Annotated in this window: 56 protein-coding genes and 12 pseudogenes (1 of these 68 running past the window's edge); 36 read left to right on the top strand and 32 right to left on the bottom strand. The window is 67.8% G+C overall.

Features of this window, described 5'->3' with window-relative positions; translation table 11 throughout:
- The first annotated feature begins 201 nt into the window (after positions 1–201).
- Positions 202–1,032, top strand: coding sequence for a hypothetical protein (locus CG723_RS22570; RefSeq protein ID WP_100595281.1), 831 nt, complete (start codon positions 202–204; stop codon positions 1,030–1,032).
- A gap of 300 nt (positions 1,033–1,332) precedes the next feature.
- Here the strand turns inward: CG723_RS22570 and CG723_RS22565 are convergent.
- The 3 genes and pseudogenes from CG723_RS22565 to CG723_RS46960 form a co-directional block, all read right to left on the bottom strand.
- A pseudogene (locus CG723_RS22565) lies at positions 1,333–1,680 on the bottom strand (zinc ribbon domain-containing protein); the annotation flags it as partial.
- A 3-nt stretch (positions 1,681–1,683) separates the two neighbouring features.
- Positions 1,684–1,893, bottom strand: coding sequence for a hypothetical protein (locus CG723_RS46965; protein ID WP_199841855.1), 210 nt, complete (start codon positions 1,891–1,893; stop codon positions 1,684–1,686).
- A 572-nt stretch (positions 1,894–2,465) separates the two neighbouring features.
- Entirely contained in the window at positions 2,466–2,747 is a 282-nt protein-coding gene (locus CG723_RS46960; RefSeq protein WP_199841854.1) for a Ku protein, read from the bottom strand.
- Positions 2,748–3,112: 365 nt separating this feature from the next.
- On the opposite strand from CG723_RS46960, the gene CG723_RS22555 reads away from it, so the two are divergent.
- The gene (locus CG723_RS22555; RefSeq protein WP_100595280.1) at positions 3,113–3,946 is read left to right on the top strand and encodes a PIG-L family deacetylase; all 834 of its coding nucleotides are present in this window, start codon (positions 3,113–3,115) and stop codon (positions 3,944–3,946) included.
- Between the two features lie 104 nt (positions 3,947–4,050).
- Entirely contained in the window at positions 4,051–4,194 is a 144-nt protein-coding gene (locus tag CG723_RS46330; RefSeq protein WP_159032514.1) for a hypothetical protein, read from the top strand.
- Positions 4,195–4,248: 54 nt separating this feature from the next.
- On the opposite strand, the gene CG723_RS47730 is transcribed toward CG723_RS46330, so the two are convergent.
- Positions 4,249–4,539 carry a DUF6381 family protein gene (locus tag CG723_RS47730; protein ID WP_100595279.1) on the bottom strand — a complete coding sequence of 97 codons (291 nt, stop codon included), beginning with the start codon at positions 4,537–4,539 and terminating at the stop codon, positions 4,249–4,251.
- A gap of 414 nt (positions 4,540–4,953) precedes the next feature.
- On the opposite strand from CG723_RS47730, the gene CG723_RS22540 reads away from it, so the two are divergent.
- The 6 genes from CG723_RS22540 (at position 4,954) to CG723_RS46320 (ending at position 10,686) form a co-directional block, all read left to right on the top strand.
- Positions 4,954–7,044 (top strand): SpoIIE family protein phosphatase, encoded by a 2,091-nt coding sequence (locus CG723_RS22540; protein ID WP_100595278.1) that lies wholly within the window; start codon positions 4,954–4,956, stop codon positions 7,042–7,044.
- Positions 7,045–7,386: 342 nt separating this feature from the next.
- Entirely contained in the window at positions 7,387–7,923 is a 537-nt protein-coding gene (locus tag CG723_RS22535; protein ID WP_100595277.1) for a DinB family protein, read from the top strand.
- 496 nt (positions 7,924–8,419) lie between these two features.
- Positions 8,420–8,671 (top strand): hypothetical protein, encoded by a 252-nt coding sequence (locus tag CG723_RS46325; protein WP_159032513.1) that lies wholly within the window; start codon positions 8,420–8,422, stop codon positions 8,669–8,671.
- 49 nt (positions 8,672–8,720) lie between these two features.
- Entirely contained in the window at positions 8,721–9,425 is a 705-nt protein-coding gene (locus CG723_RS22530; protein ID WP_100595276.1) for a hypothetical protein, read from the top strand.
- A 1-nt stretch (position 9,426) separates the two neighbouring features.
- Positions 9,427–10,152, top strand: coding sequence for a class I SAM-dependent methyltransferase (locus CG723_RS22525; RefSeq protein ID WP_100595275.1), 726 nt, complete (start codon positions 9,427–9,429; stop codon positions 10,150–10,152).
- Between the two features lie 390 nt (positions 10,153–10,542).
- Entirely contained in the window at positions 10,543–10,686 is a 144-nt protein-coding gene (locus CG723_RS46320) for a hypothetical protein (protein WP_159032512.1), read from the top strand.
- 475 nt (positions 10,687–11,161) lie between these two features.
- On the opposite strand, the gene CG723_RS22520 is transcribed toward CG723_RS46320, so the two are convergent.
- From CG723_RS22520 to CG723_RS22495, 6 genes are read right to left on the bottom strand one after another with little or no spacing between them, the layout of a single operon-like run.
- On the bottom strand, positions 11,162–12,973 hold the full coding sequence (locus CG723_RS22520) for a complex I subunit 5 family protein (RefSeq protein ID WP_100595274.1): 1,812 nt from the start codon (positions 12,971–12,973) through the stop codon (positions 11,162–11,164).
- On the bottom strand, positions 12,970–13,317 hold the full coding sequence (locus tag CG723_RS22515; protein ID WP_100595273.1) for a sodium:proton antiporter: 348 nt from the start codon (positions 13,315–13,317) through the stop codon (positions 12,970–12,972). The genes CG723_RS22520 and CG723_RS22515 overlap by 4 nt, the downstream gene beginning before the upstream one ends.
- Positions 13,314–14,087, bottom strand: a complete 774-nt coding sequence (locus CG723_RS22510; protein ID WP_100595272.1) for an MnhB domain-containing protein — start codon at positions 14,085–14,087, stop codon at positions 13,314–13,316. Before CG723_RS22510 ends, CG723_RS22515 begins: the two co-directional genes overlap by 4 nt.
- Positions 14,084–14,353: a hydrogenase subunit MbhD domain-containing protein gene (locus CG723_RS22505; protein ID WP_100595271.1), complete on the bottom strand. Its 270-nt coding sequence runs from the start codon at positions 14,351–14,353 to the stop codon at positions 14,084–14,086. The genes CG723_RS22510 and CG723_RS22505 overlap by 4 nt, the downstream gene beginning before the upstream one ends.
- Positions 14,346–14,816, bottom strand: coding sequence for an MrpF/PhaF family protein (locus tag CG723_RS22500; RefSeq protein ID WP_100595270.1), 471 nt, complete (start codon positions 14,814–14,816; stop codon positions 14,346–14,348). The genes CG723_RS22505 and CG723_RS22500 overlap by 8 nt, the downstream gene beginning before the upstream one ends.
- A 52-nt stretch (positions 14,817–14,868) precedes the next feature.
- Positions 14,869–15,075: a hypothetical protein gene (locus CG723_RS22495; protein ID WP_100595269.1), complete on the bottom strand. Its 207-nt coding sequence runs from the start codon at positions 15,073–15,075 to the stop codon at positions 14,869–14,871.
- 209 nt (positions 15,076–15,284) lie between these two features.
- On the opposite strand from CG723_RS22495, the gene CG723_RS22490 reads away from it, so the two are divergent.
- Positions 15,285–15,821, top strand: a complete 537-nt coding sequence (locus CG723_RS22490; protein ID WP_100595268.1) for a cysteine hydrolase family protein — start codon at positions 15,285–15,287, stop codon at positions 15,819–15,821.
- A gap of 472 nt (positions 15,822–16,293) precedes the next feature.
- Here the strand turns inward: CG723_RS22490 and CG723_RS22485 are convergent, their stop codons facing one another.
- Positions 16,294–16,728 carry a VOC family protein gene (locus CG723_RS22485; RefSeq protein WP_199841853.1) on the bottom strand — a complete coding sequence of 145 codons (435 nt, stop codon included), beginning with the start codon at positions 16,726–16,728 and terminating at the stop codon, positions 16,294–16,296.
- 435 nt (positions 16,729–17,163) lie between these two features.
- Between CG723_RS22485 and CG723_RS22475 the strand changes: the two genes are divergently transcribed.
- Together CG723_RS22475 and CG723_RS22470 are read left to right on the top strand one after the other, a co-directional pair.
- Positions 17,164–17,883 carry a DUF1206 domain-containing protein gene (locus CG723_RS22475; protein ID WP_234374457.1) on the top strand — a complete coding sequence of 240 codons (720 nt, stop codon included), beginning with the start codon at positions 17,164–17,166 and terminating at the stop codon, positions 17,881–17,883.
- Positions 17,884–17,944: 61 nt separating this feature from the next.
- Complete coding sequence (locus CG723_RS22470) at positions 17,945–18,715, top strand: YhjD/YihY/BrkB family envelope integrity protein (RefSeq protein WP_100595266.1); 771 nt, start codon at positions 17,945–17,947, stop codon at positions 18,713–18,715.
- Between the two features lie 58 nt (positions 18,716–18,773).
- Here CG723_RS22470 and CG723_RS47720 read toward each other — a convergent pair.
- The 5 genes and pseudogenes from CG723_RS47720 to CG723_RS22450 form a co-directional block, all read right to left on the bottom strand.
- Positions 18,774–18,941 (bottom strand): annotated as a pseudogene (locus CG723_RS47720) (cation transporter); the annotation flags it as partial.
- Positions 18,942–19,377: 436 nt separating this feature from the next.
- On the bottom strand, positions 19,378–19,533 hold the full coding sequence (locus CG723_RS46955; RefSeq protein WP_199841852.1) for a DUF6131 family protein: 156 nt from the start codon (positions 19,531–19,533) through the stop codon (positions 19,378–19,380).
- Positions 19,534–19,601: 68 nt separating this feature from the next.
- Positions 19,602–20,084 carry a hypothetical protein gene (locus CG723_RS22460; RefSeq protein ID WP_100595265.1) on the bottom strand — a complete coding sequence of 161 codons (483 nt, stop codon included), beginning with the start codon at positions 20,082–20,084 and terminating at the stop codon, positions 19,602–19,604.
- Positions 20,085–20,138: 54 nt separating this feature from the next.
- Positions 20,139–20,699: a hypothetical protein gene (locus CG723_RS22455; protein WP_100595264.1), complete on the bottom strand. Its 561-nt coding sequence runs from the start codon at positions 20,697–20,699 to the stop codon at positions 20,139–20,141.
- Between the two features lie 396 nt (positions 20,700–21,095).
- Positions 21,096–21,698: pseudogene (locus tag CG723_RS22450) on the bottom strand (transposase family protein); the annotation flags it as partial.
- 181 nt (positions 21,699–21,879) lie between these two features.
- Here CG723_RS22450 and CG723_RS22445 point away from each other — a divergent pair.
- Together CG723_RS22445 and CG723_RS48690 are read left to right on the top strand one after the other, a co-directional pair.
- Positions 21,880–22,275, top strand: coding sequence for a VOC family protein (locus CG723_RS22445; RefSeq protein WP_100595263.1), 396 nt, complete (start codon positions 21,880–21,882; stop codon positions 22,273–22,275).
- 315 nt (positions 22,276–22,590) lie between these two features.
- Positions 22,591–22,725 carry a hypothetical protein gene (locus tag CG723_RS48690; RefSeq protein ID WP_267893719.1) on the top strand — a complete coding sequence of 45 codons (135 nt, stop codon included), beginning with the start codon at positions 22,591–22,593 and terminating at the stop codon, positions 22,723–22,725.
- 65 nt (positions 22,726–22,790) lie between these two features.
- Here CG723_RS48690 and CG723_RS22440 read toward each other — a convergent pair whose 3' ends face one another.
- Positions 22,791–23,354, bottom strand: coding sequence for a GNAT family N-acetyltransferase (locus CG723_RS22440; RefSeq protein ID WP_100595384.1), 564 nt, complete (start codon positions 23,352–23,354; stop codon positions 22,791–22,793).
- A gap of 1,234 nt (positions 23,355–24,588) precedes the next feature.
- Here CG723_RS22440 and CG723_RS22435 point away from each other — a divergent pair.
- Positions 24,589–25,509, top strand: a complete 921-nt coding sequence (locus tag CG723_RS22435; RefSeq protein WP_234374456.1) for an alpha/beta fold hydrolase — start codon at positions 24,589–24,591, stop codon at positions 25,507–25,509.
- A 46-nt stretch (positions 25,510–25,555) separates the two neighbouring features.
- On the opposite strand, the pseudogene CG723_RS49285 reads toward CG723_RS22435, so the two are convergent.
- Positions 25,556–25,744, bottom strand: a pseudogene (locus CG723_RS49285) (ATP-binding protein); the annotation flags it as partial.
- Between the two features lie 145 nt (positions 25,745–25,889).
- Positions 25,890–26,762: pseudogene (locus CG723_RS47710) on the bottom strand (lipid II:glycine glycyltransferase FemX); the annotation flags it as partial.
- Between the two features lies 1 nt (position 26,763).
- Here CG723_RS47710 and CG723_RS22420 point away from each other — a divergent pair.
- The 4 genes and pseudogenes from CG723_RS22420 to CG723_RS49280 all read left to right on the top strand — a co-directional run.
- Positions 26,764–27,037: pseudogene (locus tag CG723_RS22420) on the top strand (SDR family oxidoreductase); the annotation flags it as partial.
- Positions 27,038–27,363: 326 nt separating this feature from the next.
- A complete protein-coding gene (locus CG723_RS22415) occupies positions 27,364–27,981 on the top strand; it encodes a VOC family protein (RefSeq protein WP_100595261.1) in 618 nt (205 codons plus the stop codon).
- A 101-nt stretch (positions 27,982–28,082) separates the two neighbouring features.
- Positions 28,083–28,247: pseudogene (locus CG723_RS47705) on the top strand (IS5 family transposase); the annotation flags it as partial.
- Between the two features lie 21 nt (positions 28,248–28,268).
- Positions 28,269–28,475, top strand: a pseudogene (locus tag CG723_RS49280) (enoyl-CoA hydratase-related protein); the annotation flags it as partial.
- A gap of 496 nt (positions 28,476–28,971) precedes the next feature.
- Here CG723_RS49280 and CG723_RS22405 read toward each other — a convergent pair.
- Positions 28,972–29,364 (bottom strand): alanine racemase, encoded by a 393-nt coding sequence (locus CG723_RS22405; protein WP_100595260.1) that lies wholly within the window; start codon positions 29,362–29,364, stop codon positions 28,972–28,974.
- A gap of 139 nt (positions 29,365–29,503) precedes the next feature.
- On the opposite strand from CG723_RS22405, the gene CG723_RS22400 reads away from it, so the two are divergent.
- From CG723_RS22400 to CG723_RS49275, 4 genes are all read left to right on the top strand, one after another.
- Positions 29,504–30,490, top strand: a complete 987-nt coding sequence (locus CG723_RS22400; RefSeq protein WP_159032511.1) for an NAD(P)H-dependent flavin oxidoreductase — start codon at positions 29,504–29,506, stop codon at positions 30,488–30,490.
- Between the two features lie 694 nt (positions 30,491–31,184).
- Positions 31,185–32,027: a hypothetical protein gene (locus tag CG723_RS22390; RefSeq protein ID WP_100595257.1), complete on the top strand. Its 843-nt coding sequence runs from the start codon at positions 31,185–31,187 to the stop codon at positions 32,025–32,027.
- 179 nt (positions 32,028–32,206) lie between these two features.
- The gene (locus CG723_RS47700) at positions 32,207–32,512 is read left to right on the top strand and encodes a hypothetical protein (RefSeq protein ID WP_234374454.1); all 306 of its coding nucleotides are present in this window, start codon (positions 32,207–32,209) and stop codon (positions 32,510–32,512) included.
- Between the two features lie 331 nt (positions 32,513–32,843).
- Entirely contained in the window at positions 32,844–32,891 is a 48-nt protein-coding gene (locus tag CG723_RS49275; RefSeq protein WP_442802583.1) for a hypothetical protein, read from the top strand.
- Between the two features lie 47 nt (positions 32,892–32,938).
- Here CG723_RS49275 and CG723_RS22380 read toward each other — a convergent pair whose 3' ends face one another.
- Positions 32,939–33,442, bottom strand: coding sequence for a GNAT family N-acetyltransferase (locus CG723_RS22380; protein ID WP_100595383.1), 504 nt, complete (start codon positions 33,440–33,442; stop codon positions 32,939–32,941).
- Positions 33,443–33,654: 212 nt separating this feature from the next.
- Between CG723_RS22380 and CG723_RS22375 the strand changes: the two genes are divergently transcribed.
- A complete protein-coding gene (locus CG723_RS22375) occupies positions 33,655–34,572 on the top strand; it encodes an NADP-dependent oxidoreductase (RefSeq protein ID WP_100595256.1) in 918 nt (305 codons plus the stop codon).
- 323 nt (positions 34,573–34,895) lie between these two features.
- On the opposite strand, the gene CG723_RS22370 is transcribed toward CG723_RS22375, so the two are convergent.
- Both CG723_RS22370 and CG723_RS22365 read right to left on the bottom strand, forming a co-directional pair.
- The gene (locus CG723_RS22370; RefSeq protein ID WP_100595255.1) at positions 34,896–35,570 is read right to left on the bottom strand and encodes an ABC transporter ATP-binding protein; all 675 of its coding nucleotides are present in this window, start codon (positions 35,568–35,570) and stop codon (positions 34,896–34,898) included.
- A gap of 1 nt (position 35,571) precedes the next feature.
- Positions 35,572–37,011 carry an ABC transporter permease gene (locus CG723_RS22365; protein WP_100595254.1) on the bottom strand — a complete coding sequence of 480 codons (1,440 nt, stop codon included), beginning with the start codon at positions 37,009–37,011 and terminating at the stop codon, positions 35,572–35,574.
- Positions 37,012–37,190: 179 nt separating this feature from the next.
- Here CG723_RS22365 and CG723_RS22360 point away from each other — a divergent pair, with 179 nt between their 5' ends.
- Positions 37,191–37,853: a response regulator transcription factor gene (locus CG723_RS22360; RefSeq protein WP_100595253.1), complete on the top strand. Its 663-nt coding sequence runs from the start codon at positions 37,191–37,193 to the stop codon at positions 37,851–37,853.
- Positions 37,853–39,100: a sensor histidine kinase gene (locus CG723_RS22355; protein ID WP_100595252.1), complete on the top strand. Its 1,248-nt coding sequence runs from the start codon at positions 37,853–37,855 to the stop codon at positions 39,098–39,100. The genes CG723_RS22360 and CG723_RS22355 overlap by 1 nt, the downstream gene beginning before the upstream one ends.
- Positions 39,101–39,614: 514 nt before the next feature.
- Here the strand turns inward: CG723_RS22355 and CG723_RS22345 are convergent.
- Positions 39,615–39,908, bottom strand: coding sequence for a DUF2188 domain-containing protein (locus CG723_RS22345; RefSeq protein ID WP_100595250.1), 294 nt, complete (start codon positions 39,906–39,908; stop codon positions 39,615–39,617).
- A 352-nt stretch (positions 39,909–40,260) separates the two neighbouring features.
- Here CG723_RS22345 and CG723_RS49270 point away from each other — a divergent pair.
- Both CG723_RS49270 and CG723_RS22340 read left to right on the top strand, forming a co-directional pair.
- A pseudogene (locus tag CG723_RS49270) lies at positions 40,261–40,459 on the top strand (hypothetical protein); the annotation flags it as partial.
- Positions 40,460–40,677: 218 nt separating this feature from the next.
- A complete protein-coding gene (locus CG723_RS22340; protein WP_100595249.1) occupies positions 40,678–42,198 on the top strand; it encodes a catalase in 1,521 nt (506 codons plus the stop codon).
- A gap of 76 nt (positions 42,199–42,274) precedes the next feature.
- Here the strand turns inward: CG723_RS22340 and CG723_RS22335 are convergent, their stop codons facing one another.
- From CG723_RS22335 to CG723_RS22330, 3 genes are all read right to left on the bottom strand, one after another.
- Positions 42,275–43,117 carry a DUF1206 domain-containing protein gene (locus tag CG723_RS22335; protein ID WP_100595248.1) on the bottom strand — a complete coding sequence of 281 codons (843 nt, stop codon included), beginning with the start codon at positions 43,115–43,117 and terminating at the stop codon, positions 42,275–42,277.
- A gap of 81 nt (positions 43,118–43,198) precedes the next feature.
- Positions 43,199–43,327 carry a hypothetical protein gene (locus CG723_RS48685; protein ID WP_267893718.1) on the bottom strand — a complete coding sequence of 43 codons (129 nt, stop codon included), beginning with the start codon at positions 43,325–43,327 and terminating at the stop codon, positions 43,199–43,201.
- 36 nt (positions 43,328–43,363) lie between these two features.
- Positions 43,364–43,672 (bottom strand): hypothetical protein, encoded by a 309-nt coding sequence (locus CG723_RS22330; protein WP_100595247.1) that lies wholly within the window; start codon positions 43,670–43,672, stop codon positions 43,364–43,366.
- A 485-nt stretch (positions 43,673–44,157) separates the two neighbouring features.
- Between CG723_RS22330 and CG723_RS46950 the strand changes: the two genes are divergently transcribed.
- On the top strand, positions 44,158–44,313 hold the full coding sequence (locus CG723_RS46950) for a DUF6131 family protein (RefSeq protein WP_199841850.1): 156 nt from the start codon (positions 44,158–44,160) through the stop codon (positions 44,311–44,313).
- A 628-nt stretch (positions 44,314–44,941) separates the two neighbouring features.
- On the opposite strand, the gene CG723_RS49265 is transcribed toward CG723_RS46950, so the two are convergent.
- On the bottom strand, positions 44,942–45,166 hold the full coding sequence (locus tag CG723_RS49265) for a hypothetical protein (protein WP_159032510.1): 225 nt from the start codon (positions 45,164–45,166) through the stop codon (positions 44,942–44,944).
- 423 nt (positions 45,167–45,589) lie between these two features.
- Between CG723_RS49265 and CG723_RS22320 the strand changes: the two genes are divergently transcribed.
- Together CG723_RS22320 and CG723_RS22315 are read left to right on the top strand one after the other, a co-directional pair.
- Positions 45,590–45,991: a VOC family protein gene (locus CG723_RS22320; RefSeq protein WP_234374453.1), complete on the top strand. Its 402-nt coding sequence runs from the start codon at positions 45,590–45,592 to the stop codon at positions 45,989–45,991.
- A gap of 216 nt (positions 45,992–46,207) precedes the next feature.
- The gene (locus tag CG723_RS22315) at positions 46,208–47,581 is read left to right on the top strand and encodes a hypothetical protein (RefSeq protein WP_159032509.1); all 1,374 of its coding nucleotides are present in this window, start codon (positions 46,208–46,210) and stop codon (positions 47,579–47,581) included.
- Between the two features lie 199 nt (positions 47,582–47,780).
- Here CG723_RS22315 and CG723_RS22310 read toward each other — a convergent pair whose 3' ends face one another.
- The 3 genes and pseudogenes from CG723_RS22310 to CG723_RS22300 all read right to left on the bottom strand — a co-directional run.
- Positions 47,781–48,143: a DUF4267 domain-containing protein gene (locus tag CG723_RS22310; RefSeq protein ID WP_100595244.1), complete on the bottom strand. Its 363-nt coding sequence runs from the start codon at positions 48,141–48,143 to the stop codon at positions 47,781–47,783.
- Positions 48,144–48,651: 508 nt separating this feature from the next.
- On the bottom strand, positions 48,652–49,206 hold the full coding sequence (locus CG723_RS22305) for a PPOX class F420-dependent oxidoreductase (protein ID WP_234374452.1): 555 nt from the start codon (positions 49,204–49,206) through the stop codon (positions 48,652–48,654).
- Between the two features lie 172 nt (positions 49,207–49,378).
- Positions 49,379–49,921, bottom strand: a pseudogene (locus tag CG723_RS22300) (IS982 family transposase); the annotation flags it as partial.
- Positions 49,922–49,991: 70 nt separating this feature from the next.
- Between CG723_RS22300 and CG723_RS22295 the strand changes: the two are divergent.
- The gene (locus CG723_RS22295; protein ID WP_100595242.1) at positions 49,992–50,381 is read left to right on the top strand and encodes a hypothetical protein; all 390 of its coding nucleotides are present in this window, start codon (positions 49,992–49,994) and stop codon (positions 50,379–50,381) included.
- A gap of 267 nt (positions 50,382–50,648) precedes the next feature.
- Here the strand turns inward: CG723_RS22295 and CG723_RS22290 are convergent, their stop codons facing one another.
- Positions 50,649–51,917: an MFS transporter gene (locus CG723_RS22290; protein WP_199841849.1), complete on the bottom strand. Its 1,269-nt coding sequence runs from the start codon at positions 51,915–51,917 to the stop codon at positions 50,649–50,651.
- Positions 51,918–52,301: 384 nt separating this feature from the next.
- On the opposite strand from CG723_RS22290, the pseudogene CG723_RS22285 reads away from it, so the two are divergent.
- From CG723_RS22285 to CG723_RS22265, 4 genes and pseudogenes are all read left to right on the top strand, one after another.
- A pseudogene (locus CG723_RS22285) lies at positions 52,302–53,104 on the top strand (transposase family protein).
- Positions 53,105–53,219: 115 nt separating this feature from the next.
- Positions 53,220–53,858: pseudogene (locus CG723_RS22280) on the top strand (IS701 family transposase); the annotation flags it as partial.
- Between the two features lie 587 nt (positions 53,859–54,445).
- Complete coding sequence (locus CG723_RS22270; protein ID WP_100595241.1) at positions 54,446–55,249, top strand: alpha/beta fold hydrolase; 804 nt, start codon at positions 54,446–54,448, stop codon at positions 55,247–55,249.
- Positions 55,249–55,266: the start of a SpoIIE family protein phosphatase gene (locus CG723_RS22265; protein WP_100595381.1), read on the top strand. Its footprint extends 1,287 nt past the window's final position; 18 of the gene's 1,305 nt are visible here — the first part of the coding sequence; the start codon lies at positions 55,249–55,251; the stop codon falls past the right edge of the window. Before CG723_RS22270 ends, CG723_RS22265 begins: the two co-directional genes overlap by 1 nt.

Genomic DNA, 55,266 nt, shown 5'->3' with positions numbered 1-55,266 from the left:
CTGCCGTGTCTGACGACGTCACGCGGCCGTGCGTTCACGGTGGGCCCCGAAACCCACCGGCCGGAGCGCACGTCGGCGATGCCGGGTGAGGTCGGGCACATGGCCGGTTTCGCCCCCGCGCTTACCGGCCCCCACCACGGGTCCGACAGACGTTGATCCGCGTAGCGCCAGCCTTTCCCCCCACCGCGGGAGGTGTGCCGCATGAGCTCAGGACGGCCGAGTACCACCACACCCGGCAAGACCCGGTTCGACGACATCTACAATCAGCCGGATCCGCGCGCCTACTTCCACAGGCTCGGACCACTGGAGTACGAGATCCCGCACCATGGCCAGGAAGTATTCCGTCGCGCCCGGGCCGACCGGGCAGCCGTCCACGGCACGGACGGCCCCGTCACGGTGCTTGACCTGTGCTGTTCCTACGGCATCAACGCCGCTTTGCTCAATCACGACCTCACGCTCGCCGAGCTGTACGAGCACTACACCGGCCCCGAGGCAGAATCCCTCACCACTGCTGAACTCATCGAGGTGGACAAGGAGTTCTACGTCTCACGGCGCCGTCCGGACGCGACACCGGTCGTCGGACTCGACGCGGCGGACCAGGCCGTCCGATATGCCCTCGACGTCGGCCTGCTCGACGAGGGTTATGGCGAAAACCTGGAGCAGGCTCCGCCCGGACCAGGTCTGCAGCGCGCCGTCGGGCGTTGCGGGCTGATCACGGTCACCGGAGGCATCGGCTACATCACCAGGAGCACCTTCGAGGCGCTTCTGGAGTGTGCCGAGGTCCCGGTCTGGGTGTACGCCTTCGCCCTGCGGACCGTGCTGTATGACCCGGTGGCTGCCGCTCTGAGCGCCTTCGGCCTGGTCACCGAGACGGACCCGGCGCAGACCTATCCGCAGCGCCTGTTCACCGGTCCGGCGGAACAGCGCTACGCCATCGAGCAGGTTCGTCTCGCGGGTCACGACCCGAACGGGCTGGAGACCGCGGGCCGGTACCACACCCAGCTGTACCGGTCCCGACCCCGCACGGTCTGAGGGCCTTCGGCGCCTCCGGCCGGCCGGAGGCGCCGAAGACGATCAATAGCCTCCACGTCTTGACCAGTGATCTCGGATTCACCTGCTCGTGCTGTGACGCCTACCGCCCTGAGCCGCTGATGAACCCACACGGCCGAGCCCCCGGCCCTCGCCGGCGACGGGCGGCCGTGATGGACGACGCACGTGTGTCCATGGCGCGTCGACTACCCGGGGGCTGAAGTCCTGGGCTTGCTGCTCGGGTTCACCGATGGCTTCGGTAGTCCCGGCTGCGTCCAGCTCTCACTCTGGTGGTGTCGCGGGTCAGGTGATGAGGGTGAGGGCAGGGGCATGCGACTCTGCCCCGCGGACCCACTGGTACCAGCCTCGGTGGCTGATGTTGTGGGACGCGTTGCGGTCTGCGTGCTCAGCGAAGCCGCACGACCGGCAGGTGAAGACGGCCTGGGTGGGCCGGTTGGCTTTCTCGACATGGTTGCCGTGCGAGCATTCCCGGCTGGTGTACGCCGGATCGATATGCACCACCGGGACTCCGGCCCGTTTCGCCTTGTAGGCAATAAAAGTGCTGAGCTGGTGGAACGACCAGGAGTACAACGTGGTGCGTTGGGGCTTTTTCAGCCGTGCCCGCTCGCGGATGCCCGTCAGGTCTTCCAGTGGCTACGCCTGGTCGTCGGGCCACTGCTTCATAGCCTCATAGTTGTCGCCGCCTCGTTCCGAGAGGACGATCTTCGCCTCGGCTATGGCACTGTAGTTGCCGATCCACGAGGTGAATTTCCGCTCGGCGCTCGCGAGATCGGGCCACCAGCCCTGCATGACGACAGCGCCCGCGCTCGTGAGGGTGAGCCGGTAGCGCTTCTGGTCGGCCATACCCGCACTCTGTCACGTTCCGCGCGGCGGGTCGACGAGGACCCCCACCACGACGCGGAACCCCCGCCGTAGACCGATGGGGCGGAAGACCAAGTCAACTGGGCGCTGTCTTTGCGAGACTTCGTTACGGGTGCCCCCTTGCCAGTGGCCTTCTTCGCCGTCGTCTTGGCCGCGGTCTTCTCCTTCGGCACGGCGCGGACGGTCGCGTGCTCGCCCTCACCGCGGGACGCCTTGGCCTTCTGCATGGACTCCTGAAGAGCGGCCATGAGGTCGAGGACTGCCGCGGCAGGGGCCTCAGCCTCGGCCGCGTGCGGCGGCTCCATGCCCTTCTGCTTGGCAACGATCAGGTCGGAGATCGCATCGGTGTACTGGTCCGTCGCTGCGTCCTCAGGGAGGTCGTCGCCGGCCATGACGTCCATCACCGCGAGCGCGCGCTTGATCTCGTAAGTGGGGGTGTCGACCGTCGACGGGGCCAGCGTCTCGGAGCAGCGGCTCTCGTGGGGCCACCGCATCGAATGCGGCACTATCGCGGTTCCCCTGATGCGGAGCAGGCCGAGTTGCTCCTGCGCGCGCTACGCGAACCTGGCCACGGCCGCCTTACTGTTTCGCTCGAGGGCCCGCCGAGGGGGCGTGAACGGCTTGACGGCTACCTGGCTGCCGGGTTCGAGGTAGTGGCCCTCGCCGATCCGGATGGGGTCGATGTCGCGGTACGGCACGAAAGAGACGATCTCGATCGCCTTCGCCGTGGGTAGGAGCAGGTCGGCGAGGTCCTCGTCAGCGATCGCGATGATCGTGTTGATCAGGATCGTGACCAGGCCAAAGCCGATGGCGCCGGACCGGACAGCGTGCGGCATGAGGGACCTCCGATACGTGCCCCGGGACCTCCTGCAGGGTCTCAAATTTCGTGTCGGAGTCTCACGGCTGGTGCCGAGAGAATCGGAGTCTCACGGCTGGTGCCGGAGAGAAGTCGGATCCTGCGTGGCGCTGAGACATGCAGGCCGCGCCTGTACCGTGTTCGCGTTCTCGCGCCGACGCTTGGGAAGGCCGAGCGGCCTCGCCGGGAACAGCCGGTCCGGGCGGCGCTGTTGCATCGACCGAGGGACCGGCGTCGCACGGGTGGGAACAAGGTCATCCGCCCCGACAGGATCCGGGCCCCCGGGATCGCGGTACGCCCGCCGCGCGCTCGGACCAAGACGTATTTCTGCAGGAGGAATGTTTCATGACTGACCGGCCCTTGACGCTCATGGCAGTGCACGCCCACCCCGACGACGAGGCCACCGGAACCGGAGGGGTCCTCGCGCGGTATGCGGCGGAAGGCATCCGCACGGTTCTCGTGACGTGTACTGACGGTGGTTGCGGTGACGGACCGGGGGGTGTCAAGCCGGGCGATCCCGGGCACGATCCGGCGGCCGTCGCCCTGATGCGCCGTCAAGAACTTGAGGCGAGCTGTGACGTCCTGAAGGTCAGCGATCTGGAGATGCTGGACTTTGCCGACTCCGGGATGATGGGCTGGCCGAGCAACGACGCCCCCGGATCCTTCTGGCAGACCCCCGTGGAGGAAGGCGCCGCCCGACTCGCGGAACTCATGCGGCACTACCGGCCCGATGTGGTCGTCACCTACGACGAGAACGGCTTCTACGGCCACCCCGACCACATCCAGGCCCACCGCATCACGATGGCGGCGCTGGAGATGACCGCGCTGACACCGAAGGTGTACTGGACGACGATGCCCCGCTCGATGATGCAGCGGTTCGGGGAGACCGTGCGCGAGCTTCACGAGGACATGCCGGAGCCGGATCCTGCGGAGGCCGCCGCGATGGCCGAGATCGGCCTGCCCGACGATGAGATCACCACGTGGGTGGACACCACCGCATTCAGCGGTCAGAAGTTCGATGCGCTGGCCGCGCATGCCAGTCAGGGCGAGAACATATTCTTTCTCAAGATGGGCAAGGAGAGGTTCGGCGAGTTGATGGGCATGGAGACCTTCGTACGTGTCCAGGACGCCACCGGGGCGGCCGTACCCGAGAACGATCTCTTCGCCGGACTGCGTTGATCCGACCGTCCGACCGGGGCCTGGGAAAGGTCATCGGCCGCACGGCGCTATCGAGCGGGTCACACACCCAGAGGCTTGTCCACGCGGGTTCCGCTCCGGCAGCGATGATGAGGCACACGGCGATCAAGAGGCAGAACTTCGGTCTGACCTGGACCGACGCGGACCCCGTTCCCCGCGCTTCCGTGGTCAGCTACAAGGCCAGCGCCGAGCAGCGTCAGACCGAACCCGAGGCGGCCGGGTCCACGTAGGTCCGCATCGTCGAGACGAAGCCCGGGCAGGTCCTCGCCGTGCAGTCCTGACGCTCACCGCGCGGGGCTGGCCCGGGCAGTCGTGTGGCCCGGCGCCCTCACGGAAAAGGGCCGGGCCACAGACCGGCTGTGCATGCAGGCCACCGAGTTGGTGGCCTGCATGCCCGCTTGGTCGATCTGGTCTCTGAGCCGCTGAGCTTTGGCCTTCAGCCGCGCCCGCTGCTCCGTGTCGGTGGCTCGATCAACTGCTTGATCCAGGTCATGGGCCTTACGGCGCATGACCTGGATGCGGCCGCCGGCGTCGCTCGAACCGCCCGTAGTCCCTCCTCCTGGGGCGCCCTGCACAACAATCCGTATCAGCAGGGCAACGCTCAGACGTTCCCGCAGCTTGAGGATGACGGGCTCGCCTCATCAGCACCATCCATCCAATCCCGGAGGCCGATCCCCTCACCGGAGCGGCCTTCCTCTGGAGGGCCTCGCCGCCCGCACCGGAGCGACCCTCACCACGACCCGCTGGGACACTGGCTCCGTCCCTGGTTGCGGCCACCCCCCTTCCCGGCCGCGGCCTCCTCACGGTGGCCGTCCGAGCGCCCCTTTGGCCACGCGCCCCTGATCGCGGCGCTTGGAGACGTATGGGTGTCGCGGTGCCGCGCGATGCTGTCGGATCGTGGACACGGGGTTGCGGGAGCAGCATGGAAGGGAAGGCCTCAACCAGCACGCGTCCTGAGTGGGCTTGCGCTGAGGAGGGAGCTCTCCAGGATGGATGTCCATGAGCCACGCCCGGAGCGGGAGGGGGACGGCGGGGCGGGGCCGACGCCGCCGGGAGGGTTGCTCGATCTGCTCAGCGTGGCTGCGGTCGTTCTGGACGCCAGTGGGCGGATCGTCTTCTGGAGCCCGCAGGCCGATGAGGTGTTCGGGTACACGGCTGAGGAGGCTCTGGGCCAGTACGCGGCGAGGCTGCTGGTCCACGAGGAGCAGCGGGACCTGGTGGTCAGGCTGTTCGCCGAGGTGATGGGGACCGGCGAGAGCTGGGCCGGCGCGTTCCCGATCCGGTACAAGGACGGCAGTACGCGCCTGGTGGAGTTCCGCAACATGCGCCTGGTGGACGACCTCGGCGACATCTACGCCTTGGGCATCGCTGCCGATCAGAGCACCTTGCAGCGGATGGAGACGGACCTGGCCCTGTCGCAGCGCCTGATCTCGCAGGCTCCCATCGGCATCGCCCTGCTGGACACGGACCTGCGCTATGTGCTGGTCAACCCGGAGCTGGAGCGCATCAATGGCCTACCGGCGGCCGATCACTTCGGCCGGCGCCCGCATGACATCCTCACGTCCCTCGACGTCGACTCGCTCGAGTCCGCGATGCGCCGGGCGCTGCTCACCGGCGCTCCCCTGATCGACCAGCACACCGTCGGCCGCACCCGCGCCGATCCGGACCATGATCACGCTTGGTCGGTGTCGCACTACCGGCTCGAAGACGCCAGCGGGCGGGTGATCGGTGTGGCGAACTCGGTCATCGACGTCAGCGAACGCCACCAGGCAGCCGCCGAGGCGGACCGGGCCCGGCGCCGCCTGACCATGATCGCCGACGCGTCCGCCCGTGTAGGCACGACCCTGGAGAGTGAACACATCGCCCAGGAACTGGTGGGGGTAGCGGTGCCGGACCTGGCCGACGTGGCGTCGGTCGATGTCCTTGACGCCGCTCTGGACCTGCGCCGCTCCTCTCCCTCCGAGGGCCCGGAGCTGTTTCACTCGCTTGCCGTGGCCTCGGCTTATGCCACTCCAGCCGCGGGTGCCCTGCAGACCGTCGACCGCGCCCCGTACGGCGCGGAGCGGCTGATCACCCAATGCGTTCACACCGGACAGCCCGTCGTCGTCACCCACGCCGGACAGAAGGACCTGGAGCGCATCGCCCTCGGCACCGACAACGCGGCAATCCTCGCCCAAGCCGGCATGCACTCCTACCTCGCGGTCCCGCTGATCGCCCGCAACGAGGTCCTCGGCGCATTTGCCCTGATGAGGGCCCGCAACCAGCTCCCTTTCGACGAAGACGACGTCCTGCTTGCCATAGAGCTGGCCGCCCGCGCCGGCGTCGCCATCGACAACGCCCGCTTGTACCAGAGCGTCCGCAACACCGCCGAAACCCTCCAGCGAAGCCTCCTGCCCGGCGAACTCCCACAGCCCACCGGCCTGAACGTCGCCTCCCTCTACCAACCCGCACAGGCATACAGCGAGGTCGGAGGCGACTGGTACGACGTCATCCCCCTCGCGGGCGACAAGACCGCTCTGGTGATCGGTGACGTCATGGGCAACGGCATCGACGCCGCCGCCACCATGGGCCGCCTACGCACCGCCACATCTGCGTTCGCCGACCTCGACCTGGCTCCCACCGAGGTCCTGCGGCACCTCGACAAGATCACCTGCGGGGTCGAGCACTACATCGCCACCTGCCTCTACGCCACCTACGACCCGCACACCCACCGGTGTCACATCGCGAACGCCGGACACCTCCCGCCCGTCCTCGCCTCACCCGGACGGCACCCTCAACTCCTCGAGCTGCCCCCTGGGGCACCCCTCGGTGTCGGCGGTGTCCCCTTCCACACCACCGCGTTCGACCTGAACCTCGGCGACCGGCTCGTCCTCTACACCGACGGCCTCGTCGAAACCCGCCACCAACCCATCGACGAGCGCCTGAACGCTCTCCTGCACACTCTGGACGAACCCCGCAGACCACTCGACGAAACCTGCCGGTGGCTCCTTGACGCCCTGCGCGACCCGGACGACCACGACGACGTTGCCCTCCTCATCGCGCAAGCCACATCCGTGGTCTGCCCACCCGACCCCACCTGACCCGAGGCCCCATCCGATGCGCACAGACCGATTCCGTGGCCGTTGACTTCACTGCCTGTGACACGCAGTGGGGGACGGCAGTTCCGTCAGTGCGCAGCTGGTGCTGTGACCGCATAGGTCGCCGGGTTGCGTTCAGGCCGCCTGTGACTCGCAGCGATAGCTGGCCGTTCGCAGCCGTTGATGGCCACTCCCGAGGCAGCATCGAGCGATGAGTTCCGATACGAAGAGAGGTCTTCCTGGGCGGACGTGCTCGTGAGGTGCCAGGAGAGGCGCCACCCAGTCCTCGGATCGTGGGCACGTACGGACTCGACCAAGCTTGATGACCGGCAAGGAGACTCCAGCGTGAGCGACATCGTGGTCCAGAAGATCCTCCGGCCCGAGCGCGCAGTAGCGGGCCCGTGGCTGGAGGTGATCGCCTCGAATCTCGATCACCATCGAGCGACCTTCTTGTGGAAGTGCGAGGGCCTCTCGGATGCACAACTGCGGCTACGTCCTGTGCGGTCGTCGGCGTTGACCCTGCTGGGGCTCATGCGCCATCTGCAGGGGGTTGAGCGTGCCTGGTTCCAGCGGACGTTGGCCGGCACGACGCCTCGCTTCTTTCCCTATCGGACCTACGTCACCGCTGACGGTGGCGAGTGGTTCGACGAGTCGGACGCTACGCCGGCCAGGGACGTCTACGAGGACTACCTGAAGGCCTGCGAGGAGTCGCGGCAGGTATTCGCGAAGGTGACCGCCGACATCGCGTGCATCGTGCCGAACCCGGAATTCGGAGACACCGATGTGCGGTTCGTCCTTGAGCACGTGATCGAGGAGTACGCCCGCCACGTCGGCCATGCGGATCTCCTCCGCGAGGCCATCGATGGCGTCACTGGCGAGTAGCCGACCGCTGCACGCCACGAAGGGTGCCTCAGTCCAGCATGCGACGAATCGTGGCGAGCCTGGGACGGGCACGGGAACTTCGCCGGTCGGGCAAGGAACTCCGTGGACCGGCCGCCGCGTGCGGGTGGGCACGTTCGGTGGAGGTGCCGGTCGGTCGGCAGCGGGGTGCCCAATGCCGTCACCCGCTGGGTCCGTCAGTCCGGCGGCTCCATTGGGTGAGGCCGGCCTGGCTTCGGCTCCGGAGGGTCGGGCTCATCCGGGCTGGGGGGCGCGGGCGGCTCAGGTGGCGGGACGGGTGAGCCGGGCGGCGTCGGGGGATCCGGTGGGCCTGGCGGCTCGACGGGTTTCGGCCCATCGGGTGGTTCACCGGGGTCTGGGGGCTCTGGGCGTGGCCGGGGTTCGGGCGGCGGCACGGGGGCGACGTCGGGGTCGGTTGGTACAGGCACAGTTCCCATGATCACGGCTCCTACCGGGCCAAGGTTGTGTTCGAGTTTCCATGAGGATCACTTTCGCGGCGCCGGCTCGCGGCCTCGCGCACCGCTCCGTCCAGGCCAATCCGGCCGCGGGCGATCAGCGCGAGCCGGTTGCTACCGGCGGCGAACGCAGCAGCGCGCGCCCGCCCAATGCCACTGCTGGTGCCGGTGGTCACCACCGTGCGGCAAGCGCCTGCGTGATGTGTCATACGGTGCGGGTTTCCCTGATCAACGCCGACAAACGGCCGTGGGACCGCGCCGTCGGGGTGGGCTGATCGTAGGGTCGAGAACAGGCAGACGAGGCTCGAGCGAGGGAGGCAGCTGATGACGGTCGTGACGCTGCTCCATGCCGATGGGCCTCCGCTCGTCATGAGCTACTGGCACCCGGTCGCCGGGACCGAGGCGCTTGCCCAGTTCGGCCGCAGTCGGGCGATGGCGCGCAACCACGGAGTGAGCGGCAGGTGCGGTGACCAGTTGCTGGACAACGTGCCCGCCAATAGTGCGGACCGTGGCGGGGCCGGGGCGGTCAGAACGGCGAATCAGACGTTGTTCGCCCGGCTCTGGCCCCGCATGCGGCCCCTTGGCAGCGCGTCCGGGCTGCCGCGGACGCTGAAGAGGCGCGCCTGGACGTTCGCCCTCGCCTTCTCTGCCTCGGCGAGGGACCTTGCGGTGATGTGCGGTGTCATGGATGCGGATGACGTGCTCGACGCCGATACCAGCGCGGAGGGTGAGAACACTGGCAAGCCCGCCCCCGAACGCAGGCCTGTTGCTCTGAAGAAGGCGGGCGTGGGGCCGGCCCGAGCGCTGTTCGCCGACGACAGCCCCACAGGACGTGCAGGCTGCGGCCCGGGCCAAGGCGCCGTTTGCCGCCGTGCCGTCCCGCGGACTCGAGGAGCGGGCCCTGTGCGCGGCCGGCGCCTGGAAGGCCACGTCGGTGTTGCCGAATTCCTCGCCTGTCTCAACGGCGGCGCGCTCGCGGCCCCTGCCCGCTACGCGCCCGAATCCGTTTGGCCGCAGTGCCGTGAGTGAGATGTCCGGCGCCGATTACACGGTCTCTGTCGAGTTCTACGATCTGCTCCAGGCCGAAACCGATCGCCGTTTGGCAAAACGGCGCTTCGCCGAGGCGGCCCGCCACGCCCGGCACGGGATCCTTGATGTCGGAGCGGGTACCGGGATCGTCACCGAGACCCTGCTGACCGCCTCCGCCGCGCCCATCCACGCTGTCGAGCCGGCGGCCCCGATGCGCGCGGCCCTGCTGTCCCGACTGGCTGGTCTGGGCGCTGACCAGCGTGCCCGCGTCACCCTTCACCCGGAGCCCATCGAGAGAGCCGGACTCGAGGAGGTAGCAGACCTGGCCATCGCCTCCAACATCATCGCCTGCCTCGACCCCGCCACCCGACGCTCCACCTGGGAGGCCGTCAGCCGCGCGCTCCTGCCCGGCGGGCTACTGCTCTTCGACCCTCCGCCCACCGAACTGCCGACCGGGCGCGAGAAGGTGGGACGACTCGGGCCGGTCCGGGTGGGCCCGGACCTCTATGGCGCGGACATCACCCGAGAATCCGAAGGGGGGATCGTGCGGATGGTCTTCACCTATCACGTCGAACGAGACGGACGGGTATTGCGCCAGCAGCGGGAGACATTCGAACTGTGGCCGGCCAGCGCTTCTCAGATCGGCGCAGAACTCGAGGCACAGGGCCTGCAAGTCGTGCACGCCCCCAGCCCCGATCTTCTGGCTGCGCGCCGTCCCGCACGTTGAGGAAGACATGTGGGCCCGGCGCCGGCGCACTCGGGTCTGTTGCGAAAGTTGATTCTCTTCACTGATGGTCATGTCTCGTGCAATGTGATTCCGCGTCTGTACCCAGGCGGGAGAGGTTCTTGCGGAAACAGGTGCCTGCGCTTTCCTTGACGACTGCCTTCCCCGGTGCGGCACCGAAGGGCGGCAGACCGGTGAGAGTCAGCCCGGCGAGCGTGAACAGGACGCCGACGAACGGGAGTTCACCTCCTCCCGTGCAGTTCGTCATTCGAAGGGACGTGCTGGACGTGCTCACATGTGAGGGAACGTCGTCGGCTTCGTCTGCAGAGACTGAGCAGCGCTGCTGTGCAGCAGTCTCAGCTGCTCCCGAGCGGGGGGTAGTACTTCGGTGCGGTGGAAGCCGAAGAAGCCCTGCTGCACACCGCGTTGTACGGAACGTACTCGCCGCTGTTGGAAGAAGCCCAGGATCTGTTGAGGGAGCTGGCCGGCCGGGGTTGGCGCATCATCCTTGCCACGTCGGCCGGGGGACCGAGCTGAACGGGCTGCGCTGTGCCATCGGCCCGGACGACTTGATTAGGGGGGTGGCGAGCGCGGACGACGTGGCTCAGGACAAGCTCGCCCCCGATCCGGTTCACCGGGCGCTGGAGCCGGCGGAGACCGATGCTTGTGACGCGGTGTCCGTGGGGGACACGGCCTGGGACATGAAGGCGGACGCCAGGGCAAGGGCCGTGCCGTCGCCGTGCCGTGCGGCCGCATCCCGCGTACCGACCTCGAAGCGGCGGGCGCTGCGGGAGCCTACGACGGTCCTGCGGACCTCCCTGCCGGGCTGGGCGCGAGCGTCCTCGCCCGGATGGAACGCACGTCGTGGTGACGCATGCGCAGTCCTGCCGGAATTGTGTGCGGTGCCCCTGCGACAGGGGGCTGGGCCAGTCGTGCCGTCAGGTCACCGAGCAGGGCGTAGATCTCCACCCCGTCCGCCGGTTGAGCGGTTGGCAGGGCCAAGCCCGTATATCTACCAGAGGAGCGCCGTCAGCAGCGCGATGCCCGCCAGTGTGAACGCGACGTAGTCGCCGAGGTGGCCCGACTGGAGACGGTGGAGGGGCGCGGCCCAGCGCGCCGGTTCGTCCGTGGCGGGCCGGCGCACCGCTGTCCAGGCGAGGGCGAGCGCCAGGGCCGAGGAGAGAAGGCCCAGGGTGACCCCGACTCCCGTCCAGTGGGGTGCGGGTGAGACCGGGGGCGGTGTCGTTCTTGCCGTCCCGAGTACAGCGGCCGTGTATCCGGCGTGATCGGTGAATGCGTCGGCCGCTTGGCCCACGGCCGGCCACAGTTCTGGCACCACCCCCACCGCCAGCGCGCCTGCCATGAGCGCTACGGGTACGGCGAGCATCGTGTCGGGGATGCGCCTCAGCGGGCCGCGTGTCTCCGGCTCCTCGTCCTTGCCTGTCGTGGTCTCCACGTTGCCGGAGGGACGGGGGCCCCAGCCCAGGAAGATCCGCGCGGAGGCACGTAGGACGGCTCCTCCTGTGAGTGCCGAGGCGGCCACGAAGACGGCGGTCGGCCACCACCCTGCGGCCTCCTCGGACACGGCTTTGCCCAGGCCCGTACCGAAGGGCGGCAGCCCGGCGAGAGCCAGCCCGCCCGCCGCGAAAAGCGCGCCGACCAGGGGGAGTTGACGTGCCCGGCCGTGGAGTTCGTGTTCGTCGACGCTGCTGAATCGGTCCAGGAGGATGCCCGCGCAGGCGAAGAGCGCGGCTTTCGCTCCTGCGTGGGCGAGGACGTAGAGGACGGTGCCGCCGAGGCCTTCCGGGCTGAGGACCGAGACGCCGATGAGGAAGAGGCCCGTGTGGGAGACGCTGGAGAACGCGAGCAGCCGCTTCAGGTGGCGTTGCTGCCAGCACATCACGGCACCCACGAGGGCGGTGAGCACGCCGAGGGTGAGCAGGGCGCGGTGCACGTCGGGCCCCGGGATGCCGCCGGGGCCGGCGAACGCGGTCCAGTAGACACGTGCCGTGCCGTAGACGCCGAGCTCTACCATGACTCCCGACAGCAGGATGCAGACGGGCGTCGGGGCGACGGCATGCGCGTCGGGAAGCCAGAAGTGGAACGGGACGGCCGCCGCCTTGACGAGGAGACCGGTGAGGACCAGGACGAAGGCGGCCAGGACCAGCACGTCAGGGCGTCCGTCGTGCGGGTGCGTGTCGAGACGTCCGCCGATCTGCGCGAGGCCGAGCTCACCGGTGCGTGCGTAGAGCAGGACGATGCCGAACAGTGTGGTGTAGCCGCCCAGTGAATTGATGATGCCGAACGTCAACGCGCCCTGAACCGCCCGGGCTTCCTCCACCCGGTAGCCGGTGAGGGCGTAGGCGACGACGCCCATGAGTTCGAAGAAGACGAACGCATTGAAGAGGTCACCGGTGAGGGTGAAGCCGCACATGCCGGCCTGGAACAGCAGGATGAGGGCGGGGAACGAGCCCGCGTGCTGGTGCGGTGGTTCGTCGAAGTACCGCCAGGAGTAGGCGAGTGCGGCAACTACCAGGACGGAGGTGAGAGCGGCGAGTCCGACGCCGACCCGGTCGCCGACGAGCACGATCCCCACGCTCACGCCGTCGCGGGGCCGCCATCCGCCCATCCACTCGACGGCACGTGAGCCCGCCGACGGCGACAGTACGAGGAGGGTGACGGCCCACACGGCGGCACCCGTGGAGAAGACGAAGCCCAGAACCTCGGCGGCGAACCTGGGCAGCCGTCGGCCCGCCGCGACCAGAAGTGCCGCGCCGAGGAGCGGGGTGGCCACGATCAGGGGCAGGAGCTGCGCGGCTGTCACCCTCGGAGCTCCGACAGTTCGTCCGGGTCGACGGTGCCGTGCCGTTTGGCGGTCTGGATGACGAGGGCGAGCAGCAGTGCGGTGACCGTGGCGCCCACGACGACGTCGGTGAGGGCGAGAGCCTGGACGACCGGGTCGACGACGGGGCGGGAGCCAGGGGTGATGTCGGAGAAGACAGGGGCGGTTCCGCCCCGGCGGTAGCCCACGGCGAGCAGCAGCACGTACGTCGAGCTCTGGCACACGGACAGGCAGCCCACCGCGTGGATCAGATTGCGGCTCGTGGCCAGCCCGTAGCAGCCGACGAGGAAGATCCATCCGGCGGCCAGATACGGAAGCACGCTCATGACCGTTTCGCCTCCTCGTCCTGTGACCCCGTCTCGCCCGCCCCGCCGCCCTCGATCTCCAGGGCCTGGTCAAGGAACCGGGCGAGCAGCACGACGATCGCGCTGGCCACCTCCACGCCGATCGCGGCGTTGAGGAGGGGGACGGTGCCGCCGGAGGAGAGGGTGTTGAACGTCCCGTACGGCAGGAAGTTGGCGAGGAACGCCGACCCGGCGAGGAGTCCTGCCGTGCCGAGGAGAACGTACGCGGCCTCGCCCGCGGCGTCCGCGATCGCGTACGCGGCGGCCGGTCTGATGCGCTCGAGTGCCTTGTAGTCGATGGCGATGTAGAGGAGGTGCAGCGCGGTCGCCACGATGACGCCGCCCTGGAAGCCGCCGCCGGGGCTGAGCTGGCCGTGCGCGATGACGTAGAGGCCGATGAGCAGAGTGACGGGCAGGGCGATCAGCGCGTAGCGACGTACGTGTGGATCGACCTGGACCGTCTCGGGCGGTTCGCTGTGCTCGTCGCGGGTTTCGCGGAGCAGGACGACGGTGCCGAGGACGGCGGCGAACAGGATGGACTCCTCGCCAAGGGTGTCGAAGGCACGCTGGTCGAAGTTGACGGAGGAGATGACGTTGGCGGTGTGCCGGGCAAGGGCACTTCGGACCGCGCGCTCGCCGTACGGGTGCGAAGTGCCGCCGAAGCCGGGCAGGTCGAAAGCTGCGCAGGCGAGGAGGACGGCCACGCCGATGCTCCCCACCGTCAACAGCCACAGCCGTGCCTTCCTGCTCACGTGGGCCCCCTCTTCCGCCCGCCGCGACGGCCACGGCCACGCACTTTGCGGACGGCGAGCAGGAGCATCAGCGGCGTCAGCGCGGAGCCGACCGCCAGCTGCGAGAGGGCCACATCCGGAGACTGCAGTACGGTGAACAGGACGGCGAGCGCGAGCCCGAGTAGAGCCAGCACGAGTGCCTGACGGGCCGGGTCCCGGGTGAGGACGGCGGCGGTCGCGGCGGCGACGACGAGCGCGAGGGTCAGGACGACCAGCAGATCAGCCATCATGTGCCTCCCGTGGGAGGGACGACTTGCCCGACACCGCCCGGCCGGAGATCGTGTTTCCAGCAGTCAGCAGCGCCCCGATGACCAGCAGTTTCACGAGGGACCGTTCCGGGCCTGTCGCCACGCAGAGCGGCAGGACGACGAGCGGCGGGGCCGCCGCCGACAGGACCGTCATGGCGCTTGTCACCCGGGCGGTGGGCGGATCGGCCGCCAGTTCGTCGGCGAGCAGACGAGCGTAGACGAGCGTGCCGGCCGGACCCAGGACCGCCAGGACCAGGCCGAGGTCGATGTACGAGGGGCGGGCGTAGCCCTGGGCGAGCAGCAGCATGACCAGGCACACGAGGAGGGTCGCGAGGTTCTGTGCGACGACCCGGCGCCGGAGAGGGCCGGTGGTCGCGCCCCAGAGGGCCGGGGCAACGCCGACTGCCAGCACCACTGCGGCCGCGAGGAGCCAGCCGTTCACTGGGCCGGTCCCAGATCGTGACCAGGGGGCGAGGCAAGGACGATGTGCGGCGTCATGCGGATCCGTTCCGCCCCGTCGCGGCCAGGCGCGCGGCGCGGGCGCCGAAGGCGGCGAGCAGGGAGGCGCACGATCCGACGACCCACTCCAGCAGGTCGACGCGGGAGATCAGGACGAGCCAGAGACCCGTCAACACCGCCCACCAGCCGACCACTTCGGCGGTGGCACGAACCCTCGCAGAGCCCGCGAACGTACGAGCCATCAGCCCACCTCCCGAAAACCGGGTGCCCGGCTGTGAGGCTCTCATGCCGTCGCTTGACGTCGCGTCAACCTCGCCGGTGCCGGTTCGAGCGGTGTGCGCAGTGCGCTGCGGCCGTCCCGCCAGGTCTTCACGAGGTGTCTGCCCGCCGCGAAGGGCTGTGGGCTTCCGGCCGCCAGGTCTGACCGTTCGGCATGTGGTACCTGTCAAGCATGGGAAAGACCGCTCTCATCGTCATCGACATGATCAACTCCTACGATCATGCCGACGCCGAGCTGCTCGTGTCCTCGGCCCGCGACGCGCTGCCGGCCGTCGTCCGGCTGATCAGGAACGCGCGGGAGGAGGACATCCCCGTGATCTACGTCAACGACAACTTCGGTGAGTGGCGCTCCCATCACGGGGAGATCCTCGAGACGGCACTCGCGGGACCACACGCCGACCTCGTCGATCCGATCCGTCCGGACGACGACTCGCTCTTCATCGTGAAAGCCCGGCATTCCATCTTCTTCGAGACGCCCCTCGGCTACCTCCTCAGCCAGCTGGGCGTCGATCGCGTGGTCCTGTGCGGGCAGGTCACAGAGCAGTGCGTGCTCTACTCCGCACTGGACGCGCACATTCGTCATCTGCGGGTGACGGTGGTCCACGACGCCGTCGCTCACATCTACCCTGATCTGGCCGAAGCGGCCCTGCGCCTGATGGAGCGAAACATGTCGGCGGACATCCGCAAGGTCGACGAGGTGTCCTTCTGACATCGCGCCCACTCATCGGACATGGGGGAGACCGGCGAGAAAGGCGCACCGCACAAGGTGGGCGCCATGAGGTCTTCCTGGTGCTCGTCATGTGGCGATGGTGCCGGGCATCATCGAATGCCGTCGCGCACGGACTTCCTACGTGCAGCGGAGTTCTGATCTTCGTGGCCGCTGTCGTCCGGTCCTGCCGCAGCCCGATGGACTGTGCACGCCTGCCATGCGCACTTCACAGGCCGTCGTCGCCCAGAGACTTGATGACACCTTCCTCGCCGGCTACCACCGCACGGAACCAGAACTGCTCAACGTCGAGGGCGAGATGCGAGGCCGAGGCGGGTACATCCCGATGGCAGCACGGGCTGGCGTAAGGCACCCGCGTCGAGTCCGTCGAGTCCGTCGAGCATGCCGAGGGCGTGGCGGCGCTGTCCGTGCAGGAATGACAGGAGCGTCCGGATCTCGGGGTCCGGCGCCGCGTTCACTTGGCGATTTCCCAGATGTGGCCGCCGGGGTCGCGGAAGCTGGCGGTCCGTATTCCCCAGGGCCGGTCCGTGGGGCCATTGAGCAGTGTCACGCCGCGCGCGGCCAGTTCCCAACACATCGCGTCCACATCGTCCACGGGCAGGGTGAGTTGGAGGCGGGAGCCGGCGTCAGCCTGGGCAACGCGAGCTGGTTCGATGAGGTCAGGCGCTGCGGTGGTCTTCAGCAGGTTGATAATGGTGTTGCCGAATTCGAAGACAGCCGAGTTGTCATCGTGACCAGGCCAAAAGAGATCGCTCCGCTCCGGATCGGACGACTGGGCATCAGTACCGGCACCCGACGCAGAAGTTCGACACCCCGCCCCGAATGCCGCCGTCCTCGACATCTTCGCCGGACGCATCCAGTTTATCGCTGCCGACCGGGCCGACACCACGTTCGAGGTCCTGCTTGGGGATGCCTGGAAGGGCGGGACGTGAAGGCGGCGGAGCAGGTCACGGTCGCGTACGCCGACGACGTCCTGCGGATCGAGACCTCGGCGAAGAATCAGGCCTTCGGCGCTTCCGGATCCGTCGAGGTGACCGTCCAGCTGCCCGCCGGCTCCCGCGTCGAGGCGAAGGCGTCGGGCTCGGCGGCGTCGCTTTCGGGAACGCGCATGGCCCGGTCAACCTCGACGAGACCGCGAGCGTGCGCCTCACCATCCCGTTTGATCCAGCACACGTAGGTGCCAGGGATGGAGATCAGGAAAGGCGGCGCCGACCAGCCCAAATCCAAGGGGAAACATGTGGCTGACAGCCGCGCCGTGGAAGTCGCCTCCAGGGTCGGGCTCTGCGCCCGGGAGTGATCTACGAGCTGGTGGGGGCTTCTGGCCATGCAGATCGGGTTCGGCCGTGACAGAGGCAAGGAGGCCGACCGGTCCGGCGCGGTGGGGTCTCTCGGCGAGCAGCCGCTCGGCCGGGTGCTGCTGTGGGCGCTGGTGACGATGGCGTTGTGGCGTCTGTCCGAGGCCGTGTTCGGACAGACGGTGGCAGGATGCGGAGAAGCGGACTCGCCGTTTGGGCTCTTTGGGATGGGCGGTGCTCTACATGGTGATCTGTATCGGTGTGGTGCAGACAGCGCTGGCCGGTGGTTCCTCCGGCAGTCGCCCCGGCGACGAGACGTCGAAGGAGTACACCGCGAGAGTGCTGGACTGGCCGGGCGGGTACTTGTCGGCGCCTTTGGAGGCGTCCTGGTCATCGTGGGCGTGGTGACACTGGTGCGCAGTCTGATGCGCAAGTTCGAGAAGAATCTCCGGGCGGGGGAGATGAGCCCGGCAGCGCGGCGGGTCGTCGCGGCGGTGACTGGCCTGTTCGTCCTGCTGGCCGCGGTGCGGTTCGACCCCAGCCAGGCCAAGGGCCCGGACGAGACGTTGCGTTCGTTCGCCACCACGCCTGCCGGGCCCGTACTGCTGATGGCCGCGGCGGTGGGCCTCGTACTGTTCGGCCTGTACTCGTTCTGCGAAGCCCACTGGCGCAGAGCCGCTGAGCACGGGACTCCGGCAGAACAGCCGACCGAGGCTGCGGGCTCGGGGACACGGGCCAGTGCGCCCTAGCAAGGGGAACTCGTTCGGTGGCGTGGGCCGTTCGTCTCCTTTCGGGCGGCTACGGCGCGCGATGCGCCGTGTGCGGGCCGGGCGCCGGTGGGTTCACGTCGGCAACCTCGACCTGTGGCAGCGTTCGCTGGGATTCGCCGCGCTCGGGTTCCTGACACTGGTGCCCCTGTTGATCGTCGTGTCCGCGGCGGATCCGGCGAGCGGGCGGGGGTTCGCGAAGTGGCTGGGGGACGGGCTCGGCGTAACGGAGGCCGCCAGGGGGGACATCGAGCGGTTGTTCGCTCTGCCGGGCCAGACATTGCGGACCACGACGGCGTTCGGCCTTGCCGTGCTCGCCGTGTTCGGTCTGTCGTTCGGGGCGGCGGTGCAGAGCGGCTACGAGAAGGTCTGGGATCTGCCCCCGGCCCGCTGGTGGGCCAGGTGGCGGCACGTGGTGTGGCTCGCTGTCCTCATCGGATTCCTCTTCCTGTCTGCGATCACACCGCTGTGGCAGGCGGCTCCGGCCCGCGGGGTGATCACGGCGCTGAGTGGCACTTTGTTCTTCTGGTGGTCCCAGCGGATGCTGCTCGGCGGCCGTGTCTCCTGGGTCGCCTTGTTGCCCGGGGCGGTGACCACCATGGCCGGGCAGCTCGGCCTCCGAGTCTTCTCCCGGCTCGTTTTCTCACCGCTGATCGCATCGAGCGCCGTCACCTACGGCCCGATCGGAACCGTCCTGGTCATCCAGTCCTGGCTGGTCGGCGTCGGCGTCGTCGTGTTCGGTGGCGCGCTGGCCGGTCGTTGCCTTCAAGATGAGCTCCCCCGCGTGGCCCATGCACTGAAACGGCGCAGATGAGGTTCGACCCTTGTGAGGCCGATGCCTCCCAGACCGCCTGTCCGGTGACCAGGCGTAGGTCCTTGCCGTAGCCGAACAGGTGTTGCGGGTCGGCCAGGCGTCTGCTGCGGCGCAGAGCGGCGAGCACGAAGGCCTCGTTCATGCTGTCGGCCACAAAATGGGCCACCTCCGACAGCAGCGCGGGCGAGCCGGAGAGGAACCCGGCGACCACCTTGGCTCCGCTAACGGGATCGGGGGCCGGTCTGCCCTCGGCCACATCGTCCGCGCTCGCCACTCCCGCCATGACGTCGTCGGCATCGATGGCTCTGCGCGGTGCCTTCACCTCGGATCCACCGGCCGAGGCGGCCAGGACGAGCGCCAGCCACGGCGGGCGAGCTCCCTCCGCAGATCCCGGGATCCGTCAAGGCGGGGCAGCCGGTCGAAGTACGCGCCGTAGAGCGCGGTGTGGGCGGCACTGCGTATCTCGTCCCGGTCGCGCTCCGCGTCGAGCAGATTGATCCAGGAGTCCGTTCGAGCTGAGGCCGATCGGTGAACGTGATGTTCGCGCTCACGTTCCGCTCCATCATGTGCAGAGCGGCGCCGGCCAGGTCAGCGTGGGTGTGGGCGACCCGCCCGGCGTAGCAATCGAGCGATGCATCGCGGCAGAGCGAATCTTGCCTGGCCTACCAGTAATGTCGCCGACCTCCGACCCCGTGTCCCAGGGCACCAAGAAGGAAGAAGATGGCGCCGATCGCGACGAGGATGATGCCGATCGTCCACAAGATCGCGATGTTCGCGACGAAGCCGATGATGAGCAAGATAACGCCCAGGATGATCATGGTCACGCCCCTTGGCCGCTTCCGATTCCTCTTCAGGCTGGTCCCGCCCAGTCGGGCTCCGCCGCTGTTCAGGCAGTGAGCAGACGGTTGAAGAACGACCGATAGTGGCGCAGGGCCATGCGCAGGTCTTCGGTGTCCGCCCGCTCGCCCCGGCTCCACTGCTCTTCGAGCTCCTGTTTGCGCTCGGCAAACGTCGCGGCCAGGGTCTGCATGACCTCCGCGACCAACGCGTCAGCGGAATGCACGGCGTCACGCGGATCGTCCACGAACTTGCTCTGGACCTCTTGCCAGCGTGAGCGGAAGCCTTCCTCGTCCTCCGCACTGAGGAGCTGGGTGGCTTCCTCCTCGGCCGGTACGTCCGTTTCCGTCTGCTCGCCCTCGGTCTCGGAGGGTTCGGCCGACGGAACGGCAGTGCTCTCGCCGGGGAAGGTTGGGGCCTCGTTCCGCACTTCTACGGCTTCGTCCTGTGGTCGGTCGGTACGGTCCGGGGTCTGGGCGAGGTCCTCCGTTGACAGTCCGCTCGATCGGTCAGATTTGCCGTCGCTCTGCATGTCTCCTCCGTCCCTGGCCGCGTGGATGGCCGCATCTCACGAGGGTGAGGTCGCTCAGGTACGGGCGTGGCGGGCTTGGCCGCCGCCGTTGGAGAGCAACTCGTCGAACAGGGCGCGGTAGTGCACCATGGCGCCCCGTAGCTGCTCGGTGGTCGCCCTGTGCTCAGTGCTTTGCGCGTCGACTTCATGGGCTGCCCGGTAGTGCTCCAACGTGCGCCCGTGTTCGACCGAGAGATCCTTGAGCTGTTGGTCGAAGTTCTCGGTGGGATAGCCGCGCTCACGCATCAGGGAAGTCACCAGATGGTCCGCATCATGCACCGCGCCCTCGGGCCGGTCCACGAACTCTTGTTGGACATTGGTCCAGTCCCGGCTGTATCGGTCTCGGGCGCCACTGTCCAAGGGCTTGATGTCCAGCGAGTCGTGGTGCTTCTCGCGCGCTCTGAGCTCGCCTTCGCCGGCCCTGCGACTGTCGGCACCCTCGATCGTTCGCTCGTACTCCGGACCGAAACGCTCGCGCAGACGGCGACGGCGCGCAAGCAGAAAGCCCGCCACTGCGATCAGCGCAAGCACCACCACGACGGGGATGATGATCGCCAGAAGTGTCCCGGTCGACATGAGGATGAACCTCCCTCTATGCGCTAATTACGCCCATTTTAGCTTTGTCTCTTAATGTGAGCGATACATGCGGTGTCGTCCGTGACACCTCCCGCTAGATGTGTTGTGTCAGGCGGGGTTCAAGCAGCGTCGCGAGGTCGCGAACAGGGCGAACGTTGCCTGATCCGGCACCAGGTGCGGGATCCGGTGCAGAATCAGAGCCGGCGCACGCGTGGCAGCGGTGACGTCCCGTGCCCGTTGCAGCCGGCAGGGCGCCCCAGACAGCGTGAAGGTGACGTCGTCGCCCACGTGGCCGGACTGCAGGCGGAACAGAGGGGCCACCCAGCGCGCGGGCTCGGTGTCCACGGGTCTGCGCAAGGCAGCCCAGGCGCCACCGACAGTCAGGGCCGTCGAGAGGAAGACGTCGCCTGCGTTTTCGTAGCCGAGGTCGGTCAGGGTGGGGACATCCAGGGTGGTGGCGAGTCCGTCAGGTCGGTGACCAGGCCGTGGGTGCGAGCGCAGGTGGTGTCGTGCTCGTGGCCGGGACGGACTGGGGAAGCCTAAATCGGCCGGCCGTCGGGGGCGGAGACGACCTGGATGTTCCCGCCGTGGTGCTGTGCTTGCCGGACCACCACAGGTCGGCGTCATCGGGGGGCCGGGGGCGGCGACGGGGTCGGTTCGGATGACGATGCCGTCGAGGTTGAGGTATGTGTAGCCGGCCGCCGTGCCGCGTTCCGGGGCGGTGGACAGTTCAGCCGCGTGGTCGGCCAGCGCGTTCAGCCCTTCGTGTAGGTGGCGGTAAGCCGTGGGCAGGGAGATGTGGTTGTCGCGGGCGAGCTGGGCCAGCCGGGTCTCGTCCAGGAACCTGCGCAGGACCAACACGCCCTGCTTGAAGGGGCCGAGCGCACGGGTGGCCTTGCGGGTGCCGAGCCGTTCACGGTGTTCGTCCAGCAGCTTCGCGAGGGTCTCGGCGGTGGCCGTGCCGACATCGAGCACGCCGGTGTGGTTGATGCCGGTCAACGCGTGCAGCCCCTCGGTGCCTGGAACCTGTTCATTGCAGACCTGTTCCTCACCGGGGCTTGACGTGTATCTGATGTCGGGTCAGGTTCGACTGATGTCCATGGTCAAGAAGATCCCGGATCTGTCTGACGGGCGACACGAGCCAATACTCTGAGTCCCGTCCACACTATCTGGGAGAGTCGTGACAAGTAGGTTCACTGAGTTGGCCGTCGACTGCCATGATCCGGAGAGGCTCGCGTCCTTCTGGTGCGAGGTCCTGGACTTCAAGGTGATCGACCGGAGCGAGGGCAAGGTCGAGATCGGCTCCTGGGTGCCGTCCGTTGAGGATGTTCGGGCCCGCCAGATGCCGCCCACCCTGCTGTTCATCCAGGTGCCCGAGGGCAAAGCCGTGAAGAACCGGCTTCACCTTGACGTCAGCCCGATCGACGGCAGCACCGAGGACGAGGTGACCAGATTGCTCGGCCTCGGCGCCACCAAGACGGATGTGGGCCAAGGCTCGGAACGGAACTGGGTGGTCATGGCAGACCCCGAGGGCAACGAGTTCGACGTCCTACGCACCCTGGCTCCGCAGAACTAGGCCGCGAGCGGGCACCCACCCCCCCCGTCACACACCGCAACCTCACGTTGCCGAGAAGACCTCTGTCCTCATCGCCATTCCATATGGAGGGCAGCAGTTCCCGGAAGCGCACATGTTGAGGGAAGTCCAGGCCCACAGCTACGACACGCATCGCGTCCTGTATCAGGGCGCGTGCGTCCTCACGCGGCGAGATGAGCAACTCGCAGGCGGACGTTTTCTGATGGCCTGCTTGGCCGTGCTTGGTTCCGACGGAGGCGACCCTTGATGATCAAGGTTGCCGAAGTCGTTGATCACGAACCAGGAGGTCGCGTTTGCATGCCATCGTCCCTGATCGACGTTCTCAAGCGCCGCCGTGGGGACGCCGAACTGCTGCACCAGTCTGCAGAGCTGTCCGAACTTGCCGCGCTGTGCGAGGTGTTGGACCGGCTTGCCGATCCACGACGGGCGTGAGGCCGCCGCTACCGGATGGGGTCGCTGCTCGCCCTGTGGATGCAGAGCGGGCGTTCGCACAGTGGCTACTGCTGCTCCCACTGTTCCTTGGTGATCTCGTACCGCACGCCCCCGTGCTCGGAGCCCTCGATCATCTCCATGTCCGGGGGAGTGGGGATGGTGTCAGCGAGCGTCATTTCGAGCTTCTCCATGATGTTGCGCGAGCCGTGGTTCACGGCCATCGTCTCAGCCCAGACCATGCGCACACCGAGCCCTGCGAACGCCTTGCCCAGCAGAGCCCGCGAGCCTTCGGTGGCATAACCCTTACCCCAAGCCGCCTGCCGCAGCCGGTAGCCGAGTTCGACCTCGTCCAGCGGGCCCTGCGGCTCGGGACGCAGACAGAACCAGCCGATGAACGCGCCGCCGTCCTTCTCGTGCGCGGCGAACAGTCCAAGATCGCCGCGCCACCTCTCGTAGCCGCCGATGATGTTTGGCAGGTGGCGCTCACGGACAATCTCCGGGGCGGTCGGATTACCCCCGGTCAGATAGCGCATCACCGCGGCGTCGCTGTCCAACTCGATCAGCAAGTCCGCGTCGTCGGTGGTGAAGCGACGCAGGGTCAGGCGCTCGGTCTCCAGGTAGGTGTCCACAGAGTTGATCATGCCTCGAGCAGGGCGGGCCGTTCAACGGCTTTACTCGGATACTGTCGGCGAACTTCGAGATGCTGCCGCGGAATCCGCGCGGAGGTCGACACCGCAGTGGGGCGCTTGCGGACCTCAGCCGTGGCGGGACCTTGACCGTCTTGCCAGCCTTCGGACCCGGCCTTCGCCCGCTCCTCGCCGAACCCGTGCAGGACCACTGGTCGGTTGAGGCCCTGCGCCACGTGTGAGACGTCACCGTTCGCGAGGACCCCTCCCGCGTTCGCATCGGCACCGCCCCCGGCGCCATGGTCACCCTGCGCAATCTGACCCTAGGGCTCATCCGCCCGTCTGGCTGGACCAACATCGCCGCCGCAACAGGCCACTATCGGTCACGTCCCGACCACGCCACCGCACTTCCCGATCTCGCAGTCTGAGAACGCATCAGCCCTGAGCCCGGCCCGTGTTGGCACCGCACCGCATCGACGACCAGGCGAGGCCGGCCGAAAGACACCAGGTACGCACCAGGGCGCTGGGGCAGCGGAGATCGCCGGGTAGCGGTGCGCACCCCGGCCGCCCGCCACTGTCGACGCCGTACGTCCACGGCCAGCACCCCACCGACGGCCACGCCCACGACACAGTCACCTCACCGCCGACATGTCCTCCGGTGGCCGACCACACCAAGCCGCAGGACAGCTCCGGAGAACCCGGCCGCCCGCCTGAGCGCGGGAGCGCGGCGATTTGGGGACGGAGAGCCTGACGGCGGGAAGGGGAAGCAGCGGTCGTGCCGGGCGGCACGGTGGGGGAGCGGCGGGCATCTTCCGGCTGCCTCCGGTCCGCAGCCCGGATTGCCCCTTTCTCGGCGGGCCAGGAGCCGAGGGGGTGACCGGCGGGGAACCGCTTCAGAACGGTGCGGGAGGGCGAGCCGGCCGTTTACTCCGCGAGTCGAACGGAAGTTCGCGCAGTGGCACGCTTTCTGCGACGGAAAGCCAGTCGAGCCAGTGCTCTGCGCACGGCGCTGCGCGGTCATGGGACTGCGCACAAGGGTACGACGTAGGTTTCGAAACCCTTTGCTTCCGACATCCACTCCCATGGCCCACTTCTGTCACCCGGTTGGAGTGCATGGCTGCGCCGGCCGGTGCGGATGGGTGAACTCTCAGATGCCGTAGGTCTCACGGAAAGCGAGAACAACATGGCAGCATTTCCGGTCCCCGGTTCACGGCGCCGAATACGTCGCGCACACGTCATGGCAGCCGGGTGCGCCGTGGCCCTGTGCACGGGCGTGGCGGCCCCTGTCGCCGCGGACGGTGGCACGACCACGGCCAAACCCACCATCGTGCTGGTGCACGGGGCTTTCGCGGACGCCTCCAGCTGGAATGGCGTAGTCGAACGGCTCCAGCGCCGTGGCTACTCCGTCATCGCTCCCGCCAACCCGCTGCGCGGGCTGTACAGCGACTCCGCCTACATCGCCTCCGTGCTGGACAGCATCAAGGGCCCGATCGTGCTGGCGGGCCACTCATACGGCGGCGCGTTGATCAGCACGGCCGCCGAGGGCAACCCCCAGGTGAAGTCCCTGGTGTACGTATCGGCGCTGATGCCCGACGTGGGCGAGAGCGGAATGACCCTGGGGGCCAAGTTCCCGAGCGAACTCGGCACCGCCACGAAGTCCGTTCCCTACCGGGCCGGCGGCGTCAGCGGGACAGACCTGTACCTCAAGCCCGACAGGATCCATCCGGTCTTCGCCGCCGACCTGCCGGAAAGCACCACGAGGGTCATGGCGGTCACCCAACGGCCCGCGGCAACGACTGCGTTCTCGGAGACGGCCAAGGTGGCCGCCTGGAAGCACATCCCGTCGTGGTTCCTCGTCGCGAAGCAGGACAAGACCATCAATCCCGACCAGGAACGCTTCGAGGCGAAACGCGCGGGTTCACACATGGTGGAGATCGACTCCTCCCACGTGGCCATGATCTCCCACCCCGACGCGGTCACCGACCTCGTCCTCCAAGCCGCCACGGCGGCCGATTCCGCCCGGCCTGCTCTGGCCGCCACCGGAACCACTCATGACGCCCGGGCCGAGACCGTACTCACCGGCATAGCCGCCGCCTCGTTGATCGCCGGCACAGGAGCCGTCCTCCTGGGCCGCCGCCTGAAGCGCTCCCGACCCTGACATTACTCCGGGACAGCGTCATCCCGCGGTGGCGTCCTGGGCTGCGGCGGGCCTGGGCGATGGTGAGACGGCAGGGTTCGGTGCCGGTCTGGATCAGGCTGCCGCCGAAGGTGAGCCGATCGACCATGGCCGCGCAGAGCCGCGGATCGGTGAAAGTCCTGGTCCAGCCGCTGAAACTCTCGGTCGAGGCGATAGCGACGCCGTTGTTCTTCTCACGCTCCGTCAGAACCCGGAACCGTCCTGCCCGCAGGAGGCGAAGATGCTTCTCTGCACCTGGCGCGCGGGGCCAGACGGCGTCGATGTGGTCCGCCGCCCGTCAGGTCGGCGGACGCACGGGATCGGGGTCGTCAGTTGGTGTCGTGGCCGTAGTCGAAGTGTAGTCAATACCGTGCCGTGTAGAGGTCGAGGGCTTTGTGCAGCAGTTTGTTGAGCGGGAAGTCCCACTTGCCGACGTACTCGGCTGCCTGTCCGCCGGTGCCGATCTCGGTGGAGGAGCCCGAGCAGCTGGTTGTTCTCGTCCAGGGTGTCGGTCGTGCCGCGGAAGTGGTAGACACTCGCGCCCAGGGCATGGGCGTCGCGGATCATCTGCCACTGGATGGCTTCGTTGGGCTGCACTTCGCGCTTGCGGCTGGTGGAGGCTGTAGGAGTACGAGACGTGCTGGCCGACGGTGAGCATGGTAGCGGCGGCCAGCACCTCTCCGTCGTGTTCGGCACGGTAGAGCCGCATCCGGTCGGGCCTTCCACATGCGCTGGAAGTACGCCAGCGGGCGGGCGATGAATGGATCGCGGACGGCGGTCGCGGCGTAGAGCGTGCAGACGGTGGCCAGTCGTCGTAGCCCTCTGATGACCTTGACGCCCGCCTTCTCGGCCTTCCTGACGTTGCGTCGTCACAACCGGTTGAGGCCGCGCTGGATCTCGTCCGGCGAGCGGTCGGCGAGGGAGAGCTGGAAGACGTAGCGAGGCTGACCGGCCGCGAAGCCCTCCTCGCTGCCGCCACCGGACTGTTGCCAGCCCAGGCCCCGCAGCCGATCCATGAGCTCAAAGGCCCAGGGGTCCTGGGCGGTGGGCCCAGCCTCGCCGAGCCGGTGGGTCTGCGGGTCGGCGATCGCGTCCTTGACCATGGTCGCATCCCAGCGGCGCGCGACGACGGGCGTTCCCATCTTCACCGTGAACGCGCCCTGCGACTTGAGATGCGCCAGCAGCGGCTGCAGCCACCGGCCGAGGTCCTCGTCGTACCAGTCGATGACGGGACCCCTCAGCGCGGCGCTGCCGGCGCTGACCGCCAACCTGGCACTGGAGGTCGCCCCTGTCCGGGTCAACCTCATCGCGGCCGGGTTCGTGGACACACCGCTGTCGGCCTCCCTCCTCGGTGACCAACTCGAGGCGCGGCGCGAGGAGTTGAGGAAGACACTGCCAATTGGCCGGGTAGTCGGACCGGCGGATGTCGGCGCCCTCGCACTGCACATCATGGCCAACGGCGCCCTCACTGGCGGCCACGTACGACATCGACGGCGGCCAGCAGCTCGTCGCACACTGGCCGGGCACTGCCCTCGGCCCAGGCCGCAGTCGGCCGTCGAGCTCGCGCGCTCCCACAGGCAGCACCACCTCGTCCGGCGCCTTTCGTGATCCACTGCCGGCGAAGTGGGAGAGCGTCCACATGCGGCCTGATCAAACGCGTGTCTACGCTGGAACACGACACAGCCCGTTCGACAGGGCGTCAGGGCGCTGCCGGGCCGGGCGTGAGACGGGGCGCTCGCAACGCGTTTCGAGTGCCGTGGGATGCGTCCTCCAAGCCCGGCGCCACCGCGGATCCGGTCGTCGCCGATATCCCCTCCGAGACGGGAGGCGCAAGCCATGGACATGAAACTCGAGGTCGTCGTGGTGCCGGTGTCCGACGTCGACCGGGCCAAGGACTTCTACACGGCGCTGGGCTGGAGGCTCGACGCGGACATCGCCCCTGACGGGGACTTCCGGGTGGTGCAGGTGACCCCTCCGGGTTCCCCGGCGTCGGTCATCTTCGGCAGATCGGTCACCGATCAGGCCCCCGGCTCGGCTCGAGGCTTGCACCTGGTCGTCGACGACATCGAGGCCGCCCATGACGAGCTGATACGACGCGGCGCCGACCCGAGCGAGGTGTTTCACGACGCAGGCGGCCTCTTCCACCACGCCGGCGCTGACGCCCGGGTGTCCGGTCCTGACCCACAACGCGGCAGTTATGGCTCCTTCCTGTCGTTCAGCGACCCGGACGGCAACGGTTGGCTCCTGCAGGAGGTCACCGCAAGGCTTCCGGGACGGCTGGATCCCGCGACCACGTCGTTCGCCTCGGCCGAGGACCTGGCGGGCGCCCTGCGGCGGGCCGCGGCGGCGCACGGTGAGCACGAGGCGCGCATGGGTGCGGAGGACCCCGACTGGCCGGACTGGTACGCGCGGTACCTGGTGAGCGAGCAGGCCGGGACGGACCCGCCCTCGTGAGCGGTCGGATGCGCGGTCCGCGGCCGTCACAGGACACGGCCAGGTCTGTCCGGTCGATCGCGACCGCCGTCCGAAGTCTCCTCCGCCGCCAAGTCCCCCGGCAGGAAGGCCGGGGGGAGGAACCGACCGCGTGTGTCATCGACTCCCAGAGCAACAAGACCTCCACCAACGTGCCTGCCTTTGAGTAGGGCATCGGCGTCGGCAAGAAGATCGTCGGACGCAAGCGCAGCATCGTCATCGACACCGTCGGACTCCTCCTCGGGGTCCTCCTCCTCGCAGGAAACCCCCTGTCCGCCGAACAGGCTCATCAGCTCGGCCTCGTCAACCACCTCACCCCACCCGGCGAGACGCTCACCAAAGCCGTGGAAGTGGCCCACCGCATCGCGCGCAACGCCCCGCTGCCCCTCGCGGCCGTCAAACGCGCGGTCAACGAGCGGACCGCATACGGCGACCAGGACGCCTTCCGCCAGCAGGACCGGCTCGTCGCACCGGTTCTCGCGTCCCACGACGTGCAGGAAGGAGCCCACGCCTTCGCCGAAAAGCGCCCACCGAAGGCCGCTGACCGCTACGCCCCCCCCCGCGAGCCCTCGTGGTGCGCCACCGCAGCCCGTCCAACCTGCCGGGCTGCGGGGCACCGTGCGAGGAACCGGTCATCCCGAACCACGCACCTGCCCACGCGTGTATCGCGTCGCACGTGCCTACTCGTCGCGTCGGCGATTCTCTCGGGGCCGATGCTGGTCACGGGTCGACCGCACGCCTTCAGCAGAGCTTCGTCGCAGTGGCGCGCTTTCCCCCGGCCTCGTAGCCGGTGCAGACGAGCACACCCCCTGACGCTCCGGACCCTCACGGCGGTCGGTCGCACGGGCCGGGCGCGCGACCACGCATGGCCCGTGCCCTCGCGTGTCCGTCAGGCATTGGCCCCTCGGGCCGCCACCGCCCAGCGGTCCACGATCTGCCCACCCTGCACAATGACCAGTTCATCGGCCAGGTTCACCGGAGTGCACCGGGGCCCTCCCGGCCGACGCCGCTGTCGACCTCGATCACCACTTCGACCGGGCGCGCGGTCCCCCGAACTGCATGCCCGAGACGCTGGACGCTCTCGACGGAGTCGGCCCCGACGCGCAGGCGTGCGGTCTCTGCGAGTCGACGCAGCCGCCGAGCCTTGCTGTCGTCGACCCACAGCGGGGAGGCGATGAACAGATCGGTGGCGCCATCACGGGCGAATACCTCAGCCTCGCCAACCGTAGCCACCGTCAGGCCCACTGCTCCAGCGCCGATCTGTCTGTCGGCGATCTTCCGACACTTGTGCGGCTTCGCGTGGGGACGCACCGCAAAACCGCAGGCACCGGCCGCGGCTGTCAGCCCGCTGATGTTGCGTTCCATCACGTCCACGGAGCCTGGCCGCAACAGCACACAAACGGGACAGTCAGGCCGACATGGAGGAGGTGCGGTGCGGCACCCGGACATCACGAATTCAAGTTGAGTAGTTGGTCGGGTTCGGTGTTTTCGCTACTTTAAGCCCATGTTGAATACGAGATTTACTGAAATGTTCGGCCTCAGGTATCCGGTGATGGCGGCTCCCATGAGCTTGCACAGCGGCGGGACACTCGCCGCCGCGGTTTCCGCCGCCGGCGGGCTCGGCTCCTTCGGGGGTACGCATCCCTGGAAGGGACCTGACTGGATCCGTGAGCAGATCGCGACCATTCGAGCCACGATGGACCGACCGTTCGGGGTCGGCTTCATCACGCCGTTCCTCCCCTTCAGCGAGCCGCATTTCGACGCCGCACTGGAGGAGCGACCAGAGATCATCGCGCTGTCGTTCGCCAACCCCCAGCCGTGGCTTGCTCGCGCCAAGGACGCGGGAGCCCGAGTGATGTGCCAAGTCCAGACCTACGATGACGCGGAGACGGCCGTCGCCGCGGGCACCGATGTCCTCGTGGCGCAGGGCACCGAGGCCGGTGGCCACACCGGGACGATGGGCCTGCTGCCGTTCCTGGCCGGGATCGTAAGGCGTTATCCCGGTGTACCGGTACTGGCCGCAGGGGGCATTGGCGACGGCCGAACACTCGCGGCGGTCCTCACCGCCGGTGCGGACGGCGCCTGGCTGGGCACGGCGTTTCTCGCCACGCCCGAGGCGGTCGAGGTACACGACGTCCACAAGCGCCTGATCGTCGACAGCGATGGCGGCGACACCGTATGGACGCGGGCCTACGACATCGCCTCGGGACTGCCCTGGCCGGCGACCATCGGCACACGCGTCCGCCGAAATCGGTTCACCGATGAGTGGTCAGGACGTGAGGCAATGCTGCGGGACCGCAAAGAGGAGTTCGCGCCCGCGGAAGACATCAACCCCTTCGAGGCCCCACCTGACCCCGACACGAGCGAGATCCTCTACGGTCAGTCCGCGACCTTCGTCGACGCCGTCCGCCCCGCTGCGGACGTGGTCCGGACGATCAGTGACGAGGCCGAGGCAATCCTGGCGTCGCGGCCTCGATCCCTGCTGCGCTGACTGAGAGTGTGAACGGCGAGGCCGGTCCGATGGGCGACCTCGCGACCGACGGCATCCGCATCCGGTCGCGGATCAGACCGCCCACGGCTGGGGAGATCCATCGAGCATGTGTGGGGTCACCCCGAGCGGCGGGTGGTCGCTTTCAGGGTTCTGTCCGGATTTTCGTGAACGTTCTATCTCCGATCCCCACTCAGGCGACTCGATAGGATCCCGACACGATGGAGTATCCCGTGGTCGCGCTGCCAGAGGTCGAGTACCGACGGGTCTGGGACCGCTTCTACGAGGATTTCAGGTTTCGGCCGAGTACCAGCTCGCGCAAGTGGTCGGCCATTCTTTTGCAGCAGGCTGAAGACACCCGCCCCACAGGGCAAGCGAGTTCAGATGTCACCCGATCGTGCATCAGCCCCGAGGGATATGGGGCTCGCGTAGTCGGTGCGTCTGACGGTGGTCCAAGTGCTCCACCTACGGCCGCCGGCCGTGGCGGCTCGGCGCCAAAGGACGCCCACCCATCGGCCCCGGAAAAGATGACGCTATGGCCGCCGTCTCACCCGCATGAACCAGCCGCGCCCCGCATCCCGCCGCCTAGGCCGGACCGGCCAGGAACCATCCTTCACCCCCGCAGGCTGCAGTGGCGGCTCGGCAGGACGGCGTTTCGCCCGCTTCCCGGTCCTTCCTGAATCTCTAAGCTCGGCCTGTGGGACAACCTGTGCAGCGCGCCGATGGCGCGGGACCGTTCATCACCCGGCTCACCTGGCACCCTCCCGGCGGTGGCACCGCTGTGTGGGAGTCCCGGCTCGCGCGCCGGCGCGGAGTACTCGCCGTCCGTCCCCCCGGCACGGCGACCACTCGGCACAACCGTGCGGACGCCGTCGCCATCGCCCGGCTCCGCAGACTCAACGCCATCGCAGCGACCGCCTTCGTCATCGGCGGGGCATTCTTCGCCGCCGGCGCGACCGTCGCCCAGTTCGGCTCCGGAGACGCCACCGAGTCCGCCTCGATCTACTTCGTGGGCGGCCTGTTCTTCAACACGGGCGGGTACGTCTCACTGCTCCAGGTGAGCAACGCGCCCCGTCACGTAGACGGCGGCGAAGGCCGACTGGTCACCCCCCACTGGCGGTGGTGGAGTTACGAACCGATGCGGGTGGACTGGCTGAGCACCTTCGTCCTGTTCGCGGGCACCCTCGTCTTCGCCGTCGACCTGCTGGACTCCTTCCTGCAGGGCCTGAACGTCCAGCAGGTCAACCGGCTGATCTGGGCGCCCGACGTGATCGGCTGCTCCCTCTTCCTGGTCTCCGGCCACCTGGGATTGGTCGAGATCTGCCATGGCCGGCCCCGGGTTCGCCCGGACAGCCTCGGCTGGTGGATCGTCGCCGTGAACCAGCTCGGCTCTGCCCTCTTCATGGTCTCCGCGCTCGCTGCCTACACGCGCCCCGCCACCGAAAGCCTCGTCAACGCCGACATCGCCAACTGGGGCACCCTCACCGGCGCCCTGTGCTTCTCCCTCGCCGGCCTCCTCCAACTCGGCGAACACCCGTGAGCTCGTGGGCGACGTGACGCCGAGCTCTGCCTCACCGTCGCCGGCGCAGGGAGCTTCGCGACGTCGGTCAGCAGCCTGCTGTTCGAGCGCGCCCACGGAAACCGAGGCATCTCCCTGAACATCCCCATGACGAACCCCGCCCATGACCAACAGCAGTGCCACCGCCAAGGACTCCTCCCGTGACGACGCCTTTCGATCAGCTCAGGCAACTCTGCCCGCCCCCGGCGAATCCGCCTGCCGTTGACTGGCGCGCGGTCCAAGACACGCTCGGGTTCGCGCTGCCCGACGACTACCAGCAGGTCGCCACTGCCTATGGGCCCGGCTCCTTCTGTGACTTCCTCAGCCTGCGCCACACGCGCGGCGCCACCGACTGGATCGTTCTCACCGGCCCGATGACCGCCGTCGTCCGACAACAACTCGAACGCGACCGGCAGCGGAAGCGAATCGTCCCTATCCGGCCCGGGACCTGTTCCCCATCGCGGTGAGCGACAACGGCGAGTACGCCTTTTGGCACACAGACCCTGCGAACTCGCCCGACGCGTGGACCCTGACCGTCAACGAAGCTCGCGGACCACAGTGGTTCACCTTCGACGGCTCGCTCACGGCCTTCCTCGTCGCCGTCCTCAGCGGCCGACTGCACGCCCCGCTCTTCCCGGACAGCCTGGTCTTGGAAGGCGCTACGTTCACCCCCTCACCGCCAGTTGGACCGGGCCAGAGCCCCACCCGCATCACCACACGCGCCAGCAGGACGATGGACTCCAACACCATCCGTGCCTGGGCTCGTGACACGGTTACGACGTACCCGTACGGGGGCGCATTCCAGCCGCGATCATCACAGCATGGCGGGAAGCCGACAGCACCTGACCGACCTACCGGCCGGGGTACCGCTCATTCCCGGCCCGGCTGAACCGTCACGGCAGCGAGCGTGTGAGCCATACAACTTCACCGCTGTCGTCCGTGGAAACGTGATCCCGCTCGAACTCGAGTTTCTCAAGAACACGGAACGACGGTGCGTTCCACGCGCCGACGGTCGCCCAGAGCCGTTTCCGCCCGGTGGCAACAGCGGCATCGAGCACTGCGCCGGCCGCCTCGGTGGCGTAGCCACGGCCATGCGCGTGCTGGAACAACTCATACGCGATTTCAGGCTCCTCCAGGGTGGAGCGGCCGATGGTCAACCCGCAATAGCCGATGAAGTCGCCTTCGGCACGGCGCTGGATGGGCAACAGGGCGATCCCCGTTGTCGCCGTCGCGGTGAGCAGCTCCGCGATGGACGTCCGGGTGTGCTCAACCGTGGGCGCCCCCTTGCCGCGTTCGGAGACGAGGGCGCAGAGCTCAGCGGCGTCCGACTCCGCCCACGGCCGCAGTGTCAGCCGCTCGGTCTGAAGGTGGAACGACATCGTCTCGTACGTAGACATGCCCTTACTCTGCCCCACGGGTCACCACGAACTACGGCTGGAGCATGTCGGTGAGGTCGACGGTGGCGCGGACTTTGCCCCTGTCGTCGGCGCCGCCCGGGGGAATACCGCTCTGCTGCTCAGCCGTTGGGTGCGATGGCACGGTCGATGTGTAGCCATCCGGCGCGTGGCCGTCCAAGCCTTGTACGAACGAGGAGAGCGGTGATCACGCGATGAAGGCGGTGCGGTTCCACGAGTACGGCGGGATCGATGTGCTGCGGGTGGAGGAGGTGGAACGGCCGGTACCCGGGCCCGCGCAGGTGCTGGTCGAGGTCCGCGCGGCCGGGATCCAGCCGGGCGAGGCGCATATCCGCACGGGCGCGCTGCACGAACGCTGGCCGGCGGCGTTCCCCTCTGGGCAGGGCAGCGATCTGGCCGGCGTCGTGGTGGAAGTCGGTCCGCACGTGCGCGGCTTCTCCGTGGGCGATGAGGTGTTGGGCTTCACCCATCGCAGGGCGAGCCATGCGGAGTTCGTCGTGGTCGACGACGTGAACGTGGTCTCCCGTCCCAAGGGGCTGTCCTGGGACGTGGCAGGGTCGTTGTACGTGGCCGGCACGACTGCATACGCCACAGTGTTCGCGGTGGACCCCGGGCCGGCCGACACGGTCGTGGTGTCCGGTGCGGCGGGCGGCGTCGGGTCTCTTGCCGTGCAGCTCGCGCGGCGGAGTGGCGCCACGGTGATCGGCCTGGCGAGCGAGCGGAACCACGCCTGGCTGAGGGATCGTGGAGTTGTCCCGGTCGCGTACGGGGAGGGCGTGGCGGACCGGATCCGGCAGGCTTCCGGAGGGAACGTCGACGCGTTCATCGACACGTTCGGCGACGGCTACGTGGAACTGGCAGTGGAGTTGGGTGTGCGGCCCGAACGGATCAACACGATCAGCAATTGGCAGGCCGCGGCCAAGGTCGGAGCAGGGACCTACGGAGAAGGTGCGGCGGCGTGCGCGGTCGTGCTCGGTGAACTGGCCCGGCTTGCTGCGCGGGGGGAGCTGAAAGTTCCGATCGCCCACGCCTACCCGCTCGAGCGGGTGCGAGACGCGTTCCGCGAGCTGGAACGGCAGCACACTCACGGCAAGATCGTTCTCCGGCCGTAGCCTCGGCTGCCCGAGGCAGCCGTCGGGCAGGCGCCCCGCACCATCAACGCAGTGCGCCCGCCGGCGGCCGGACGACTCCCGTCAAGTGGCCGCCAGCGGGCAATCACGACTGGCCAATGGCCGCAGACTCACTCGCGACTCCACTCCGAACTGGCGTGACCGGCACAACACTTGAACCACGAGCCCAACTACCCAACCGGGATGGAACGTTCTTTTGGCGGCCGGAGTTCACGCCGTACTGGTGTTGCCGATACGGCGTGGGAGGGCACAAGCCCCCTGGTGGTCGGGGAACCCGAGCCCTCCCACATGCCGCGTGCGCCGGATCAGATCGTCATGAGTTTGCCGCGCTTGAGTCGGACCACTTCGTCCGAGGCGTCGGCGACCTCACGGGAGTGGGTCACCAGGATCACGCACCTTCCGTCGTCGTGCGCCAGCTTGCGGAACACCTCGATGATCCCGTCGGCGGTGTCCTGGTCGAGGCTGCCGGTGGGTTCGTCGGCGAAGAGGATGTCGACCTCGCATGCCAGGGCGCGGGCGATGGCGACGCGCTGCTGCTGGCCGCCGGAGAGCTCAAGCGTGCGGCGGTGCTGGTCGTCCTCGTCCACGCCCAGCAGGCCCAGGAGTTGGACGGCGCGCTGCTTCTTGTTGCCGCCCTTCACCCCGGTGATTTCCATGGCGGAGGTGATGTTCTGCACCGCTGTCATGTAGGTGAGCAGGTTCAGCGACTGGAAGACCGTCGCCACGTGGCGGTTGCGGTAGCGCCCGAGGCCGATCTCGGCGACGTCCTCGCCGCGGAAGCGGATGCTGCCCTGGGTGGGCGAGTCGAGGCCGCTGGCCAGAGACAGGAGGGTGGTCTTGCCGCTGCCGGAGGGGCCGATGACGGAGTACATCCTGCCTGCGTCGAATGAGTAGTTGACGTCCTTGAGGACGGTGCGGCGGCTGTTGCCGGACTGGTAGGCGCGGCTGACGCCGGTCAGCTGGAGGATCGGGGTGGTCACGTCAGTCGCCCTTCGTCAGGATGTCGCGCGGGTCGAGACGCAGGATGCGCGTGCCGGGGACGATGGTGGCCAGGGCGGCGATGCCCAGGCCGGTGGCGCCGACCGCACCGATGTCGCCCGCGCCGAGTTCGATGTCCATGGAGTCGATGGGCTTGCTCTGCGGGGTGTCCTGCTTCTTGAGCCCGTTGGGGTCGGACGGGTCCTTCTGGGGACCCTGGTCGGCAGCGGAGTCCTCGGCGGAGGAGACCTGGCTGGAGAGCAGCTGGTCGCCGATGCCCTGGGCGATGAACTGGCTGCCGGTGGCGGCGAAGCCGATCGCCAGGACCGCGCAGGCGACCACCTCCACCAAGTGCTGGCCGAGCAGCTTGGGCTTCTTCTCACCCAGCGAGAGCAGAATGCCCAGCTCCTTGCGGCGTTCGCGCATGTTGGAGGCGATGATCAGGGCGAGGATGACGGTGCCTGCGATCGCGACCAGCCAGACCGTGAGAGAGGCGAAGTCCGCCGTTTTGTTGATCGGGCCGACCAGGGCTTTGTACTGCTTGTCGTTGACGCTGATCGGGAAGATCTCGAGGTCGGCGCCGGCCGCCTTCGCGTCGTCCTTCAGCTTGCCGAGGTCGTCGGGGTTGCGCAGGGCGAAGGTGGCTTCGCGGAGGGCCGCTCCGCCGGCGGCAGGTTCCTTGCCCTGCAGGCGGGTCGCACCTTCCGGGGTGACGTAGATCTGGTTCGAGGGGTCGGCCACCGCCGGTACGTACGAGCCCGTGTCGGCGGTGTCGTTCTTGTAGATGCCGCCGACGGTGAACTCGACCTCCTTGGTGCTCATCCCGCCCTTCCCGGGATCGATCTCACCCACCCTGAGCTTGATCTTGTCGCCGACCTTGAGGCGGTTGTCCTCGGCCACCCGCTCCTCGATGACGATCATGTCGCTCTTGCTGTCCCGCTTGAGCCCGGAGCCGGAGAGGATCTTCGAGTCGCCGTTGTGGAACCCCTTGACCGAATCCAGGTCCCGAACACCGGACGCCTTGAAGAGGTCCGTACCTGTGGTGTCCTGCCCGGTCGGCGCGGGAACCGGCTGATGAAGCTTCAGCCGGCGGGTGGGGGCCGCCCCACTGTCCACGGTGTAGTTGCACTGCGCCACGACCGACGACTTGCAGATCTTGTCCACGAGCTTGCTGTGCAGATCGCCCTTCGAGCCGATGAGGCCGGGCTGGGCACCATCGCCGGCCGACCCCCCGCCCGAGTTGATCAACGCGTCCACGTCCAGCTGCATCGTCGCCACCACGCCCACGTTCCCCTTGGCCGAGTCGGCGGCGCGGGCCGCGGCGGACCGGATCAGGAAGCCGGACAGGACCAGGGTGCATATGACGAAGAACAGTCCTACGAGCATTACCGTTTTGCCCAGATGGCCTCGCAGTCGCCACCAGGCTCTCTTGAAAAGGTTCACGCAAACCACGCTAGTAGGGCGGGGTTTTGACGGATGTTTGCGAGTTCCGTCCGTTGCCGGACAGCTCATACACGAATCAAATACGCCGTCTGATAAGACAGATTCGGCATGAATCAGATATCGCGGAGTAGTGCCGGGATCCGTCCCGGTAAATTCACGAAAAGAAAAGGTTGTCGCGCGTGCGGGTGCTGGTGGTCGAGGACGAGCAGTACATGGCCCGGGTCCTGGAGATCGGGCTGCGCAAGGAGGCCATCGCGGTCGATGTGGTGCATGACGGGGCGGCGGCTCTGGAGCGGGTCGCCGTCTACGACTACGACGTGCTGGTCCTGGACCGGGACCTGCCCGAGGTGCACGGCGACGAGGTGTGCCGTCGCATCGTCGCCATGGACCTCGGCTGCCGCATCCTGATGCTGACCGCCGCCGGGCGCCTCGGAGACAAGGTCGAGGGCCTGGGGCTGGGCGCTGACGACTATCTCGCCAAGCCCTTCGACTTTCCCGAACTCGTCGCCCGCCTGCGTGCCCTGTACCGCCGCACCCCCATGGTCCACGCTCCCGTCCTCACCTTCGCCGACGTCCGCCTGGACACCCACCGCCGCCTCGTCACCCGGGCAGACACCGAGGTGAGGCTCACACCGAAGGAACTCGCCGTCCTGGAACTCCTGATGCGCGCCGACGGCGGGGTGCTGAGCGCCGAGTACCTCCTGGACAAAGCCTGGGACGCGCACACTGATCCGCTCACCAACGCGGTACGCCTCGTCGTGCACACCCTGCGCAAGAAACTCGGCGAACCACAGCTGGTGCACACCGCGATCAGCGCCGGCTACTACCTGGGGACCGAGTGATGCGGCCGGTCCGCATCCGGAGCCTGAGCATCCACACCCGCCTCTTCCTCGGATTCGCGGCGGCACTCGGGGTGTGCGCGGCGCTGATGGTCACGATCATCTACACCGGGATGCGCTTCCTGCCGACATACGATCTCAGCACGACGGTGATCGCCCCGCCTGGCTCCTCATTCATCCAGGCATCGCCCGGGACACCGGCCAGCCCCTCGCCCCAGAGCCCCACACCACAGCCCTCTCCCATCCAGCCCTCCGGCATCCAGCCGGGCTCGAAGACCAAGAACCTCGGCGACATCTCCAGCAAGGAAGACGTCTGGAACACTGTCCTGCTGGTCTCCGTCGGCGGGGTGCTCCTGGTGCTGACGATCGGCCTCGGCGCCGGCTGGCTGCTCTCCAAGCGGCTGCTCGCACCCCTGCACTCCATCAGCGAGGCCGCCGCCAAGGCGGCGGACGGCAACCTGAAAGACCGTATCCGCGCGGAAGGCCCCGCCGACGAGCTCAAACGTCTCGCCGACACCTTCGACACCATGCTGGCCCGCCTGGAGGAGTCCTTCGCCGCGCACCAGCGGTTCGCCGCCAACGCCTCCCACGAACTGCTCACCCCGCTGGCCACCACCAGGGCCGCGCTCCAGGTCGCCGGCGACGACTCCACCGGCGAGGCGTTCGCCGAGCTCGCCCCGATGCTGCGGGAGACCAACGAACGCAACATCAGTGTCGTACGCGCGCTGCTCGACCTGGCAAGCGCTGACCACGCCCCCTTCGACCCGAATCCGGTAGACCTGGCCGAGCTCGCGGAACGGGCCGCCGCCGAACGCTCCGCGCAGGCGTCGGCACGCGGCATCCGTCTCGACGTGGACACAGAATCGGGCTGCGAGACCTGCGAGGTGGCCGGAAACGCCACCCTGCTGCGGCAGTTGGTCCTCAACCTTCTCGACAACGCCCTCGTCCACAACGTTTCCTGGAACGGCGACGTCCGCCTTTCCGTCTTCCGGGACCGGGACGCAGCGGTGGTCATGGAGGTCGAGAACACCGGCCCGCACGTGGACAAAGCCGTTGTGGACCAGCTCTTCGAACCCTTCTACCGGGCCCGGTCCCGGGTCAGCAGCGACCGTTCGGGGCACGGCCTCGGCCTGGCCATCGTCCGCTCGATCGCTTCGGCCCACCACGGCACGGCCACCGCGAGCGCGAACCCCAAGGGCGGACTCACGGTACGTATCGAACTTCCAGCGCCCTCACTCCCAGGAGGATGACCCGGACCAACTAGGGGTTCCGCACCCAGGCGATCGCTTTGCTACGAGCTGCCAGCTGGTGATCGGGCGTAGGACCTGGAAGGCGTGTGCGCACGGCGACGATCAGCCTTGTCCTTCATCCGCTTACTGCCCACGGACATGACCTGCCTGTGGCCCATTCAGCCGAGCGTGGCCGAGCTGGGCAGCGCAGTACGCGACCGCCTGACGCAGAGCGCAGTGTGCCCCCGGCGGAGACGTGTCCGTCGCCAGGCCATGGATGCTTCCTCACCATCGTTGACCCGGGTCGTCGTTGAATACGTCCCCCGAAGACATAGCGATGGCAAGCGGCACGGTGGCCAGCTGCTCGTCGGTGGCGAGGGGCACGGGCACGGCTGCGGCCCGTCCGTCACAGGACGTGGATGCGGTCCTGGCGTCCCGCGTACCCCGGCGGGGCTGCTCCACGCGCTGGTGGACCGCGCGGCGCAGCGGCTCGGCCATCGCGCTGTGTTCCAGGACCGCACGCTCATGGGAGGTCCTAGAAGAGGCCCCCGCCCCCTGCCTTGCGGCCACGATTGTCGGGGGATCCCGCGGAAGCGTCGCCGTAGGCGTACGCGGTGCGGATGTGCCCGTCGCGGGCGTGGACGACGACCTGCGCGGGGGTGTGCTCCTTGGCCCGGTCACGTGCGGAGTCGATCGCGTCCTTCTGCGTGCGGTGCGGCTCGTGCAGCAGCCGACGGCCCTCCCTGCCCTCTACCTGCCACTTCACCCCCGCGTCCGCAGCCCGTTCGCCGGACGGTGTGACGTGGTAGACGGTCTGCTTCGCTGCCATGATGCTTCTCCTCGCCGTTCAGGCGGACTTCCGGCGCCGGAGGTCTCCTTCTTCGGAGCCGTCCTCATGGGCGACGCTGCCTTCCTCGCAGGTCCTCGCTTCTTGGCCGCGGCCTTCTGCTGGACCATCGGCGGATATGAGGTCAGCTGCTGGCCGGCCAACTCGCAGACCTTGCGGTAGCGGATCCGGCCGCTGTCCTCGAAGTGGATCCGGCGGAGACTGAGCCTGTGGCTTTCGGTGGCTGCCTCGAGCTTGCAAGGCGCCGTGACCAGGCCAACAGAGATCGCTTCGCTCCGGATCGGACGACTGGGCATCAGTGCCTCCAGGTGCCCCATGGGGTCTGGCCTCAGGCGTGACCGCACACCACCCGCGGGCGGAGCACCCGACGCAGAAGTTCGACACCCTGACCCGATTGCCGCAGTCCTCGACTTTCTCGCCGGACGCATCCAGTTTATCGCCGCTGACCGGGCCGACACCACGTTCGAGGTCCTGCTTGGGGATGGCTGGAAGGGCGGGACGTGAAGGCGGCGGAGCAGGTCACGGTCGCGTACGAGGCGCCCGGACCCCGACCGCCGAGAGATCCACCCAACAGGTGGAGGGCCGAGCAGGAAAAAGCGCCGAATGAGCGAAAAAGCCGCAGGCTGGATGTGACTCAGCACGCCCACGTATCTGCCGATCAGCCGCGAAGCTCCGCCGCTGTCACCCTCCGTAGCGGCGGGCCCGACCTCGCGGCGTGACGAAGACACCGATCGAAAGGCGCACGTAGCTCATGAACGACGTCACAGGTAAGGCGACCACCTCGGATGCCGGGATTCCGGTCGAGAGCGACGAGCACTCGCTCACCGTCGGCGCCGGTGGCCCGATCCTCCTGCAGGACTCCTATCTGATCGAGCAGATGGCGCAGTTCAACCGGGAGCGCATTCCTGAGCGGCAGCCGCACGCCAAGGGCAGCGGCGCCTTCGGCCACTTCGAAGTCACCGCGGACGTCAGCGCCTACACGAAGGCCGCGGTCTTCCAGCCTGGCACGCGTACCGATCTGGTGACCCGGTTCTCGACCGTCGCCGGCGAGCGCGGGAGCCCGGACACCTGGCGTGACCCGCGCGGATTCGCGGTCAAGTTCTACACCACCGATGGCAATTACGACATGGTGGGGAACAACACCCCGGTCTTCTTCGTGAAGGATCCGATGAAGTTCCAGCACTTCATCCGCTCCCAGAAACGTCGTGCGGACAACAACCTCCGCGACCACGACATGCAGTGGGACTTCTGGACCCTCTCACCCGAGTCCGCACACCAGGTCACGTGGCTCATGGGCGATCGGGGCATCCCGCGCAGCTGGCGCCACATGAACGGCTACACCTCGCACACGTACATGTGGATCAACGCGCAGGGCGAGCGGTTCTGGGTGAAGTACCACTTCAAGACCGACCAGGGCATCGAGTTCTTCACCCAGGACGAGGGTGACCAGATGTGCGCGGTCGACACCGACTACCACACCCGGGACCTTTTCGAGCACATCCGGGACGGCGACTACCCGAGCTGGACGCTGCATGTGCAGGTCATGCCGTACGACGAGGCAGCCACCTACCGCTTCAACCCGTTCGACCTGACCAAGGTGTGGCCGCACAGCGACTACCCGCTGATCGAGGTCGGCAGGATGACCCTCGACCGCAACCCCACGGACAATCACGCCGAGATCGAACAGGCCGCGTTCCAGCCCAACAACCTCGTCCCCGGCATCGGCCCCAGCCCCGACCGCATGCTGCTGGCGCGACTCTTCTCCTACGCCGACGCGCACCGTCACCGCATTGGCGGCAACTACCAGCAGCTTCCGGTCAACGCTCCCATTGCGCCGCTGAACACATACTCCAAAGACGGAGCCATGGCATACCGCAAGACCGAGGACCCGGTCTACGCCCCCAACTCCAAGGGCGGCCCGGCAGCCGACACGGGCCGCTACGCGCCGCCGAGCTGGCACGCGGACGGCGACATCACGCGCGCTGCGTACGTCGACCATGCCGATGACGACGACTGGGGTCAGCCGGGCACGCTGGTGCGCGAGGTCCTCGACGACGCCGCACGCGACCGTCTCGTGGACAACGTCGTCGGGCACCTGCTCAACGGGGTGAGTGAACCCGTCCTCGCCAGGGCCTTCGAGTATTGGTCCAACATCGACAAGTCCCTCGGTGAGCGCATCCAGCAGGGCGTGCAGGCCAAGGCTGACGAGAAGGACCCCAAGGCGGAGGAGCAGGGAAACCCTGCCCGGAGCGACATGCAGAGGAAGGCCTGAGCTCTCGAACTCGTGGCCCGCTCTGAGACCAATTCTCGGTCTCGCTCCATGGACCGCACGTTGCCAGCGCTACGCATCAGAGCTTTCGCCAGCGGGCGCTGGCCCAGGAGAACATCCCGTAAGCCATGAGGCCGACCGCGATGAACATCAGAAGCCAGGGACCGACAGGTGTATCGGCGAAGGAGCGCAGAGTGTCGTCCATACCCTTGGCCTTGCCGGGCTTGTGCTGGACGGCCGCCGTGAGGGCGAAGCCGCCCGCGACAGCGAAGACGACTCCCCGAGCCGTACCGCCGAACACCCCGGCCACAGTGACCATCTGACGGGTCTTCGGCGTCACCCCGGACATCTTCAGGTGCTCTTGGAACTTGCGACGGAGGGCCCTCACCGCGATCCATACACCGGCCGCGGCCACCGCGGCGCCGACGGTGGCGACGATCCACTGGCCTGCCGGCCAATCCAGGACCTTCGCCGTAATGTCGCGGGAGTTCTCGTCCGTGGATCCGCTTCCGCTGCTCTTGTCGCCAGCCGCGTAGGACAGCACGGAGTACGAGACGAATCCGTAGAAGACAGCACGGCCTGCGGCCATGGCCCGCTTGTTCGCCCTCCTGCCATCGGGCCCTGCCTGGCCGAACGCAGCCCCGGACAGCCTCCACAGGGCCATACCTGCCAGGGCTGTGCCGAGCAGCCAGAGCAGAGCGGCACCGAAGGGCTTGCCCGCGATCTCCGCGATGGCACCGCCCCGGTCCGCCTGCTTGCCACCTCCGCCGGAGAAGGCGATCCGCAGCGAGAGAACGCCGATCAGGACGTAGATGATCCCGCGAGCGACGAACCCCGCACGGGCTCCCGCTGCAACTGCCGTGCTGTTCGCGGCGCGTCGCGCCTGACCGCGTCCGCGTGCCGCTGCTGATCCAGGAGTCATACCCACCGTCTGCCCCCAATGGAGGAGTCGACCCCTGGCACATTCCCGAGTCGTGTCTGAGTAATTGTCAAGACCTGTGGATCAATTGCTGCTCTCGATGAACGCGCTTCGATTGATGGTGATCGTGGCGAGTAGATCGTCGATCAGACAGTCCACTGCTGCGCCGGCCTCTGGTGCGAAGTCGCTGACGCGGTGAGCCATGTCGGTCATGTCCGAGGGGTTGAAGCTCCAGCCCTGGATGAGACTTCATCCCGCTTCCACCCGGGCAATTCTGCCGTCCTGGGACTTCACCCGCAGCCAGCCGGTGCATTCGTCGGAGAAGTCGAAGGGCAGAAACACGGTGCCGCCCGTCGGCGTCAGCTCGCGGACCAGCTCAACCCATTGTTCCAGGAGACCGGCGAGCTGCTGTGGCACGTTCTTGGTGGCCGTCGTGGTGGGATCGTTGGCGAAGTAGAACGAGTCGGACACGTGCTGCCATGTGCCGAGACTCAGCACGAGGTCGTCGTGGATGTCTCGATCAGTGGTGCGCTCAAGACGCACTGCGACATGGTTCACGACGATGAGTCTAGTTTCGGACGGAGGCTGCTCATGCTGCGATCCCTGCATACGCAGAGCCCTCCGCTCGGAGATCAGTTGGAGGGAGTGTCTGTCTGATCAGTGGTACTGGGTCGGGCAGAGGAGGAGGTCGGCGTCGTCCCTGAAGCGTGGGCTTGCGGGCGGTAAGGCTCCGATCGGAGAGACGACAGGAAGAGCAACGTGGTGACGCTGCGGGGCGTCGGAGTCGAGATGTTCTCCACCAGTCTTTTCCCCCTGTCACGTAGGCGGAGCAACCTCGGTGAAGGCAAGAGTGTGGATTGTCGGTGCATGGGCCGCAGAGAGACGGGCACACGGACAAAGCACGGCAGAGACCAAGCGCCCGCAAGATTCGCTGGTGGCGGGGTTTTTGACCCGTTCCCGGCTATGCAGACGGCGGGAAGCGGATGCCGTCGGGCGGACAGAAGGCCGACGCATACCGACGAGACTTGATGAGAGGAACACCCATGATTGTGCTCGGAGCCATTCTGCTCGTAATAGGCCTGTTGGTCGGTATCTCGTTGCTGACGACGGTCGGCGGCGTCCTCGTCGTGGTCGGTGCAGTCCTGTGGATCCTCGGCGCCAGCGGGCGCACAGTGGGGGGACGTAGGCACTACTTCTAGGGAAGCGTCGATCGGTGTCCACGCGGACCGCGACACCACGCACCCTTAGGGCAGGCCGGGACCCTGCGGACCTTCGCGTTCCGCAGGGTCCCGGCCTGCGTTTCCCGCGCGTCCTTGCCTGCTCACTCTCGCCGGCGATTCGGCGTGTATTTGGGCTCTACGCCAGGGCGTCGTGCTCCTGCACGGGCCATAGCGGACGCCAATGAACCGAAGAGGCTCGACTATTTACCCGTAGAGCCGGTCACAGGACGTGTGTGGGACGTTCTGGCACGGCGTGACTGTTTGTGACGACTTGGCCGTTCGAGCGGATGCGAGACTCGGCCGGAATCGTGGACGACGAGTTGTTGACACTGATCGAACCGTTGCGGTCTTCCTGGCCGCAGGGGGCAGGGGGCAGGGGGCAGGGGGCAGGGGGCAGGGGGCAGGGGTGCCGGCGTCAAGGGTGGCGGAGGTGGCGCGGGCGGCGGCGATGGATACGCCGCCGGACTCGGTGCGCAGCACGACGGTGCCACTGGTGGCCTCGGCGAAGTTGAGGTCGCCCCTTTGCGTGCTGATCTGTGCGGGGCCGTTCAGGCGGCCGATGAAGATGTCACCGTCGAGGAGGGTGAGGCGGGCACTTGCGCCTTCGTCAGATCTTGACGGGTCCCTGTGCGCGGTCGAAGGTGACATCGCCGAGCCCTCCGGCGCCTCGGAGTTCGGCGGCGGCGGATTTTGCCTCGACGCGGGAGCCGGCTGGCAGCTGGATGGTGACCTCGACGGATCCGGTGTTGCCGAGGATCCGGGGTTCTTGGGTGCTGCCGCCCCGATGCGCAATACCACCGTCGGCGACGGCGTACCGCGCGGCGGCCTTCACGTCGCGGTCTTGGAGGCGTCGGCGGACAGCCTGAACGACACCGTCGACGCGCACGGCTGCGCGCAGCGAGGGACCAGCACGAGCCGGCTTCTGCCCGGACGCGACGACTGCACAGCAGGCCCTGAGCCGGACGACCTCCCCGCTGCGCTACTTCCCAGGCCTCCTTGCGGCCCCCGGGACATACGTGGTCACCATCGACGCCAAGTCCTCGATACGAAGCGCAAGTTCCGGATGCTTCGCGCCATCTCCTGCAAATGCGCCGTGGCAGGACTCCAGTACATGGGCACCCACGCACGCACCCGCCCCACAGGGCAGGCCGGTTCAGATGTCACCCGATCGTGCATCAGCCCCATTCCCGTCGCGAGGCGATCGCTCGATCCGACCTCTATACGTGGCCCTCCCGCTCGTAGATCCTCTGTAGCTGTGACAGAGACGACGAGCACCCCCTCATGGCCCACTTGCATCAGCGCGATCACCTTGTTCGTCGAGGACTTGGACGCCACAAAACGGTTCTACCGGGAGGTCTTCGGACTGCCGGTGGCCTTCGAGAATGACAACTCGGCTGTCTTCGAATTCGGCAACACCGTCATCAACCTGCTGAAGACCACCGCAGCGCCTGACCTCATCGAGCCAGCTCGCGTTGCCCAGGCTGACGCCGGCTCCCGCTTCCAACTCACCCTGCCCGTAGACGATGTGGACGCGAAGTGTAAGGAACTGGCCGCGCGCGGCGTGACACTGCTCAATGGCCCCATGGACCGGCCCTGGGGAATACGGACCGCCAGCTTCCGCGACCCCGGCGGCCACATCTGGGAAATCGCCAAGTGACTGCGGCGCGGGACCCCGAGGTGTCCTGGACATGGGCATGTCGTGCAGACTGCGGGCATGTTTTCCTGGCGGAGCTACGCGTTGGCCGCGGTCCTGGCCATAATCATGGCGTTGACCGGAGCGTGGCGGGCCACGGCCGGCACGGGGCCGCACGACATCAGCAGGCCGGTCTTCTATCTGAGCCTGCACCCTGAGACAGCCCCGCCCAGCAGCAATGTGCTGGCCGTCGAGGTCGATTACGACGGGCCCCTGCGCACCGGCCGGATCACCGTCGACGCCGGCGGTATCAAGGGCGTGGCGCAGATCAGCGAGGCGGGCGACGGCTGCTCCCCGCGGGAGGGCATCTTCCGCTGCGACATGAACCTGAACCCCAAGGCGCAGGGCTGGTCGCACAAGGAACTGGTCATGCGTCCGGCGACGGGAGCCAAGGCCGGGGATTCCGGAGTTCTGCGGTACACGGTGACCGCCGCGGGTGTGTCCCCTGTCCGGGGCAGCATCACCGTGATCGCCGGACGACCGGAGCTCCGCGTCAACGAGGGCAAGGACGTGCGGGGGCACGGCCCCGGGGACGCGTTCGACGTACCGGTTCTCATCCGGAACAGCGGTGATGTGCCCGCGCGCGGTGTGGCGTTGGGCTTCGATGGGGCCGGGGACGTGCACCAGGCGGCGGGCCACCGCAACTGTGCACGGCTGTCCGACACCGGCGAGACCAGGTGTCTGTTCCCCGACGCCGTCATTGCGCCGGGCGAGACGTGGCGCGTGGCTCCCCTTCCGAGGGTCAGGACGAGCGAGGATGCCGTGGACGCGCGGCTGAGCTATGCGGCCTCTGCGTACAACGCCGACCTGAAACCGGGCGACCTGGGACGTGATCCGCAGCGCGGCAAGGGTCCGGCGCTGCGCCTGGAACGGGATCCCGGCGATGGCGGCGACTGGCTCTTCACCACCGATGCGGGCAGCCCGGCCACCATCGATGTCCCGGTGACCAACGACGCGGACTTCGAAGCGCGCGGCGATTCGCTGAGCGGGGAGGTCGGCACGGAGCACAAGGTCAGCATCGGCTACGTCAACCATGGCCCCGCCGATCCGAATGTGGCCAAGGTACGGGCGGTGTTCACCGTGCCGCCTGGGGCGAAGGTGGTGCAGGCGCCTTACGACCCTGAGCTCGAGGAGGAGGAATGGGAACAGCACTGTCTGACCCACGATGGCGGGCGTACGTACACCTGTGACGGGAACACGAAGGTCGGCCGCGAGAATCTCTTCGAGTTCACGCTGCGGATCGTCAGGAAGGACAGCCGGCCGGGGTCCGTGGCCGTGTCGGCGGAAGTCATCCATGACAATGCCCGCACGCGCCTGCCGGATCCGCGGCCGGCCAACGACAAGGTTGCGGTCCGGCTGACGGCATCCGGCCCCGCCCCGGCGGCGGACACCGACACGGACGCCGGCGGTCTGGGGGTATGGACGCTTACGGCTGGAGCGGCGGCTGTGGTGGGGGCGGGTGGTGTGCTGGTGGTGCGGCGGATGCGCAGGGAGCCATTGGCGGACCCGGCTGAAGAGGGCGAGCCCGGCAAGGGCGCGCCCGGGGCGGGGTAAGGCTTGCCCGGAGTCGTCCTCGCTGTCCTGGCCTTGATCGCCATCCACCAGGAGAGATCTTCTCTCGCCAGAGCGCAGATCGGAAATACTCAACGTGGAAAGAACATGGGCAGGCGAGCCTGCCGCCGGAAAGCTCGGCGGAACACGCTCTACTGAGCCTCGCAGTCTGGAACGGATCTCGACGGCGAGTCAGACCAGGTCAGACCAGGAGACCGATGCTGGTCATCAGCATCACTACCGCCGATGCGCCGTGAATGCCGTAGGCGGCGGCCTTCGGCCCACCGCTGCGCAGCACAACCACAGCATCTCCGGCGGGTATCGCAGCGAGTGCCATCACGTACCAACCCAGCGGTATCGTCGTCGCGACGAGCATCAGAACGAAGACAAAGACGAAGACCCCGCACGCGATCTCGCGCAAACCCTTCACGCGTAGCCAGGGCCGGCTAGCGGGGTCGTCCGCCGGTGTATCGGGAATGCCGAAACCGACGGTGGCCTGTGGCGTCGTGAAGGCGCGCCCGCCCATGAAGATGAGGGCCGCGCCGAGCAGGGCCGGCGAGCACATCGATCGTCGATCCGCCGGACCCAAAGGACGTCGATCGGGTTCCGGGGGTCCTTGCGGTCACGGCCCGAGTCGCGAGACGACGCCGCGCTGTCATGGGACGAGAACGATCCGACCGCGGTCGCCGCCCTTGTCCATCGCCTGGTAGGCACCGGCTGCTTCGTCGGCTGCGCGACGGTGTGGACGCGAGCCGGCAGTTCCCCCGTCGTCACCCGTGCGAGCAATGGGGAGAGAAGCGCACCGTCGGGATGGGCGAAAACGACCTCGACGGCGATGCCGCGCTCCTGGGGAAGCCGCGAGGCCGGCTGCATGCCGACGAAACGGCAACCGTCGCGCACAGCACGTAGGGCGTTGTGACGCTGCGGCTGCTTCGGGCGTAACGGCGAGGCGGGCACCTGGCTGTACCGTCCGCCCGGGTTTCCCACCCCTCGACCGGTCGGGCGCGGGGAAGCCCGGAGCGACCCGGGCGGGTCGGGCGCGACTGCGAGTACGGATGCGGTCCGTGAGTCGCTCAACCGCGGGGCGAGTGCACCTTGTCGGCGGTGATGGTCAGGATGACGCGCTCCTGGTCGCGCCCGCCGAACCACGGATAGGGCCCGCCTAGGTACTTGTGCGCCACTTTGTCGATGTGCGTCTCGGCGCCCTCGGTCGTGGACGAAATGACGCGGCCGCGGATTGCCCAGTAGCGGGAGGGCTCCGCCGGATCTGCGATGGCGACGGCGACGCGCGGATCACGGTGGATGTTCTTCATCTTCTGGTGGCTGGTCACCGTGTTGATGACTACATGTTCCCCGTCGGTGTCGACCCAGGTCTGGGTGATCTGCGGCGAACCGTCCGGCATGAGCGTCGTCAGGAAACAGATGGCCGGGCCGCCCATGGCCTCGGTCAGCTCACTAGGCAATGTCATGTCGGGCAACTTTCTCGTGTGGCGCCGGAGCACCCACCCAATCAGAACCTCCCGCCCCTCTGCCACCACCGTTCTAGTCTCTCCCTGGACGTCGAGCGTGCCCCACTCTTGTGCGAGCGCGATGGCATCGGCGAGGACTGCGCCCTCCTCGTACGCCATGGAGTGGGCACCATGTCCGAGTGCCGCACGAGCGGGGCCTGGCCGCACGTCCCGTGGAGGCTGTCCGGCGACCAACCCCAGCGGATGTCGCGGTGGTTGGCTTGGTCGTCCCCCGGGCCAACGTCCTCGCCGTCGAGCTCCACTCCGCCGCTCTTTGGCGTTGACTGCATGGCTCGCGTTCGTCGGCCTTGGCCCCGGTCAGGGCGAAGGCGATAGGCAGGCCCTGAAGGGTGCAGACCAGGTAGAGGTGCAGGCGCAGGCCCCAGAAGAAGCGGCTGTGGCTGGCGCAGTAGCCGTATTCGGCCCATCCGGCCAGGCCGGAGCGTTTGACGGTCTCGCGGGAGCGTCCGCATTCCACCGGGGTGGAGTCCACGCCCCATACGTCGTCGCTCCACACCGAGGTGGTGGTGGCCAGGATCCGGTTGACGCTTCGCATCAGACCGGCGGCCTTGCGCAGCCGCTTGTTGTAGCCGGGCTGCTGGGGCAGGTAGGGGAAGAGGTGGCGCAGGTGGGCACGGGCATGGCGGAGCTATTTGGCCTCGGAGGTGTAGCCGAGTATGGCCTGCATCGTGGCGAGGGTGACCAGTTCGGCATCGCTCTGGCGGGGCGTAATGCCGACCGGCGGGCGCCGCGGCGCCAGGTCGGGATGCTCCTTCAGCATGTCGTCGGTCGTCGCATAGAGTGCTGTCGCGAGGGTGTCCACGTCGTTTGTCACAAAACGATCTTGGACACCCTCGTTCTCGTCTCCGCAGGCACCCCTTGGACCACACCACCAGGAGGAACCAGTGTCGTACCCGAAACTGCTCACCCCCGAGGAGAAGCTCGCCGACGCGAAGAAGCTGTTGAGCCTCCCGCGCATCGTCGTGATCTGCGGCTCCACCCGCTTCATGACCGAGATGAACGAGGCCGATCTGCGGGAGACCAAAGCCGGAAAGATTGTCGTCAAACCGGGCTGTGACATGAAGTCGCCGCACGAACTTTGGTCCGATCCTGTCGAGGCCGAGGCGCTGAAGGTTCGACTCGACGATCTGCACCGGGCGAAGATCCGGCTCGCTGATGAGGTGCTCGTAGTCGGCGACTACATCGGAGACAGCAGCCGAGCCGAAATCGCCTACGCCCGGTCGCTGGGCAAGCCCGTGCGGTTCACGCACCCCGAAGTCGACCCTGACGCCTGACCGCCCGCTGCCACCTCGCCAACCAGGGCTGGCAGCCCGCCGCCTGACCGTCTCGCGGTGGCTTCGGCCGCCGCCCACCCCACGCCCTCCGCAGGCATCCCTTGGAGTTGATCATCTAGGAGCATGCGCCACGGCTCCGTGTGCGAGACGCACTGAGGTTTTCTCAGTGGCGCGATTCTTCCCAACCCGTTTGGCGCTGATCGTCGCGATGACAGCTCTGTCGCCGATTGGGCCATCGGGCAGGGGCGTTGCTCGAGATGGTCTGTTTCAGGATGCCTTTTGGTCGGCGGGCTTCTCGATCTCGGTGGTCACCCGTGCCCCTCGGAAGAGCACCGGGAGCCACAGGAGACATGCCAGCAGGGGGACCGCGGCGTAGGTGGCCATGCCCACACCGGAGCCCAACCCGTCCATGAGCGCGCCGAGGACGAGATAGCCGATGCCGATGAGCGCCGACTCCACGAATGCGATCATCGACAGCAGGCTCGCCCGGTGGCGCGACGGCACTGCCTCGTTGAACACGTTGTCCACGATCACGGCGGTGATCTCGGGAATCCCGACCAGGATCAGGAACGCGGCGATGGTGACCCAGACAAGGCCGAGGCCGCTCAGGCCGAGTGCCACGGCGAGCGCCAGGAGAGACACCGGGACGATGACCCGATACCCGATGCGCCGGTCCGCGCGGTCCGACACCAGCGGAGTGAGCCCGCCGGTGAAGAATCCCGCCGATATGACCACGCTGACCAATGCGGTGCCCGCTCCCTGATCGGAGAGGGTCTTCTGCGTAAAAATGATGTACGGCGTCAAAGTCGCATGCATCAAGCCGGACACCACGACAAGCGTCACGAGCGCCGGCGTGGCGACCCGAAGCATCGCCCGCCAAGCTGTGGCGTCGCCGTGCTCCTCGGCTCCGTCCTGCTCGTCCACCGCGTCCGCGCCGCGGATTTCGGGCACCCTTGACATCAGCACCACCACGGCCAGGACGAGGCACGCCGCCGAACCGACGTAGACGACTCCCCAGGAGATCTGCTGCAGTTGGCCGCCGAGGACGATGGCGGCTCCCGAGGTGACCGTCCCGAGCATGGTGAACCGGGACTTGATCTTGACGTAGTTGGCCGTTGCACCACGACGCACGAGCAGGTCGTACAGCAGGGCGGTGTCCGAACCGGACACACATGCCATGCCCACACCCTGCCCGACGAACAGCGCCAGGAACACCCAGTAGTTGGAGAACGTCCCCTGGCCGAGCAGACATCCAGCTATCAGCATCTGGCCGATCACGATGCTGGCACGCCTGCCGATTCGGTCGGCGATGACTCCCGTCGGCAACTCCGCAAGTCCGCTGACCAGGTAGAGCAGTGTCTGCAGTAGGGCCACTTGCCCGGCGGAGAAGCCTCGCTGCTGAAGGAAGAGGACGAATACGCCGCGCTGGAACAGCGTGTTGGCGAGCACGGCGTACACGTAGAACGGGCGCGTGACACTTCGTGCTGCATCGTCGACTGCAGCCGACCCGCCAAGGGCCTCCGTGGTGCCGGTCATGCTGCGGGCTCCCCTGGTGACTCCGGTGATCATTAGTGCTGGGTCGCCGCCGCCGACCGGAACCTCCAGTCCATACTTCGCGCAGGATATTGGGCCGGCCATCCGGGAACCGTTGCCAGCGCCGCGGCCATCTTCAGTGGTGGGTCAAATGCTGGAAACAGTAGCGTGCATCTTCAGGGAACGGTTGCGTACATCTTGGAGCCAACGTGGGCGTGAAGTCAGGGAAATCCCAGACCTCGTCACTGAAAAATGATCTTTGCGAAGCTACGTGAACCGCTCGATTCGGGACGGGTGGGGCAGGCGGGGCCCGATCGTCGAGAGACGTGAAGCCCCTGGTAGGACGGTTCTCACCACAAGATCGTCCGCTGAACCAGAGGCTTCACGTTGGCCACCTGTGCGGCCACGCTCGATGTCCCGCGCCACATCGTGGTGCACCTCTCCCGGCTGCTTGCCGCGTATCGCCGTCATCTGGGCACCCCGCGGGGCTCGCGGACACTGGGCACGTTCCGGCAGGCGGTCCTCGTGCTGCGCTGGTTCCGTGAACGGGGCTGCGTGCACTGCCTGGCCAGGGACGCTGGCATCTCCCAGGCCACCAGCTATCGCTACCCTGCACGAGGGCATCGACATCCTCGCGGCCCAAGTATCCGGTCTGCACGAGGTGTTGGACCGCTGCCGCGAGGAGGAGATGAGTCACGTCATCCTCGCGGCATGCTCATAGAGAGCGACCGCCTGGCCGGCACTCGGGACAACGGCAACGACCTGTGGTTCAGCCAGAAACTCAAGAGCCTTGGCGGCACCGTTCAGTTCCGGTCCGCCCCGGACGGCACCCCGCTGCGGGTCTCCGATGCCGAGCCGGGCTCCACCCCGGACATCACCGCCGCCCGGCTACACGTCCTGCCCGCGTTGTACAAGGCAGCCGCAGACGGCCTGCCCACCCTGGCCGACAAGGGATACATCGGCGCCGGCATCCGCGTCCCGGTCCGCCGCCCGAAGGGGAAGCGGAACAAGCCCTCGACGCCGACTCCCGCGCCACGAACTGCCTGGTCAGAGACCTCCGCACCCTCGGTGAGCGCACCGCTGCCGAACTCAAAGAACGCTGGCGCACGCTCAAGCGCGTCACCCTCGGCCCCAGCCGTATCGGCGACATAGCCCGCGCCGCCCATGCCCTCAACCGCCACTGGAAGTGATCTTCACTGAGAAGACCTCACTGAGTGTCCAACTGCGTGACAACCACGACGCACAACCGCGAACACCCGTGGACGTCAGCGGACCGTCAGTGCAGGTGACAGGCGCAGCGGCCCAAGGACAGCGAACGTCCCGAGTTGCTTCGGGACGAACCAGTCACTCCGCAAAGGGCCCAGGCGCCGGAGAGTACTGCGAGCGCTGGCCTCCGACCTGCCGATCGCCTGGCGCGCCGCCGATTCCGCCTATGGCCAGGAGTGGGGATTCTGCCGCTTCCTGGAGGAGGCCGGTCTCAGCTACGTGCTCGCCGTCCCGAAGTCACAGCAGGTCAAGTCGCTTGTCGGGATCTGGCGCATCGACCAGCTCATCAGTGAGGCACCAGACGATGCCTGGCAGCAACTCTCCTGCGGTGATGGCGCCAAGGGCCCGAGCCTGTTCAACTGGGCTTCCGCGAAGCTGCCGGTCATCGACTTCTTCGACGGTGACGAGCCCACGCACCGCCGGTGGGTTCTGGCACGCCGCAGCATCAAGAGGCCGGACGAAATCGCCTACTACCTTGCCTATGCGCCGACCGGCAGCACGCCCGCTGACCTGGTGCGCATCGCCGGCTCCCGCTGTGCCATCGAGGAGTGCTTCCAGGCCGCGAAGAACGAGTGCGGCCTGGACGAGTACGAGGTCCGCCGCTGTCCGGGCTGGTATCGACCCGTCACCTTGGCGATGCTCGCCCACGCCTTCCTCGCCGCGATGGCCGCGGCCGCCGGCCTGTAATCAGAGTGACGCTCGGTCAGGGAGAGTGAGGCGGGGCCCAGGGACTTTGCCGACCTGGAGGGCGGCGAAGTCGGTGTGGGCCGTTCGGCGACTTCCACCAGCAGCTCCCCGACCTCTCATGACCGCGGCGAGGCCGCGTCCAGGAGAGCACGTCCAGCCTTGGCGAGATCGTGCGTGGCCGTGCGACGGCCCGGCAGCTGTCGATCAAGCCGGCGTCTCGCAGGATTGCCAGGTGTTCGCTGGCCGTCGGGGGGACGCTCACCAGTCTGGGCACAATGGTCGTCTGCAGCGGAGTGGTGAGCGCGGCCAGGATCCTCGATCGGGTCACCCCCAGAAGACGGTCAAGCGACCTCGGAGTGGGGGTGCCGCTGTCGCCTATTCGCATCCGATGCAATTGGCGTCGGTGGGTGCACAGCGGTACAGCGGTTAGAGCTAAGCCGGTGATCTTGGACATGACGCGGCGAATCCGTGGGGCGGGATGAGCAGCGTCATCCTGAACGGTGCTGCCTTATGCGAGTAGGACACCGTGGCCCCAGGCCCCTGCCTTGGGTGGGGCGGGGGATGGGAAGCTGGCGGGTATGGATATCCGTCGCAGGAACAACGTCAGCGTCACCGGCCGTGCGGACGGGCCAGTGCTCCTGCTGGCCCACGGGTTCGGCTGCGACCAGAACATGTGGCGCCTGGTGGCTCCCACGCTGGCCAAGAGCTACCGGGTGGTGCTCTTCGACTACGTGGGCTCGGGCCGGGCGGACCCTTCAGCTTGGGACGAGCGGCGTTACAGCTCCCTGGAGGGCTACGCCCTGGATGTGCTGGAGGTCTGCGATGAGCTGGACCTGCGGGATGCGACGTTCGTGGGGCACTCGGTGAGCGCGATGGTGGGGGTGCTCGCGGCGGCGAAGGCGCCGCAACGCATCTCCCGTCTGGTGATGGTCGCGCCCTCGCCCCGCTACATCGACGACGATGGCTACCGGGGCGGGTTCAGCGCCGAGGACATCGACGAGCTGCTGGAGTCCTTGGAGTCGAACTATCTGGGCTGGTCGGCAGCGATGGCCCCGGTCATCATGGGCAACGCGGACCGCCCGGAACTCGGCCAGGAGCTGACCACCTCGTTCTGCGCGACCGACCCGGACATGGCCCGGGTCTTCGCCCGCACGACATTCCTGTCCGACAGCCGCCAGGACCTCAAGACGGTCATGGCGCCGACGCTGATCCTGGAGTGCAACCAGGACGTGATCGCTCCCCGCGAGGTCGGCGCCTACGTCCGCGACGTCATCCCCGGCAGTCGGCTGGTCACGCTGGAGGCGACGGGGCACTGCCCGCAGTTGAGCGCCCCGCAGGCCACCACAAGCGCTATCAGCGAATTCATCGGAGCAAGCCGATGATGTGCCGCACCTGCCAG

Source organism: Streptomyces sp. CB01635, from assembly GCF_002803065.1.
In the GTDB taxonomy this organism is placed as follows: domain Bacteria; phylum Actinomycetota; class Actinomycetes; order Streptomycetales; family Streptomycetaceae; genus Streptomyces.
This window is presented reverse-complemented; position numbering and strand designations above follow the sequence as displayed.

Excerpts from the sequence above, each read along its gene's own strand:
- CG723_RS22375 (WP_100595256.1), top strand. The coding sequence starts at position 33,655 with ATGAAGGCGGTGCGGTTCCACGAGTACGGCGGGATCGATGTGCTGCGG.
- CG723_RS22495 (WP_100595269.1), bottom strand. The coding sequence starts at position 15,075 with ATGGCTCGTACGTTCGCGGGCTCTGCGAGGGTTCGTGCCACCGCCGAA.
- CG723_RS22490 (WP_100595268.1), top strand. The coding sequence starts at position 15,285 with ATGGGAAAGACCGCTCTCATCGTCATCGACATGATCAACTCCTACGAT.
- CG723_RS46965 (WP_199841855.1), bottom strand. The coding sequence starts at position 1,893 with ATGGCCGACCAGAAGCGCTACCGGCTCACCCTCACGAGCGCGGGCGCT.
- CG723_RS22435 (WP_234374456.1), top strand. The coding sequence starts at position 24,589 with ATGGCAGCCGGGTGCGCCGTGGCCCTGTGCACGGGCGTGGCGGCCCCT.
- CG723_RS46960 (WP_199841854.1), bottom strand. The coding sequence starts at position 2,747 with ATGCCGCACGCTGTCCGGTCCGGCGCCATCGGCTTTGGCCTGGTCACG.
- CG723_RS22475 (WP_234374457.1), top strand. The coding sequence starts at position 17,164 with ATGCAGATCGGGTTCGGCCGTGACAGAGGCAAGGAGGCCGACCGGTCC.
- CG723_RS22380 (WP_100595383.1), bottom strand. The coding sequence starts at position 33,442 with ATGTCTACGTACGAGACGATGTCGTTCCACCTTCAGACCGAGCGGCTG.
- CG723_RS22405 (WP_100595260.1), bottom strand. The coding sequence starts at position 29,364 with ATGGAACGCAACATCAGCGGGCTGACAGCCGCGGCCGGTGCCTGCGGT.
- CG723_RS22540 (WP_100595278.1), top strand. The coding sequence starts at position 4,954 with ATGGATGTCCATGAGCCACGCCCGGAGCGGGAGGGGGACGGCGGGGCG.
- CG723_RS22305 (WP_234374452.1), bottom strand. The coding sequence starts at position 49,206 with ATGGCGTACGAGGAGGGCGCAGTCCTCGCCGATGCCATCGCGCTCGCA.
- CG723_RS22290 (WP_199841849.1), bottom strand. The coding sequence starts at position 51,917 with ATGACCGGCACCACGGAGGCCCTTGGCGGGTCGGCTGCAGTCGACGAT.
- CG723_RS22570 (WP_100595281.1), top strand. The coding sequence starts at position 202 with ATGAGCTCAGGACGGCCGAGTACCACCACACCCGGCAAGACCCGGTTC.
- CG723_RS22355 (WP_100595252.1), top strand. The coding sequence starts at position 37,853 with ATGCGGCCGGTCCGCATCCGGAGCCTGAGCATCCACACCCGCCTCTTC.
- CG723_RS46950 (WP_199841850.1), top strand. The coding sequence starts at position 44,158 with ATGATTGTGCTCGGAGCCATTCTGCTCGTAATAGGCCTGTTGGTCGGT.
- CG723_RS48690 (WP_267893719.1), top strand. The coding sequence starts at position 22,591 with ATGCCATCGTCCCTGATCGACGTTCTCAAGCGCCGCCGTGGGGACGCC.
- CG723_RS22400 (WP_159032511.1), top strand. The coding sequence starts at position 29,504 with ATGTTGAATACGAGATTTACTGAAATGTTCGGCCTCAGGTATCCGGTG.
- CG723_RS22335 (WP_100595248.1), bottom strand. The coding sequence starts at position 43,117 with ATGACTCCTGGATCAGCAGCGGCACGCGGACGCGGTCAGGCGCGACGC.
- CG723_RS22555 (WP_100595280.1), top strand. The coding sequence starts at position 3,113 with ATGACTGACCGGCCCTTGACGCTCATGGCAGTGCACGCCCACCCCGAC.
- CG723_RS46325 (WP_159032513.1), top strand. The coding sequence starts at position 8,420 with ATGAGGATCACTTTCGCGGCGCCGGCTCGCGGCCTCGCGCACCGCTCC.
- CG723_RS22455 (WP_100595264.1), bottom strand. The coding sequence starts at position 20,699 with ATGTCGACCGGGACACTTCTGGCGATCATCATCCCCGTCGTGGTGGTG.
- CG723_RS22415 (WP_100595261.1), top strand. The coding sequence starts at position 27,364 with ATGGACATGAAACTCGAGGTCGTCGTGGTGCCGGTGTCCGACGTCGAC.
- CG723_RS22310 (WP_100595244.1), bottom strand. The coding sequence starts at position 48,143 with ATGTGCTCGCCGGCCCTGCTCGGCGCGGCCCTCATCTTCATGGGCGGG.
- CG723_RS46330 (WP_159032514.1), top strand. The coding sequence starts at position 4,051 with ATGATGAGGCACACGGCGATCAAGAGGCAGAACTTCGGTCTGACCTGG.
- CG723_RS22525 (WP_100595275.1), top strand. The coding sequence starts at position 9,427 with ATGTCCGGCGCCGATTACACGGTCTCTGTCGAGTTCTACGATCTGCTC.
- CG723_RS22505 (WP_100595271.1), bottom strand. The coding sequence starts at position 14,353 with ATGGCTGATCTGCTGGTCGTCCTGACCCTCGCGCTCGTCGTCGCCGCC.
- CG723_RS22470 (WP_100595266.1), top strand. The coding sequence starts at position 17,945 with ATGCGCCGTGTGCGGGCCGGGCGCCGGTGGGTTCACGTCGGCAACCTC.
- CG723_RS22515 (WP_100595273.1), bottom strand. The coding sequence starts at position 13,317 with ATGAGCGTGCTTCCGTATCTGGCCGCCGGATGGATCTTCCTCGTCGGC.
- CG723_RS22340 (WP_100595249.1), top strand. The coding sequence starts at position 40,678 with ATGAACGACGTCACAGGTAAGGCGACCACCTCGGATGCCGGGATTCCG.
- CG723_RS22270 (WP_100595241.1), top strand. The coding sequence starts at position 54,446 with ATGGATATCCGTCGCAGGAACAACGTCAGCGTCACCGGCCGTGCGGAC.
- CG723_RS22460 (WP_100595265.1), bottom strand. The coding sequence starts at position 20,084 with ATGCAGAGCGACGGCAAATCTGACCGATCGAGCGGACTGTCAACGGAG.
- CG723_RS46955 (WP_199841852.1), bottom strand. The coding sequence starts at position 19,533 with ATGATCATCCTGGGCGTTATCTTGCTCATCATCGGCTTCGTCGCGAAC.
- CG723_RS48685 (WP_267893718.1), bottom strand. The coding sequence starts at position 43,327 with ATGACCGACATGGCTCACCGCGTCAGCGACTTCGCACCAGAGGCCGGC.
- CG723_RS22345 (WP_100595250.1), bottom strand. The coding sequence starts at position 39,908 with ATGGCAGCGAAGCAGACCGTCTACCACGTCACACCGTCCGGCGAACGG.
- CG723_RS22530 (WP_100595276.1), top strand. The coding sequence starts at position 8,721 with ATGACGGTCGTGACGCTGCTCCATGCCGATGGGCCTCCGCTCGTCATG.